The 48804-nt window shown below is 67.5% G+C and carries 51 protein-coding genes and 1 CRISPR repeat array; of the genes, 16 read left to right on the top strand and 35 right to left on the bottom strand.

The window, feature by feature from the left end:
* Positions 1–165: 165 nt before the first annotated feature.
* A CRISPR array of direct repeats spans positions 166–849; the repeat unit is 36 nt; unit sequence GCTTCAATGAGGCCCCGGCCAATTGGCCGGGGAGAT.
* Between the two features lie 253 nt (positions 850–1102).
* From cas2 to CKO31_RS15950, 9 genes are all read right to left on the bottom strand, one after another.
* Positions 1103–1396 (bottom strand): CRISPR-associated endonuclease Cas2, encoded by a 294-nt coding sequence (gene cas2 / locus CKO31_RS15990; RefSeq protein WP_200239451.1) that lies wholly within the window; start codon positions 1394–1396, stop codon positions 1103–1105.
* A gap of 70 nt (positions 1397–1466) precedes the next feature.
* Positions 1467–3209, bottom strand: a complete 1743-nt coding sequence (gene cas4g/cas1g / locus CKO31_RS15985) for a CRISPR-associated endonuclease Cas4g/Cas1g (protein ID WP_200239450.1) — start codon at positions 3207–3209, stop codon at positions 1467–1469.
* A 380-nt stretch (positions 3210–3589) separates the two neighbouring features.
* Positions 3590–4513 carry a type I-G CRISPR-associated protein, Cas3-extension family gene (locus CKO31_RS15980; RefSeq protein ID WP_200239448.1) on the bottom strand — a complete coding sequence of 308 codons (924 nt, stop codon included), beginning with the start codon at positions 4511–4513 and terminating at the stop codon, positions 3590–3592.
* 7 nt (positions 4514–4520) lie between these two features.
* Positions 4521–7604, bottom strand: coding sequence for a type I-G CRISPR-associated helicase/endonuclease Cas3g (gene cas3g, locus CKO31_RS15975; RefSeq protein WP_200239446.1), 3084 nt, complete (start codon positions 7602–7604; stop codon positions 4521–4523).
* A complete protein-coding gene (csb2, locus tag CKO31_RS15970) occupies positions 7597–9291 on the bottom strand; it encodes a type I-G CRISPR-associated protein Csb2 (RefSeq protein ID WP_200239443.1) in 1695 nt (564 codons plus the stop codon). The genes cas3g and csb2 overlap by 8 nt, the downstream gene beginning before the upstream one ends.
* Entirely contained in the window at positions 9288–10493 is a 1206-nt protein-coding gene (cas7g, locus tag CKO31_RS15965; RefSeq protein WP_200239441.1) for a type I-G CRISPR-associated RAMP protein Csb1/Cas7g, read from the bottom strand. Before cas7g ends, csb2 begins: the two co-directional genes overlap by 4 nt.
* A 170-nt stretch (positions 10494–10663) precedes the next feature.
* Positions 10664–10855: a hypothetical protein gene (locus tag CKO31_RS15960; protein WP_200239439.1), complete on the bottom strand. Its 192-nt coding sequence runs from the start codon at positions 10853–10855 to the stop codon at positions 10664–10666.
* Positions 10856–11273: 418 nt separating this feature from the next.
* On the bottom strand, positions 11274–11555 hold the full coding sequence (locus CKO31_RS15955; protein ID WP_200239437.1) for a DUF6364 family protein: 282 nt from the start codon (positions 11553–11555) through the stop codon (positions 11274–11276).
* A gap of 46 nt (positions 11556–11601) precedes the next feature.
* On the bottom strand, positions 11602–12681 hold the full coding sequence (locus tag CKO31_RS15950; RefSeq protein WP_200239435.1) for a helix-turn-helix transcriptional regulator: 1080 nt from the start codon (positions 12679–12681) through the stop codon (positions 11602–11604).
* Between the two features lie 296 nt (positions 12682–12977).
* Here CKO31_RS15950 and cysC point away from each other — a divergent pair, with 296 nt between their 5' ends.
* Complete coding sequence (cysC, locus tag CKO31_RS15945; RefSeq protein WP_200239433.1) at positions 12978–13646, top strand: adenylyl-sulfate kinase; 669 nt, start codon at positions 12978–12980, stop codon at positions 13644–13646.
* Positions 13647–13729: 83 nt separating this feature from the next.
* On the top strand, positions 13730–15316 hold the full coding sequence (locus CKO31_RS15940) for an ABC transporter substrate-binding protein (protein ID WP_200239431.1): 1587 nt from the start codon (positions 13730–13732) through the stop codon (positions 15314–15316).
* A gap of 578 nt (positions 15317–15894) precedes the next feature.
* Here the strand turns inward: CKO31_RS15940 and CKO31_RS15935 are convergent.
* The 10 genes from CKO31_RS15935 to ccmA form a co-directional block, all read right to left on the bottom strand.
* Positions 15895–17043, bottom strand: a complete 1149-nt coding sequence (locus CKO31_RS15935) for a hypothetical protein (RefSeq protein WP_200239430.1) — start codon at positions 17041–17043, stop codon at positions 15895–15897.
* Positions 17044–17064: 21 nt separating this feature from the next.
* Entirely contained in the window at positions 17065–18630 is a 1566-nt protein-coding gene (ccmI, locus tag CKO31_RS15930; protein WP_200239428.1) for a c-type cytochrome biogenesis protein CcmI, read from the bottom strand.
* 65 nt (positions 18631–18695) lie between these two features.
* Positions 18696–19235, bottom strand: a complete 540-nt coding sequence (locus CKO31_RS15925) for a cytochrome c-type biogenesis protein (protein WP_200239426.1) — start codon at positions 19233–19235, stop codon at positions 18696–18698.
* A gap of 247 nt (positions 19236–19482) precedes the next feature.
* On the bottom strand, positions 19483–20028 hold the full coding sequence (locus CKO31_RS15920; RefSeq protein ID WP_242475417.1) for a DsbE family thiol:disulfide interchange protein: 546 nt from the start codon (positions 20026–20028) through the stop codon (positions 19483–19485).
* 11 nt (positions 20029–20039) lie between these two features.
* Positions 20040–22040: a heme lyase CcmF/NrfE family subunit gene (locus CKO31_RS15915; protein WP_200239423.1), complete on the bottom strand. Its 2001-nt coding sequence runs from the start codon at positions 22038–22040 to the stop codon at positions 20040–20042.
* Positions 22037–22537 (bottom strand): cytochrome c maturation protein CcmE, encoded by a 501-nt coding sequence (ccmE, locus tag CKO31_RS15910; RefSeq protein ID WP_200239421.1) that lies wholly within the window; start codon positions 22535–22537, stop codon positions 22037–22039. The genes CKO31_RS15915 and ccmE overlap by 4 nt, the downstream gene beginning before the upstream one ends.
* Positions 22534–22725 carry a heme exporter protein CcmD gene (gene ccmD / locus CKO31_RS15905; protein ID WP_438874015.1) on the bottom strand — a complete coding sequence of 64 codons (192 nt, stop codon included), beginning with the start codon at positions 22723–22725 and terminating at the stop codon, positions 22534–22536. The genes ccmE and ccmD overlap by 4 nt, the downstream gene beginning before the upstream one ends.
* On the bottom strand, positions 22725–23567 hold the full coding sequence (ccsA, locus tag CKO31_RS15900; protein WP_200239419.1) for a cytochrome c biogenesis protein CcsA: 843 nt from the start codon (positions 23565–23567) through the stop codon (positions 22725–22727). Before ccsA ends, ccmD begins: the two co-directional genes overlap by 1 nt.
* Positions 23568–23705: 138 nt before the next feature.
* Positions 23706–24377: a heme exporter protein CcmB gene (gene ccmB / locus CKO31_RS15895; protein ID WP_200239417.1), complete on the bottom strand. Its 672-nt coding sequence runs from the start codon at positions 24375–24377 to the stop codon at positions 23706–23708.
* A gap of 157 nt (positions 24378–24534) precedes the next feature.
* Positions 24535–25164: a cytochrome c biogenesis heme-transporting ATPase CcmA gene (ccmA, locus tag CKO31_RS15890; protein WP_200239455.1), complete on the bottom strand. Its 630-nt coding sequence runs from the start codon at positions 25162–25164 to the stop codon at positions 24535–24537.
* A gap of 378 nt (positions 25165–25542) precedes the next feature.
* On the opposite strand from ccmA, the gene CKO31_RS15885 reads away from it, so the two are divergent.
* Positions 25543–26172 (top strand): DUF2726 domain-containing protein, encoded by a 630-nt coding sequence (locus CKO31_RS15885; RefSeq protein WP_200239415.1) that lies wholly within the window; start codon positions 25543–25545, stop codon positions 26170–26172.
* A gap of 83 nt (positions 26173–26255) precedes the next feature.
* On the opposite strand, the gene CKO31_RS15880 is transcribed toward CKO31_RS15885, so the two are convergent.
* The 13 genes from CKO31_RS15880 to CKO31_RS15820 all read right to left on the bottom strand — a co-directional run bounded on the left by CKO31_RS15880 (position 26256) and on the right by CKO31_RS15820 (position 39100).
* The gene (locus CKO31_RS15880; protein WP_200239413.1) at positions 26256–26579 is read right to left on the bottom strand and encodes a Rieske (2Fe-2S) protein; all 324 of its coding nucleotides are present in this window, start codon (positions 26577–26579) and stop codon (positions 26256–26258) included.
* Positions 26580–26589: 10 nt separating this feature from the next.
* Positions 26590–27690: an anthranilate phosphoribosyltransferase gene (locus CKO31_RS15875; RefSeq protein WP_200239411.1), complete on the bottom strand. Its 1101-nt coding sequence runs from the start codon at positions 27688–27690 to the stop codon at positions 26590–26592.
* Positions 27691–27842: 152 nt separating this feature from the next.
* Positions 27843–29273, bottom strand: coding sequence for a dihydrolipoyl dehydrogenase (lpdA, locus tag CKO31_RS15870; RefSeq protein WP_200239409.1), 1431 nt, complete (start codon positions 29271–29273; stop codon positions 27843–27845).
* Positions 29274–29323: 50 nt separating this feature from the next.
* Positions 29324–29824 carry a PIN domain-containing protein gene (locus CKO31_RS15865; RefSeq protein WP_200239407.1) on the bottom strand — a complete coding sequence of 167 codons (501 nt, stop codon included), beginning with the start codon at positions 29822–29824 and terminating at the stop codon, positions 29324–29326.
* A complete protein-coding gene (locus tag CKO31_RS15860) occupies positions 29802–30044 on the bottom strand; it encodes a hypothetical protein (RefSeq protein WP_200239405.1) in 243 nt (80 codons plus the stop codon). The genes CKO31_RS15865 and CKO31_RS15860 overlap by 23 nt, the downstream gene beginning before the upstream one ends.
* A 150-nt stretch (positions 30045–30194) precedes the next feature.
* Positions 30195–30794, bottom strand: a complete 600-nt coding sequence (locus CKO31_RS15855) for a hypothetical protein (protein WP_200239403.1) — start codon at positions 30792–30794, stop codon at positions 30195–30197.
* 163 nt (positions 30795–30957) lie between these two features.
* Complete coding sequence (locus CKO31_RS15850) at positions 30958–31182, bottom strand: hypothetical protein (RefSeq protein WP_200239401.1); 225 nt, start codon at positions 31180–31182, stop codon at positions 30958–30960.
* A 50-nt stretch (positions 31183–31232) separates the two neighbouring features.
* Positions 31233–32987, bottom strand: coding sequence for a dihydrolipoyllysine-residue acetyltransferase (gene aceF, locus CKO31_RS15845; RefSeq protein WP_200239399.1), 1755 nt, complete (start codon positions 32985–32987; stop codon positions 31233–31235).
* 64 nt (positions 32988–33051) lie between these two features.
* Positions 33052–35706 carry a pyruvate dehydrogenase (acetyl-transferring), homodimeric type gene (gene aceE / locus CKO31_RS15840; RefSeq protein ID WP_200239397.1) on the bottom strand — a complete coding sequence of 885 codons (2655 nt, stop codon included), beginning with the start codon at positions 35704–35706 and terminating at the stop codon, positions 33052–33054.
* 376 nt (positions 35707–36082) lie between these two features.
* Entirely contained in the window at positions 36083–36889 is an 807-nt protein-coding gene (locus CKO31_RS15835; protein WP_200239395.1) for a hypothetical protein, read from the bottom strand.
* A 323-nt stretch (positions 36890–37212) separates the two neighbouring features.
* Positions 37213–37800, bottom strand: a complete 588-nt coding sequence (locus tag CKO31_RS15830) for a CDP-alcohol phosphatidyltransferase family protein (RefSeq protein WP_200239393.1) — start codon at positions 37798–37800, stop codon at positions 37213–37215.
* Positions 37797–38549, bottom strand: coding sequence for an endonuclease/exonuclease/phosphatase family protein (locus tag CKO31_RS15825; RefSeq protein WP_200239391.1), 753 nt, complete (start codon positions 38547–38549; stop codon positions 37797–37799). Before CKO31_RS15825 ends, CKO31_RS15830 begins: the two co-directional genes overlap by 4 nt.
* A 77-nt stretch (positions 38550–38626) precedes the next feature.
* Complete coding sequence (locus CKO31_RS15820) at positions 38627–39100, bottom strand: CDP-archaeol synthase (RefSeq protein WP_200239389.1); 474 nt, start codon at positions 39098–39100, stop codon at positions 38627–38629.
* Positions 39101–39328: 228 nt separating this feature from the next.
* On the opposite strand from CKO31_RS15820, the gene crcB reads away from it, so the two are divergent.
* From crcB to serS, 3 genes are all read left to right on the top strand, one after another.
* Entirely contained in the window at positions 39329–39703 is a 375-nt protein-coding gene (gene crcB / locus CKO31_RS15815; RefSeq protein ID WP_200239387.1) for a fluoride efflux transporter CrcB, read from the top strand.
* Positions 39700–40050 (top strand): DUF190 domain-containing protein, encoded by a 351-nt coding sequence (locus tag CKO31_RS15810; RefSeq protein ID WP_200239385.1) that lies wholly within the window; start codon positions 39700–39702, stop codon positions 40048–40050. The genes crcB and CKO31_RS15810 overlap by 4 nt, the downstream gene beginning before the upstream one ends.
* Positions 40051–40251: 201 nt before the next feature.
* The gene (serS, locus tag CKO31_RS15805) at positions 40252–41553 is read left to right on the top strand and encodes a serine--tRNA ligase (RefSeq protein ID WP_200239383.1); all 1302 of its coding nucleotides are present in this window, start codon (positions 40252–40254) and stop codon (positions 41551–41553) included.
* Between the two features lie 189 nt (positions 41554–41742).
* Here the strand turns inward: serS and CKO31_RS15800 are convergent, their stop codons facing one another.
* Both CKO31_RS15800 and CKO31_RS15795 read right to left on the bottom strand, forming a co-directional pair.
* A complete protein-coding gene (locus CKO31_RS15800) occupies positions 41743–42240 on the bottom strand; it encodes a hypothetical protein (protein WP_200239380.1) in 498 nt (165 codons plus the stop codon).
* A gap of 391 nt (positions 42241–42631) precedes the next feature.
* Positions 42632–42922 (bottom strand): hypothetical protein, encoded by a 291-nt coding sequence (locus CKO31_RS15795; protein ID WP_200239377.1) that lies wholly within the window; start codon positions 42920–42922, stop codon positions 42632–42634.
* A gap of 247 nt (positions 42923–43169) precedes the next feature.
* Between CKO31_RS15795 and CKO31_RS15790 the strand changes: the two genes are divergently transcribed.
* The 3 genes from CKO31_RS15790 to CKO31_RS15780 all read left to right on the top strand — a co-directional run bounded on the left by CKO31_RS15790 (position 43170) and on the right by CKO31_RS15780 (position 43986).
* Positions 43170–43412, top strand: a complete 243-nt coding sequence (locus tag CKO31_RS15790; RefSeq protein ID WP_200239375.1) for a hypothetical protein — start codon at positions 43170–43172, stop codon at positions 43410–43412.
* On the top strand, positions 43409–43624 hold the full coding sequence (locus CKO31_RS15785) for a DUF2283 domain-containing protein (protein WP_200239373.1): 216 nt from the start codon (positions 43409–43411) through the stop codon (positions 43622–43624). Before CKO31_RS15790 ends, CKO31_RS15785 begins: the two co-directional genes overlap by 4 nt.
* A gap of 212 nt (positions 43625–43836) precedes the next feature.
* The gene (locus CKO31_RS15780; RefSeq protein WP_200239371.1) at positions 43837–43986 is read left to right on the top strand and encodes a hypothetical protein; all 150 of its coding nucleotides are present in this window, start codon (positions 43837–43839) and stop codon (positions 43984–43986) included.
* Here the strand turns inward: CKO31_RS15780 and CKO31_RS15775 are convergent.
* Complete coding sequence (locus CKO31_RS15775) at positions 43983–44276, bottom strand: hypothetical protein (RefSeq protein WP_200239462.1); 294 nt, start codon at positions 44274–44276, stop codon at positions 43983–43985. The genes CKO31_RS15780 and CKO31_RS15775 overlap by 4 nt on opposite strands.
* 464 nt (positions 44277–44740) lie before the next feature.
* Here CKO31_RS15775 and CKO31_RS15765 point away from each other — a divergent pair, with 464 nt between their 5' ends.
* From CKO31_RS15765 to CKO31_RS27405, 7 genes are all read left to right on the top strand, one after another.
* Positions 44741–44911 (top strand): helix-turn-helix domain-containing protein, encoded by a 171-nt coding sequence (locus CKO31_RS15765; RefSeq protein ID WP_242475416.1) that lies wholly within the window; start codon positions 44741–44743, stop codon positions 44909–44911.
* 187 nt (positions 44912–45098) lie between these two features.
* On the top strand, positions 45099–45299 hold the full coding sequence (locus CKO31_RS27690; protein ID WP_200239453.1) for a DUF1353 domain-containing protein: 201 nt from the start codon (positions 45099–45101) through the stop codon (positions 45297–45299).
* Between the two features lie 15 nt (positions 45300–45314).
* A complete protein-coding gene (locus tag CKO31_RS15755) occupies positions 45315–45584 on the top strand; it encodes a DUF4160 domain-containing protein (protein ID WP_200239369.1) in 270 nt (89 codons plus the stop codon).
* Between the two features lie 10 nt (positions 45585–45594).
* On the top strand, positions 45595–45867 hold the full coding sequence (locus CKO31_RS15750) for a DUF2442 domain-containing protein (protein ID WP_200239366.1): 273 nt from the start codon (positions 45595–45597) through the stop codon (positions 45865–45867).
* Between the two features lie 822 nt (positions 45868–46689).
* Positions 46690–47721 (top strand): AAA family ATPase, encoded by a 1032-nt coding sequence (locus CKO31_RS27685; protein WP_369075133.1) that lies wholly within the window; start codon positions 46690–46692, stop codon positions 47719–47721.
* Entirely contained in the window at positions 47718–48224 is a 507-nt protein-coding gene (locus tag CKO31_RS15740; protein WP_200239364.1) for a hypothetical protein, read from the top strand. Before CKO31_RS27685 ends, CKO31_RS15740 begins: the two co-directional genes overlap by 4 nt.
* A 300-nt stretch (positions 48225–48524) precedes the next feature.
* Complete coding sequence (locus tag CKO31_RS27405; protein ID WP_306341749.1) at positions 48525–48728, top strand: DUF4351 domain-containing protein; 204 nt, start codon at positions 48525–48527, stop codon at positions 48726–48728.
* Positions 48729–48804: the final 76 nt, after the last annotated feature.

Raw genomic sequence — 48804 nt, 5'->3', positions numbered from 1 at the left:
TGACGCTGTACTGGCCGTTCGACTCCTGGGAGCAGCTCCTCGACTTCATGCACGAGGCCCTGGAGCCCGCGACGCCGCCGCCTACTGGCCGCGCCGCTGCGCCAGGGCGGCAAATTTAGAATTGCTGATGGCGAATATGGAGACTTGAAGCCTGAGCACGTAGCTGCTTCAATGAGGCCCCGGCCAATTGGCCGGGGAGATTCCTGGTATTAATGTCTGCTTCAACTATATCCTGGAGCTTCAATGAGGCCCCGGCCAATTGGCCGGGGAGATGTTCCGTTTGTGACCATTTGCTCTGCGAGAGACGCGCTTCAATGAGGCCCCGGCCAATTGGCCGGGGAGATGCGACGGCGCTTCGGGACCGGCTGCGCAGCGAGCTGGCTTCAATGAGGCCCCGGCCAATTGGCCGGGGAGATCCGTCATGCTCGTTGACGGCGAGCTGGCGCTTAATGCTTCAATGAGGCCCCGGCCAATTGGCCGGGGAGATGTCTCGCGCCGCCGGGCGCGCATCGAGCGCAAACGCGGCTTCAATGAGGCCCCGGCCAATTGGCCGGGGAGATCCGTTCACGCACGAGTATGAAAGCCTCAATGATGGGGCTTCAATGAGGCCCCGGCCAATTGGCCGGGGAGATTGCGCACTGCGCACTGCGCACTTCCCCCAGTCATATGCTTCAATGAGGCCCCGGCCAATTGGCCGGGGAGATGGACGCGCAGGTTGGGGCGGGCGGGGGCGTCGGCGACGCTTCAATGAGGCCCCGGCCAATTGGCCGGGGAGATCCCACCTCAACGAATCAACCAGCGCTGATGACCCGCGCTTCAATGAGGCCCCGGCCAATTGGCCGGGGAGATGGCTTGGCTGTCCTTGCAGCAACCGCGCGCATTTTGCCATGGTTTGCGAGCGGTCGGGCCGACGGCGTGCATCGACCCCCGTCACCATGAGTGACCCTCTAAAGAGGCTATCACAACATCCAGATTTTTAAAGAGCGAGTCGTCGCGAGCGCTGCGCAGGGTTCTGTTGCCACTCTAGCGCTCGCGATGGAGCGGCGGGGGTCTGTGCGGACGGCGCCTCCGGCGCCGTAGGGTCCGCAGTTACCCGGTGACCCTACACGATGATGGGCGCTTGCTCGACGGGTGTGAAGTCGGCTTTCCCGAGGCTGATGACGTTCGGGCTGACATGGTCGGCGTTGCCGAAGTCCAGGAGCAGGACGTGGTCTTCGCTGTGGTGGATGATGCCGTCGATCAGGCTGACCAGCTCGGCGTGCTGCTGGCGGGTGAGGCGGCACTGGAACACGGAGAGCTGGACCCATTCGCCATAGCCCTTCATGAGCGTGAAGATGCGCCGCCAGCGGCGTTGGTCGGAGATATCGTAGGCAACGATGTAGAGGCGTTGGTCCATGTCGGCTCGCCCTGTCTGCGTGGGGGGGAGGCTCGCGTGGTGCTGGCTGCTGGATGCTGGGGCGGGTCGGTCAGCGCGGCGTGAACTGTGGGAAGTGATCCAGCTCCCCGAGCAGATGACGGGCGAAGAGCCGGGCCTGGACCTCCAGTAGGCGCCGATAGCTCAGCCGGTAGCCGAGCAAGGGGTGCGTCACCTCTTGGGACAAGCGGCGCTCAAAGGTGGCGATAAAGCGCTTACGCCCGTCCGGATGCAAGGACACGCTGCCGGCGGCTTGGATGAAGTCCGTCGGCCGAACTTCGCCGTTGTTGATGGCTTGGATCACGGCGGAGTCGGCGATCAGTGGCCGGAAGGGCTCCATCATGTCCAGCGACAGGGCGGGGCGGCCGTAGCGCGGCTGGTGATAGAAGCCGAGGTACGGGTCGAAGCCGACCGCGGACAGGGTATTGGTCCATGTACGCGTCAGCAGGGCATAGGCATAGGACAACAACGCGTTGATCGGGTCCGTCGGTGGGCGGCGGTTGCGCTTGTGGAAGTCGAAGCTCGGTACCGGGGCGTCCGCCGGCGGCTTGATGAGGTTCGCGAACTCGCCGAAATAGCGGGCGGCAGCGCTGCCTTCCACGCCGAGCAGCGCCGATAGATCGGCCGCCTTTTGTGCGCGGCGAACGTCGCCGTTCAGGTCCTCCAGGAGCGCAGGCGGTGCGCCGTCGGCGCTCTTCCAGTTGCGGCGCAACAGGGTGCGGGCGTTCCTGATCTTCGCTTCGACAAGGGTCTTGGCCAGGCGCAGGCAGAAGGCCTGGTCGTCGGCTGCGCGGAACTGCGCACGCCGCAGCTCAATGTTTTTGTGGCCGGTGCCGACCGTGTGGCCCATGAGCCAGCCACCAAAGCTGTGCCAGCTGATGGGGATGTTGCGCCGCATCAGCTCCTGCATCGCCGGCGTGGTTACATAGACATTGCCGAACAGTGCCAACTGCGATACGTCGATGAGGCGCGCCTCCTGCACTTTCTTGTCGTCGATGAAGACCTGCAACTGCTCGCCGGACTTGCTGACCTTGGCGTGCCAGGCCTGCACATACAGCGGCAGGCGTGTATCCAGTCCCACGGCGAGTGGACGGGGCGCGATGTCGGCACCGCGGAAGAAGGCGGTCTCGTCCGGCAAGCAGATACCCACCAGCGAGCAGCGCGGGCACTTGGGGCTGTCCTCCAGCGGTGCGGGGACGCGCCCACCGGTGGCGACGAAGCGCAGGCCGTCGATGGTCTGCTTGGTGAGCGCGTGCAGCTCGTCGTCAAAGGCGACACGCACCCGCTCGCGGCTGGCGGCGTAGTAGATGATGCCCTCGGTGCAGGTGTAGCCGTGCTCGGCCAGGATCAGGCCCTGCACGCACAGCTGGACCCGCTCCGGGTTGTAGACACCGCGATTGACATGCGGGCGCTTGCCGCGCTTGTAGTCCACCGGCGTGACCGTGCTGCCGGCGCCTTCGATGAGATCCATTCGCGCGATCAGCCCGAGCCGGTTCGACGACAGCTCGATGGAGCGGGCGTGGATCTTCTCGGCCTCGTCGTCGTCGCCGGTCTTGCCCTTGCTCTGCTCCGCCGGCGGCAGCTTACCGCCGGGCTTGTCGACGCGCCGATGCACCCAACGGCCCTGCACCGTGTCCGCGGAGTCGTCCCACTCGCCCTGAACCCATTCCAGATAGGCCAGCCGCGGGCAGTAGCAGTACTCGTTGATCATCCGCGCCGGCAGCAGCGGCAAGTCGCTGCGTAGCTCCGGGAAGGGGAGCTCAAGCTCGTGTTGGCCGGGTGCGTCGTCTCCCATGGGGTCCTCCTGCCGCTGTGCTTGTCGGTGTGTTCCTGCCGCTTCCTGAAGGCTCACCCGCGGCGCCCATGCTTGGTACGTGGTCCGCGGTCGCTACTCGTTGCGATACACGAAACGCAGTATAGTCGGGGATTTTGGGTACGGTGCTGAGGTGGGAGTCGGGGGCGCTGCGCGCGGGCTTATCGGATGATCTGGCGCAAGTACTCGCGTACCACGGCCTGCACATCCGTCAGATCCTGACTGACCAGCCCCGGCGATCCAGGATCGCAGCGCCAGCGGCGACGCCTGGCTGACGACCCCCAAAGCCGCGGAGGTCCGGGTAGTAGACACCGGCTTGGGACGAGGTTCTCGTCGTCGTAGGGAGCCATGACGCAGTTTCGTCATGCTGGGCGCGCAATCGAAAAATTACTGTAATACTGGTTCTGGGCAATACGGTCGCAGCGGAACACTTCTTCGATTCCCATCGCTCGCAGTGAGCTTCGCTTCGGATCGTCCCGGTTGTGGAGCTCCTTTAACGACAGCGCAGAGCGAATCACCTGTAAGGTCAGTGGTGGGGACCAGATCGGCCAAGTGAGCTGCCGTAGCCGGGCTTGATAGCGAAAGCCGGTTGTCAACGCTCTGTTGCTGACGGGCGCAACCGGGAACAGTCGCAGTGCTTCCAACGCGAGGCAATTCGCCGCGAGCATCGTCCGGGGACCGAACTTCTTGTTCGCCGTCGGGCTCGGGTCGTACCAGCGCAACGCATAGCGTTGGTCTTCCAAGGGATCCCAGCGGAGGCTGGACCCATCGTCAGCGTAATCCCAAGGCTGCAGCAATGTCCGTTCGATTGTCTCGGGAGTCGTATGCGCTTTGATTCTCGCGGCGTAGGCGAGCAAGCCCTGTCCGGCGCTGTCGCCGCTGCGAACCATCCGGAAGGTGGTGTCGGCGAACTGCCCGTTGTCTGCGTGCGCGTCGGTACCCAATGCGGCGAGCAGATCGACCTCGGCGCGGGTGTCCAATGAGGCTTGGGCGACTGCATCCGCCAGGTGCGCTCTGAAGCTTTCCAGCGGGTACGGAAGCTTCTTGTCGAGGGCGTAGACGTTGTCGGTCGCCGGGGAGTCATGGAGTAGGTCGGCAAGATGTGCGGATAGGTCCTGCCGGCTGACGGGCAACTCGTGCAGGATGGGCCGCCAGGCCGTTTCGAATGTCCGCCAAGACAGCCGGACGTCCGGGTGCTGCCGGCCCAGAACGACGACGGAGCCAAGGGCGGCGAGGAACCCCAAGGGGTTCGAGCCTTCGATACCGGTTAGCAGTATTTCCTTCATTGCTTACTCACATCGACGATTCGGAAAGTTGCTCACGCTCGCTGCGGCGGTGATCGGCCAAGCGCAGAATGGCTTCGAGCCAGGCAGCCCCCCACCACCCGTAACGGTGAACTTGGTCCCAGAACCGATCCGCTGTACCGGAGTCCATACGCTCCAAGCGGGTCGGGCCTTGATGGCTTAGGTGCACGCCGTGGAGCTCTGCTGTCATGGCCTCGTGCGGACCGGGGTCTTCGACCACTGGTGCAAAGGGACGGCAGCGTCCGTGATGGCTTGCGATCAGATGCAGAATCAAGCTGCGTGCGGGCTCTTCTCTCGGCAACAGGACGCTGCTGTCATCGGACAGCGCCAGTACGACGGAGTAAAGCTCGTGCCGGGCGCCCTTGGGATAGTCCGCAGCAGCGCGCGCGCGCTCCCAAGCGCGCTTGTCTCGGGGTAGAGTGATGGACTTTGCAAGTGGGCGATCCGGGTCGACGCCCCACGGGTTCCCGCCGACAAGTAGGCACTGGAACCTCGGGTCCAGCTTGCCCAAGTCGTGCATGAGGCCGGCGCGCTCCACTGCATCGGCAAGCGTCTCCGGCAGTGCGCAACCGGCGGCGAATCTCCGGGCGTAGCGGGCGACGCCTGGGAGATGCGCCTTCGGAAAATCAGCGGCTATGTCTCCGTCTGCGGGGAGCAAGGGCACGTCAACCGTACCCGAGGCAGCAGCATCGTCTTCGTCCGTGAACTGTTCCGCTTGGTCGGTGTAGTCGGCGAGGATCTTTCGGCTCAGCAACACCAGACCCGTCATGCTGGGGTGTCGCAGTACAATCGCTCTGAGCTTGGCTATTGTTTGATGGGCAAAGTGGCGGACTACGTCGCACAGCCACTGCTCCTCGATGTTGTCCGGATCGCGACCTGTCTCGATAAGCAGCGCGCGAAGATCGGCCAACAGTTCGTCCGGTTCCGCGTCCAGCCGACTGCCGGCCTGCTGCGCGAAGGCTTGCCAGCGCTCGCGCAGCCGCTTGTCTGTCAATGGCCAGTGCTCGATGAGGGCGGGATGGATGCGCAAGCTCGCTTTGGCCCGTGATCGCAGCGACGCCTCGTCGCCAAGGTCCAGGCGGGGTTTGCCGTCCTGGAAGTGCCTGAAGTCGCCGAGAGCGTCTTGGCCGCCAGTGTCCACGGGGATGACCAGCGTGTCGCCTGGACGCAGATCGCGCGGGTTTGCGACGAGCCCGGTCGTCTGTGCGCCGCTCGGATTATCCCCGCTGCCGGCGACCCACCGCACGACCGGCCGAACAATAGCGGTCGCATCCCTATGCTCATCGGCGGCATCGGGAGTCCCCTCGATGTCGGACGAGCCGTCGTCCCGCTCACCCAGGAGCCAGCGGCGCATCACGCCGATGGGAACCGGCAATGTCTCCGGCATCGCCGGCGGCACCTGGGAGAGCGTCTCGACGGATGTCTGGATCTCCGAGTCCGCATCCAGGCGGACGTCTGCACGCCAGCAGACGCGCACATCCGCGGCGATGCGCTCCGTACCGTGCAGAAAGAGCGCGGGCTCCGGTACCGGCACCGGCTCTGGACTGGTCTGCACCCAGGTGTCGAGGTGGCTTGGCAGCATGATTGGTGCATTGGGTGCCGGAGCAGAGACGGCGTTCTTTGCCGGGTCCTTCGGCAGTGCGTCCGCATCGAAATGGCGGATGCCAAAGTCGACAATGCCTTCCCCGTCCACCAGAGTGAGCAGCTCGCGCCAGGTTCCGCCGATGGCTAAGCCGTAGATCGGGTCCTCTGCGCCCGGCTTGACTTGGTCCGCTCGTCCGAGGATGACGGCCTTGGCGCCGAGCGGGCACCCGTCGGCATCGGTTCCTTCCATTGCACGGCCGGTGCGGTTCAGCCGTCCGATGCGCTGGCGCAGCGCGTCCAAGCTTGCACACTCGGTGACCAGTGCATCGAAGTCCAAGTCCGCGCCCACCTCCAAGGTTTGGGTTGCGACGACGAAAACGGGCGCCGACAATCGCCGTCGCTCGGCGCAGGCAGCTGCCAGCTGGCCGAGCTCGTCTACGACCACCGCATCCTTATCCAGTCCCCGCATGCGACCGGTGAGTAGCACGGCGCGCTGGCCTTCCTTCTGCTTGAGGCGGTGCCAGGTGTCCCGGGCAGTCGCCACCCGGTTGCAGAAGACGACCACCGCCTTGCGCGGACCGTCCGCCAGGGCCTCCGCATGTTCCGCCAGCGCGCGGGGGAGCTTGGTCGGTATGTCCTTCGGCTTCGCATTGAACTCCACGAGCCTTGCGGGCTTGCGGGCCAACTGGCGCTTGCCCAGCCGATGATTTGGATCGCTCGGCTCGTCCGACTCGTCCCGAAACACGTCCGTGGCGGTCTCGTCCGGCGGCGTTGCGGACAGCACCACTGCATGAAAAGGTGACCCGAGCGGCTGCTGCGCCCACGTGCGATAGCGCGCAACGGACCGCAGCGTTTGGAGGAAGGGTTTGGCGCAATGGGCCTCGTCCAGCAGGATCAGGCTGTCGTTGCCCGCGAGACCCGCGTACACCGGCCACATGCCCGGGCCCCGACCATAGGCCCGGAACAGCAGTCGGGAGCCGAACTGGTCTACGGTGGAGGCGATCACCATCGGCTGGATCGGGCTGCGCGCCCAGGCTTCCGAGCGGTACATGCCGCCTCGCAGCTCGAAGACCTGTAACGGATCGACAGTGTCGTGGCGATCTTCGGGTCCTTGCGCAAGCGACCGGAGGTGCTCTGCCACCTCCCCGAGGATGCCGGCAGCCGGCGCTCGCAGCACCGTCGCCAAACGCCGAGCGCGCTCGAACGCCTCGTCCACGATCACGCGCCGATCCACGACGAAGAAGATCCGGCGTGGGGATCTGATGCGCTGCTCGGTGCCGAGACGATGCGCTTGGGCAGCCAGCGCGAACACGGCGATATCGATGCAGGCGGTCTTGCCGGCGGCCGTCGCCAGGGCAATGGCCTGGGGCCAAGGTGCTTCGTCCTTGGTCAGCACCCGCTCCGCCAGCGCGCTTTGCCAGGCAAAGGGTGGATAGCCCCATACGGCCTCGAAGAACTCGCCGAAGCGGCTCGATAGCTCATCAGTCATTTGCCGCCTCCTTTGCCGGTCGCCGGCAGTCGTTCAGGGGCTTGCAGAAACCGTAGCCGCGGAACCGCCCGGCACCGACGGCGACGGGGCCCACCACCGGCTCGGCGAACTGAATGAATGCATGGGTGTGCTGCATGCGACCGCCGTCCGACTTACGGTGCAGGGACGAGAAGTCATTCGCCCTGGGCACCCCGCGATGCTTGGAGACGGGATGCAGCTCGACGGCGAGGGGCCGCGGCAGGCCGATGCGCTCGCAGGCCGTCTTGACGGATTCAGCCGCTTTCTGCCACTTGTCCGTGCCCTTGAAATGACGGTCCAGTACGATGGGCGTCACGCTGGCCCAGCGGCACGCACCGACACCCGCTGCAGTCCAGCTTTCGGGCCGGAGCGCCTGCGGTCTGCCGTCGCGCAGCTCCAGCTCGATCTCGGTCTCGAAGTGTCGGCCATCGAAAACCCTGATGCGCGGCGGCAGCCCGTCGCTGTCACGGCGGACCCAGGGCTTGAGCCAGCGCGCGGCCTCGGCTTGGTCCAGATCCCGCGGTAGGATCAAGGCGATGCCGAGCAAGTGGCCGTCGGCATGGGGTGCGCCAACGAATGGCAGGGGTGCGAATGCGAGGTGTGGCTGCTTGCTTGCGGACCGGTCGGCTCGATGCCCGGACAACCACTCGGGATAGTCGAAGTGTGCGCTCTGTTCATGGGACGGCTGGGTTTGGCTGTTGGCTCTGTCGGTTTGCTCGGCGCCCCGGGCGTCCGCAATATCCTTGAGGAGCGTGCAGCGCATCGCATCCATGAAACGCAGCGTGGCGTTGAGTGGCAGGCGCCCGCTCGCGATGGAGAACACCAACAGGCGCGGGTCGAAGACGGGCGCCGGGAGCCCGGGCGCTGTTGCTGGCGCGCGCTCGGCATACCCTTGCCACAGTCCGGGCTCGGGGCGTAGCGAGACGGGCTCGTCCGCGCCGAAATACTCCTCCAATTCTGCTTGCAGCATCTTTTTCTCCTTGCCTTTGGCTTGGCCGATGCGGTGCTGTAGCTCGCGGTACCCGATCACCGCGTCGCGATTGCAGCGTCGCCGCAGGTACTCAAGACGCCCGGGCGCCGGGATGCGCAGACGGCGCTGCGCGATGCCGTCGGTGGGGACCCAGCGGGCCTGAATCGCTTTGCGCGTTAGCCAAACCTGCACCAGGGATGCAGAGTGGCCGATGTTGGCTACCTTGGCCGCGAGTGTTTCCAAGCTTTCCGTATGCGCCCCGGGCTCGGCCGCCGGCCAAACCAGGTAAACAGTGGGCAGCAGGGGGACGGCTATTGGGAAATGCCGACCCTGTCGTCCGCGGTGCTCCGGCAGCAGTGACAGGCCGGCGTCCTTGAGCTTTGCCAGGCCGGTGGAGCTGGGCGCACGCTTCGATACTCGGCCGTCGTTGACGGGGACATAGCTCACCGGCTGACTCCCGCTGCTGCCTGTAGCACGGCGCCTGGCATCTGAGGCGTCCAGCTCGGGCGCCACCAGCTGCTGGAGCCATTCCAGTGCGGCGCCCTCGGCGGGATCCTCCCCGGTCTCGAACCAGGCGGCTGCCAGTGCCATGAAGACCCGGTCCGGGTGCGGCGGCCACTCGGCCTCTTCCTTGCGTGCGCCGTCCGCGGCCGCCATCGCCCACCCGTTGAGGTAACGGATGCCCAGGGCAAGCATCATTCGGCCCCTTCGCCTTCAGCCGCTGCCAGCTCTTGGCTGCGGCGCACCAGCTCGACGAGCTCCTCGGATGGCGTGAGCCGGATCTCGCCCTCCCAGGGCAGGCCGGCGGCACGAGCGGCTGCGACCGCCTCTTGCAGGAGTTCGGCGGCTTGGATCGGCGTGAGGCTGAAGCGCTCAGGCTCCGCCTCCGGGTCTGCCAGCAACTGCCAGGGCGCCGCGCCGGTCGGGAACAACTGGCATCGCGAGCGCAGGTCCGTCATCTGCTCATGGCCCAGCGTGGCCGCCGCGAGGCCGAGGGTTGCGAGCGCCGTACGCGCGGCGACGTCCGTATCCGGGTCGCTGTCGGGGCCGCCGTTGAGGGGGAAGCGCAGCCGGCGCAGGCAGGTGAGCGAGAGCACTGTGGTCTGCATCGCCTCAGAGATGGTGAAGCCGCCGGCGTCGATGCTGGGTGTTACGTTGCCGTGATTCGCTTCGGACGGCTTGCCGTCCTTGCCGAGCTTCTTGCCACCTGCCTTTGCGTCGAGGGTCCATTCCGGCTTGGTGCCGTCATCCGCTTTGCGGTGATGTAGCGGGCCGGAGCCGAGCATGATCTGCGCAGGGTCGATGCGGCTGCTGGTCTTGACGCCCGCCACTGCATCCAAGCCGACCATTTCCGAGACCAACGCGCGTTGGAACTTGGCGCCCAAGCCGCCGCGCGGACCGGTGGAATCCCAGAGCCCGAACACCAGCGCCGCCGGATTCAAGCCGAAGAGGCCGGTGGCGTTGCGGACATCCGCGTAGTCGAGGATGCGCCCTTTCTTGGAGTACCGGAACATGATCCCGTCCAGCAGGCTGTCCCGGAACAGGGCGTCGGCAACCCGGTGCGGTGCGTCCAGGCTCGTAACCGTGAATTGCTTCTTGAGGCCTGCCTGATCGAACCGCGTGGTCACCAAAGGCAGCTCGATCAGCCCGTCCCGGTGCGCGTCGAGGAGCGCTTGCTCCATACGGTTGGCCTGCGACTGCACCGAGTCCATTAGGACGCAGTCGAGGTCCCGGCCATCGATGTGCCGGGTCTCGGTGGCGTACTTGCCGCCCTCGTAGGTGGGCGGGAACACCTTGTCGCCGGGACCGCCGGCGGGCTGAAAACAGGTGACGCGCCGGAAGGCGGCGGCGCGATTGGTCAGGGCTGTGCGGATGACGTCGAGCGTCAGTGGACTGGTCATGACTCCTCCGTTATCGAGTCGTGGTTCCGTTCGGCATTGATGCCTCAGCCTGGGGTTTCGGCAGTTGACTGTCTGAGCTGATTATCAGGCGATGCCCTGTCAAAACGTGACAGGGCAGAACGACCATGTCCAGGAATCGCGAGAGTCATGCTAGGCGTCCTGAGCCCGCACTACTGCCAGGACTTCTGCGGGAGATAGCAATGGAAGCTCGCCGCGTCTGAAGTCATGGCGATTGGGGTCACGATGAGATCGGCGCCCGCGACGCGCGCGCTCCGATAGATGACTGGGTCCTTCAAGTCCAGCCAGTCGCTGTCCGTAGCGGTCCGGACAGCGACGGCCGTCACGTCGGTTACCACGAGCATGGACAGCAGCGCGCGGACATGCGCCCGCGCGGCGGCAGAGGGCTCTCGCGTTTAAGCAGGAATAACAGCCTGTCGACTGACGCCGCACAGATGCGGCCGTCGAGGACACGCGTTCGGCGAGGGCCATGACCGCGCCAGCATCGCTAGCGTGCGGCTCGCGTTCGAGCAGCACGTCGACGATGACGTTGAGGTCGATTAAGGCGTTCATGATCGGCGCGACACGCTCTCGCTGTGTGTTTCAACCTAGAAAGGGCAGTTGGCGACGCCGAAAATCATGCAACGCATTGATTTGAAGAGTGACTGTCCAACTGCGGAGCAGTTGAAGACGTCACCGATCGGGTGAGACGCCCCACCGCCGATTTCGCTTAACCGACCGCAGGTTATCGCCCGAGACTCGGACCAACTGCCGGATCTAGGTTCAAATGTCTTTCCGATCCGAAGGCTTGTACGCGGCACCCAAGTGCTTCTCTGCGAGATGCTCCTTGTAGTCGTCGGGATCGATCCGGCTGCCCCTGATGGCGCCGAGCAGGCAGCGCACGCCGGGGGTTAGGTCCTCGGGCGCGGTCGCCGCGGTCTGGGCGTCCAGTGCGGCGAAGTAGTCCACGACCAGCTGCGAGACGGACTTGCCTTGGGCCTTGCTGATGGCCTTGGCACGGGCGATCAGGTGTTCGTCCAGTCTGAGCGTCAGCTTGGCGTTCATAAGGGGGGTCTGCGCGCTTTGGTGGGCCGTACATTTTGGGCCAACGCTATACCTCCCCTTGGTCCAGATCGGGGGTGGCAGCCCGGTCGCCGTCCGAAGGCGGTTGACAAGTCTGCGCGGCCGCCGGCGTTGCCGAGAGTACACCCTCGCCATAGGCACCCAACGCCTCCCGCAGCTGCGCCACGACTGCCTCCCGCAGCGCCGCCGGCGCCACCACCTCGCAGTCGGCGCCGTACTTGAGGATCTCCATCACCAGCTCTTCGGGGTGGGCGTAGGGCAGGGTGAGCTGCCAGCGGCCGTCGGGGAGCCAGCTGCCGTGCTGGTCGGGGTGCCAGTGCTCTTCCGCCACCCAGCGGGCACGCTCGGCGCTGAAGCGCAGGAGGGCGGTCTGCGTGGGGCTGCCGGTGTAGGTGCCGTAGCCGTCGTCCAGGCGCGCCGTGGTGTTTTCCGAGTCCAGCTCCAGGGCCTGGTCGGCGAGCAGCTCCGCGGTCTGCACGCGCTCCACCGCGAAGCGGCGCAGGTCGTCCGCACGGTGGCACCAGGCGTCGAGGTACCAGTTGCCGCGGACCCAGCTGAGGCGGTGCGGCGAGATGTCGCGGGCGGGCTCGTCGGCCGCGGCCGGGCGGCTGCGCGGGCTGTAATGGATACGCAGCCGGTGGCGCTCGAACAGGGCCCGTGCGAGGGTGGCGAAGGTCTCGCCTGGGCAGGGGCGAGTGCCGGGCATTTGCAGGCTGATGCGGCGGGCGATGTCGGCTGGCTTGATGCCGCGCTGCGCGAGCAGGGCCTCGATGCGTGCGGCGATGGGGGCGGTCTGTGCGGCGAGCAGGCCGGGCTGGAGCTGGCGCAGCAGCTCGCGGGCGGCGAGCAGTGCGTGGAGCTCGGCAGTGGTGAGCCAGAGCCCCGGCACCTCGTCGGTCGGGTCCGGTGCCGGTCCGCTGAGGTACCAGCCGCCGCGGCTGCGGTCGAAGGCGAGGGGTGCGCCGAAGTCGTCCCGATAGCTGTGCAGGGCGCGGCGGGCGGTGGACTCGGAGCACTCCATCCGCTCCATGAGCTGGCACAGGCTGATGGGTGTGCGGCGGCCCGCGAGGATGCGCTTGAGCTGGGTGATGCGGTGCAGCTTGTCCATGGCGCTGGAGGTTACCGGCTCGAATGCTCTTATGGGTGGATGGTGACTCCCCCGATTATGCCTCAATGACGTGTACATGGAAGCCCCGCGTTCACATTAATGGCGAGCCCGTGTGGCGTGCGCCAGCGTGAGGCTCCGTCTTTGCCTCGTCGCCTGCGCTTCCCGCATTGGCGCGGATCGGCGCATCTCGGTACACTCCCGCCTTGGGGCAATTCCCCCATCCCGCCCGGCCTTATCCGGCCTGTTCCGACTGTTCCCTTGGTGGCAGCAGCAGTTTTCTGTTTCGAGATATCCTCATGGCGAATGACAGTAACGTGACCTGGCATGAGCACCAGGTGACACGCGAGGCGCGCGAGCGCCTGAATGGGCACAAGGGTTGTGTCATCTGGTTCACGGGCCTATCGGGCTCGGGCAAGAGCACGGTGGCGAACACCCTGGACCACCTGCTGTGGGGCTATGGCTTCCACAGTGCCGTGCTGGACGGCGACAATGTGCGCCATGCGCTGAATGCCGGGCCGGGCATCTTGCGCGATGCGCACGGCGACGATTTCGCCCAGCGCTTCGGGCTCGGTTTCTCGGCGACGGACCGGGAGGAGAACATCCGCCGCATCGGCGCCGTGGCGGGCCTGTTCTGTCAGGCCGGGCTGATCGCGCTGACGGCCTTCATCAGCCCGTACCGGGTGGACCGGGACCGGGTGCGGCGCAACCTGCCGGACGGGGAGTTCATCGAGGTGTTCGTAGACACACCGCTGGCGGTCTGTGAGGAGCGCGATCCCAAGGGTCTTTACAAGAAGGCCCGGGCCGGCGAGATCAAGCACTTCACCGGCATCGATGATCCCTACGAGGCGCCGCAGGTCCCGGAGCTGACCCTGCTGGCCGGCGAGCGCACGCCGGAGGCCTTGGCACACGAGGTGATCGACTACCTGGTGGAGCGCACGATCATCCCGCAGCCCGCCGGGCGTTGAGCTCCGCGCCGCTGGTACAGACGCCAGCTGTCTTCGGGGCCGGCTCGGCAGCGGCAGGTCGCGGCCGGGCCGCAGCGGCAGCGGTGGTTGTATCGGCGGCGAACGGGTCCGCGCTGCTGCGGGCGTTGGCGCTGGCGGCTGCGGTGCTGCTGCTCGTCACCGGCTGCGCCCGCCAGACCCCGCCGGCGGACACCCTGGTTGTGGGGCAGGTGGCGGCACCGCGCTCGCTCGACCCCCAGGTCACCACCGCGCTGAACGACTTCCGCATCCTGGTAAGCCTGTACGAGGGGCTGGTGCGCTACCGCCCCGGCACCCTGGAGCTGGAGCCCGGGCTGGCGACGTCCTGGAGTGTCTCCGACGACGGCCGGGTCTATCGGTTCAAGCTGCGCGAGGGCGTGCGCTTCCACGACGGCAGCCGCTTCGATGCCGCGGCGGTGCGCTTCAATTTCCAGCGCATGCTGGACCCGGAGCACCCCTTCCACGACACCGGCCCCTTTCCGCTGGCGTTCTTCTTCGAGCAGGTGGAGCGCGTGGTGGCGGAGGACCCGCTGACGGTGCGCTTCGAGCTGAGCCAGCCCTTTGCGCCTTTCCTGTCGAACCTGGCCTATCCGGCGGCGCTGATGGTGTCGCCGGCGGCGGTGCGCCGCTGGGGGGCGGACTATGGCCGCCACCCGAGCGGCACGGGTCCGTTTCGCTTCGCGGGCTGGCAGCGCGGCGGTCAGGTGCGGCTCACGCGCTTCGAGGATTGGCACGGCGGGGAAGCGCCGCTGTCGACCCTGATCTTTCGGCCGCTGACGGATCCGATGACCCGGGTGGCGGAGCTGATGGCGGGCGGTGTCGACCTGGCGCTGGAGCTCTCGCCGGACAATGTGGCGGCCTTGCGCGGGCGTGACGGCTACCAGGTGCTGGAGGCCACGGGGCCACACCTGTGGTTCCTGATCCTGAACACCCGCGACGGGCCGCTGGCCGATGAGCGCGTGCGGCGTGCGCTGAGCCATGCCATCGACCGCCGGGCCTTGGTGCGCGACGTGCTCCGGCGCACGGCGGCGGTGGCGGACGGCCCCGTGCCCGAGGCGTTCCATTGGGCCTTCGATCCGGATCTGCCGAGCTATGCGCACGACCCGGCCCAAGCCCGCGCGCTGCTTGCCGAGGCGGGTTACGGCGCCGGGCTGACGCTGGACTTTCTGGTGCCGCGCGGGGGCTCTGGCATGCTGGCGCCGCTGGCCATGGCCACCGCCATCCAGGGGGACCTGGCGCGGGTGGGGGTGCAGGCCAGTATCCAGAGCTTCGAATGGAATGCCTATCTGGCGCGGGTCAACGACGGCCTCGATAAGGACACGGACCTGGCGGCCATGGCCTGGATGACCAATGACCCGGACACCCTGCCGTTTCTCGCCTTGCGCTGCGATGCGGTGCCGTCCGAGGGCGGCTTCAACTCCGGCTGGTACTGCAACCCGGCGGTAGACCGGCTCATCGATCAGGCGCGGACCACGACGGATCGGGACGCGCGCGCTCGGCTGTATCGGGCGCTGGCGCGGCTGGTGCAGCACGACGCGCCCTGGGTGACCGTGGCGAGCTGGCGGCAGAATCTGGTGCTGCGCGATGACGTGCGGGGCATCCGCCTGGAGCCGTCGTTCGCGCTGCGGCTCGAGAACGCCCGCAAGCGCTGAGGGCGCGGCGGCCTAGCTCGAACCCCGCACCTGGCGCGCCCACACCGGGGGCGCCGACTTTCAGTCGGCTGCTCGCGCGAGTTGGCTCCGCGGCCGGAGCATGGAATACCCACGCCCCGCAAATCTCGTGACCGATAGGTCGGCTGAGCGATAGCGTAACCGCACCATCACCGGGTTACGCGCGTGCCTCGCGCCGAAATGCATCCACGCCGGAAAGAAAAGGGGAAGCTCACGATTGTGGGACTAGCTAACTCCCACGTCGGCAAGATACAAGGGTGGATGAGCGTAATGAAATCCACCGACGTCCTGGGCAAGTATTGCCTGCCGGCGGTCCACACGTGCCTCGGCGTCGGTCGCGACGACGCAAGCAGGCCCGACAATCAGGCGGTTAGGGTAAGCGCGGCGTCGGGCTTCGTTCCTCAGCCCGACCTACGGCGAGTACTTGCGTAGTCCGCGGAGCGTGGGAGTCAGAGTCGTCGCGAGTTGGATTGATGATCGACCCCGGTGACCAGACGAACCCCGGTCCGACACGGCGGCTGCCGTAGCTCGGGTCAGCGACAGCGGAACCCGGCACTCAGCTAGGACCCGCCGCCGATCTCGATGCGCACCGGAAAGCCGCTGCCCGGCGGCGGTTGCTGCGGGCGCTGCTTCCAGGGGTCCGTGAGCTGGTCCGCGAGCCAGATGCCGAAGGGCCCGAGCAGCGCTACCCAGATCCAAGCGGATAACGGCAGGTCCAGCAGCTCGGGGCCGCCGATGAGCGGCAGGGTGATGTCCCAGGCCGGGCCCAGCAGGGCGTTCAGGGCCTGTGCCAGCAGGCCCAGCAGCAGGGCGGCCAGGGCCGGCAGCAGGATGCGACTCCAGTCGCCGGTGGCGATGCCGGCGAGGGGGGTGGGGCGCCCGCGCAGCTGCTGCACGGCCGCCGCCAACAGCAGCGGGGCGGTGAGCGTGAGCGGATAGATCCAGTCCGGCCAGAGCGCGGCGCCGGCGAGGCCGAGCAGCGCCACCAACAGCCAAATCCAGCCCTCCTGGGGCGATGCGGCGCCGCCGTCCAGCGGCTGCGCCCGGCTTACCGCGCCGAGTATCCGCGGAAAGGACGCGAGCCACTGCCGCAGACTGAGCAGCGCCGGCAGCAGCACCGCATAAGCCAGGGACGTGCCGAGCACGAAGGGCACGGTCTCAGTGGCGGACGGATAGACCCAAAGCTGAAGGAACAGATTCACCCAATGGAACAGCCAGCCCGCGACCAGGCTGGCGGCGAACAGGCTGCGGAAGTAGCCGGGGCGCTGGCTCAGCAGACAGCTGTCGGTGCGGCGCTGGGTGTCGGCGTTGGCGAAGACGGTGGCCGCGAGCATCACCAGGGCGACGGCCGTGCTGACCGCGGCACCGTCGGCGGCGACGATCGCGAGCAGCAGGGCGAAGACGCCGAGCCAGGCGAAGCGGGGGATGCGCCTCGCCGGCGAGCCCGCCAAGCGGCGGGCCGGCGGGCGCCGCGGCCAGGCGAAATAGCCGGCGGCGGCGACTAGGGCCAACGCCAGCAGGCTCGTCAGCCAGGTCCACAGCGGGCTCGCGGCCAGCGGGTCCCAAGCACGGGCGCTCAGCGGTAGGCGCAACAGCTCAGTGAGCGGTACGCCGCCCAGCAGGGCACCGAGCAGCGGCAGCACCAGCACCGCGGCGGCGGCCGCGAGCATCGGCAGCAGCGGCCTCAGGTAAGCGCGCAGTGTCGCCACCACGCAGACGCCGGCCAGGCCTCAGCGCCGGACGCGGTCGATGGTGACGCTGACGGCGCCGGCGTCGGCACTCGACACCGGGCCGGTGGCGCCTTCCAGGTCCCCGGGCTGCGGCATGGCCTGGCCGCTGGGCGACACGCGGGCGCCCACCACCACCTGTGGGAAGGACGAGAGCTGCATGGTCGGCATCATGGCCATGCTGTCGTCGAGCCGCACGGTGGCGGGCAAATCCGCCAGCCTGAGCTGCTGCACCGCCAGCGGCATGGGCGGGCCGGCGGCGGCCCGGGCGAAGACGAACACCGTGGTGCTCGGCGGCATGCGCCCGGCGAGCTCCGGTGCGAGGGACACGCTGACCTCCAGGCCTGGGGCGGCGTCGCCCTGGCCCGCGGCATTCGTCGATGGCTCGGCTGCGGCGGCGGCCGACTCGCCGCCGGCCGGCGGCTGCCCTTGCGCGAGCTGGCTGGGCACCCCGCCGGCATCGGGCTGGGCCGTCTGTTGGGTCGTGGATGCCGGTGCCTCGCTGGGTACTGCGGAGCCGGTCGGAGCCTCGGGCTTCGGCTGCGCCTGGTCCGATTCGGCGGGGTCCGATTCGGCGGGGTCCGGCTGGGCGGGATCGGACTGGGCGGGCGCCTGGGACTGACCGCTGGGCGCGGCGGCGGCGGTGGCGTTGGCGGCGAGCTGCATCTCCGGTGGGATGCCGGCGCGCTGCTCGGCCTGGCGGATCAGCTGGCGCAGCTCGTCGGCGTCTTCGCTCTTCGGATCGACTTGATCCAGCACCCGCTTCCAGGCCGTGGCGGCGGACTGGAACTGCCCGCGCTGGAAAGCCACCATGCCAGACAGCCAACGTGCGGTGGCATTGTCCGGCTCTGCGGCCAGGGCCTCGGAGATCAGCGCCGCCGGCTTGCCCAGGAGGTCCCGGTCGTTGTTGGCGGCGATGCTCTCAGCATAGGCTAGGGTCACTTGGGTGTCGTCCGGCAGCAGCTCGTGGGCGCGGGCGAGTGCTCGCTCGGCATCCTGGGTGCGGCCCTGGGCGAAGTAGGTTCGCCCGAGCATGGTCCAGCCTTCGCCGTCGTCGGGCACCTGTTGCAGGCGCTCTTCCAGGCGCTGTACCAGCACGGTCAGCGGCGGCATGCCGTCGGCGCCGGCGTGCTGCTGCTGTGTGGCTTGGCCGCTGCCGGTTGCGGCGAGCTCCAGCTGCGGGATGATGTCGCGCTGGCCGATGAGCAGATACAGCACCATCGCGCTGACCGGCACCGCGAGCACCAGGGCAGTCGCAGTCAGCCCGGGTCCCGGCAGCCGCACGTGGGCGGCGGGCTTGGGGTCATTCGGGCCTAGGTCGGCGCTGTCGCGCAGGAACTCGCGCTCCAGGTCGCGGCGGGCGGCCTCGTATTGGGTGCGGTCGAGCTTGCCGGCGGCGAGATCCATGTCCAGCTCCGCCAGCTGGGACTTGAACAGCTCCAGATTGAGGTCGGCTTGGTCGGTGTCGGCGGCGGTGTCGCTGGTGCGGCGGCCCGCGAGGAGAGGCGCGGCCGTGAACAGCACCGCCAGCAGCGCGAGGCCGGCGGCGAGGATCCAGAAGATGGTCATAACGAAGGGCTAGGGGACGATTCGCAGGAGCGGCTCGGGGCTTTGGGTCATGGGCCGCGGGCCGGTCAGGTGGACTGCTTGGTTGTGGCCTGGGTTGTGGCCTGGGATGTGGCCGAGCTGGGGCCATTGCCGTCGGGGCTGGAATCCGAGTCCAGCAGCGCGCGCAGGCGCTCGCGCTCGGCGTCGGAGATGTCGGCCTCGGTGCTTGGCTTACGTCGCAGCACCGCGCGCAGCATGAAGAAAGCGGCGATACCGATGATGACAAAGGGCCCGAACCAGAGCACATAGGTCGAGGGCTTGAGCGGCGGATCGTACAGCACGAAGTCGCCGTAGCGGGCCACCAAGAAGTCTAGAATCTCGTCCTCGGACTGGCCTGCACGCAACATGCGGTAGACCTCGTTGCGCAGGTCCTGCGCCAGCTCGGCCTGGGAGCCCGCGAGGGATTCGTTCTGGCACACCAGGCAGCGCAGCTTGCTGATGAGGTCGCGGAACTGCGCCTCCTGGGCCGGGCTGTCGAACCGGAACTCCTCGAGCGTGTAAGCGGACGCTGCGCCGGCAAACGTCAGCAGCGCGGCGATGAGGAGGGTTCTGATCAGTGGTGACATGCCTGTTGGAAGTTTGAAGTTTGAAGTGTGAGGTTTGAGGTGTGACGGTGTGCTGCCTGCGGCTCGGTGCGCAGCTGCCGGTCTCCTTGGACGTCGGCGCAGAGGCCGGGCTTGGTCGTGGAATGGTCGCCGTCCATGTGGCCTGCGCTGACTCGACCTACGGCCTGCCGTGCGCGTCGGGCTTCGCTGCGCTCAGCCCGACCTGCGGCGCTTCATTCCTCGGCGCTCGGCCCGGCCGGCTCTGTGGCTAGCCCCTGGCCCGTAGTTCTGCCACCAAGGGCTGGAGCTTCTTCTCCCAGACCTCCCGGTCGATGGGGCCGATGTGCTTGTAGCGGATAATGCCGTCCTGGTCCACGACGAAGGTCTCCGGCGCGCCGTAGACGCCCCAGTGGATGCCGACGGTGTTGTCCGGATCATAGCCGTTGAGGTCATAGGGGTTGCCGGTGAGCCGGAGCACGCGCATTGCGTCGGCGGCCTCGTCCTTCCAGTTGAGGCCGACGATCTGAAAGTCCGGCACCTCGGACAGGCTCATCAGCGCCTGGTGCTCGGCCCGGCAGGAGTTACACCAAGACGCCCATACGTTCACCAGAGAGATCTTGCCCTTGAGATCCGCCTCGGTGACCGTCCGGTTCGGGTCCTCCAGCGCCGGCAGGCTGAACTCCGGCACCGGCTTGCCGATGAGCGGCGAGGGCACCTCCCGCGGGTCCTGCCCCAGGCCCCACACCAACAGCGCCACCAGGGCGCCGAAGACGATCAACGGCGTCAGGTAGCGCACGGACTTGGACATGGCCATTGACGCGGTCCTCAGGCGGTGGCCGCCGCGGTGTCCGCAGCGGGCTTGCGCGCCTTGGCACCGGCGAGGCGGTAGCGCGGATCGGACACGGCGAGCCCGCCGCCCAGTGCCATGAGGATGGCACCGAGCCAGATCCAGCGCACGAAGGGCTTGTAGTAGAGCCGTAGCGCCCAGTCGCCCGTGCTGCCCACCGGCTCCCCCAGGGAGACATAGATGTCGCGGAACAGGCCGGGGTCGATGGCCGCCTCGGTCATGGGCATGCCGCCGCCCATATAGGACCGCTTCTCGGGATAGAGCTTCGTGACCTGGCGGTCGCCGCGGTAGACATTGAACTCGCCGCGCTGAGCCATGTAGTTCGGCCCGGGTGCCTGCTGGGCGCCGAGGAACTCGAAGCGGTAGCCGGCCATTTCGTAGCTGTCCCCGGGCGACATGCGCACGTCCTCCTCCAGCTGGTAGTTGGAGAGGACGGTGACGCCCACCACGAACATGGCCACGCCGACGTGGGCGGTGACCATGCCGTAGAAGCTCCGCCCGCTGCCGCGCAGGTCGGCCAGGATGGCGGGGCCCATGCGCTTGAGTCCGCCCTTGTTGCGCAGGCGCTCGCGCACGATGGCGATATGGGCGAAGAGGAGCCACGCGGCCAGCGCCAGGCCAACGGGCACCCAGAGCGTCTTGGTGTTGAACATGGGCAGGGCGCTGATGGCCAGCACCGCGACGGCGAGCGCCAGGGCCCACCACAGGGTCTTCACCAAGCGCAGGGGCTCGTCGTGCTTCCAACGCATGGCGGGGCCAAGGCCGATCAGCACCGCCAGGAAGGGCGAGAGCGCCAGGAACATCTTGTTGAACCAGGGGAAGCCGACGGAGATCTTGCCCCAGTTGAAGGCCTCGTAGATGAGCGGTGCGAGCGTGCCGAAGAGCACCAGCACGGTAAAGGCGACGAAGATCAGGTTGTTGCCGAGCAGCGCCGACTCCCGCGAGAGCAGGCTGAAGCGCCCGCCGTCCGAGACCTCCGGCGCCCGCCAGGCGTAGAGCGCCAGCGAGCCGCCGACGACGACGCACAGGAAGAGCAGTATGAAGAGCCCGCGGGATGGGTCGGTGGCGAAGGCGTGCACCGAGGTAAGCACGCCCGAGCGCACCAGGAAGGTGCCGAGCAGGCTCAGCGAGAAGGCGCAGATGGCCAGCAGCACGGTCCAGCTCTTGAAGGCCGCGCGCTTTTCGGTGACCGCCAGGGAGTGGATCAGCGCCGTGCCCACCAGCCAGGGCATGAGCGAGGCGTTCTCCACCGGGTCCCAGAACCACCAGCCGCCCCAGCCGAGCTCGTAGTAGGCCCACCAGGAGCCGAGCATGATGCCGATGGTGAGAAAGACCCAGGCCACCGTGGTCCATGGGCGGGACCAGCGCGCCCAGGCGGCATCGAGCCGCCCGCCGATGAGGGCGGCGACGGCGAAGGCGAAGGCCACCGAGAAGCCCACATAGCCCATGTAGAGCATGGGCGGGTGGATGGCCAGCCCCGGGTCCTGCAGCAGCGGATTCAGGTCCCGCCCTTCGGCAGGCACCGGGAACAGCCGCTCGAAGGGATTGGACGTGAGCAGCATGAACAGCAGAAAGCCGATGGCGATCATGCCCTGCACCGAGATGACGCGGGAGACGACGGTGAGCGGCAGGTTGCCGCTGAAGGCCGCCACCGCAGCGCCCCAGGCCGCCATCATCAGTACCCACAGCAGCAGCGAGCCCTCGTGCCCGCCCCAGACCGCGGAGATCTTGTAGATGGTGGGCAGCAGGGTGTTGGAGTGCTGGGCGACGTAGAGCACCGAGAAATCGCTGGTCAGGAAGGCCTGCGTCAGCGCGAGGAAGGCGACGGCGATCATGGTCAGCTGGCCGTAGGCGAGCGGTCGGGCCATGGTCATCCAGGGGCGGTTGCCCGAGAGCGAGCCCGCCAGCGGAAAGGCCGCCTGGACGACGGCCAGAAGCAGCGCCAGGATGAGCGCGAAGTGTCCGAGCTCCGGGATCATTGGGTCACCGTTTGGCCAGTGGCCGGCATGGAGGCGGCGGGCATGGATTCGGTGGAGGTCTCGACGACGCCCTTGGCGTGGGCGGTCTGCAGGGTGTCTTCCACCTCCGGCGGCATATAGGACTCGTCGTGCTTGGCCAGCACCTGATCGGCGTAGAAGACGCCGTCTGTGCCGATGCGGCCCTTGGCCACCACGCCCTGACCCTCACCGAACAGATCGGGCAGGATGCCGGTGTAGCTCACGTTGACGATCTCGGCGTTGTCGGTGACGTCGAAGTGCACCGTCAGGCCGTCCTCCTGGCGCTTCAGCGTGTCCTCCACCACCAGGCCGCCGACACGGAACACGGCATCTGTGGGATGCTCGCCGGCCTGCACCTGGCTCGGGCTGAAGAAGTAGGCAATGTTGCTGTTCAGCGCCGTGAGCGCCAGCGATGCGGCGATACCGACGCCGACCACGGCGACGCCGACGAACATGAGGCGCTTTTGTCTTGCTTTCATGATGGCTCTCCCGGTGGCACGTTCTGCGTGCGCAGTCTGGCCAATCGACCGACGCGCTGCAAAATGGTTCGACGGCTGCGGCGCAGCACCACGACCTCCGCGACGAGCAGTGCGAAGGTCATGCCGAAGGCGCTCCAGACATAGAAGGCGTAGCCGCCTTGGCTGAGGAAGTCGATCAGACCCTGCATCAGACGCTCACCCCCCGGCTGGCCCGGTGACCGCCCGCATCCAGCCCATCGGCCGCGCCGGCGCCGGGCGGGGGGCTGCTGGACGGACCGGCGCCGGCCTCGTCCACCATCTTGCGCACCCAGGCGCTGTCCTGCTCGCGCAATAGGATGATGTTGCGCAGCCGTGCGAAGGCCGCGGCGAAGGAGTAGAGCCAGAAGCCCAGGGTCATGACCAACATGGCGGTGAGGATGTTGGACTCGATGTCCGTCACGGACGAGCGCTGGTGCAGCGCCGCGCAGTTGTTCGGGTCCGGGCAGTTGATGGACCAGTAGATGATGGGCAGCATCACCAGCCCGACGATGGCCAGCAGGGCCGCGGCCTGGTCCGCCCGGCGGTTGTCGTCGATGGCGGAGTGCAGGGCCATGAAGCCGATGTACAAGAAGAACAGGATCAGCTCGGAGGTCAGCCGCGGGTCCCAATCCCAGTAGGTGCCCCAGCTGGGCCGGCCCCAGAAGGCCCCGGTCCAGAGCGCCAGGAAGGTGAAGATGGCGCCGGTGGGGGCCACGGCATTGGCCATCATGAAGCTGAGGCGCGTGTTGAACACCAGCCCCACCGCGGACCAGGCCGCGAGCACCAGGTACAGCCACATGGACATCCAGGCCGCCGGCACGTGGATGAAGATGATGCGGTAGTACTCCTTCTGCGGATTGGTGCCGCCCAGGCGCTCCGGGGTCTCGAAGAAGCCCCAGTAGAGCGCAAAGAGCATCAGCGCCAGCGCCGCCACCCCGAACACGGGCACGAGCCGGCCTGCCACCGGATAGAAGGCGGTGGGGGAGGCGTATTTGAACCAGTTGATCTTCATAGCCTTCGGCGATCCGTCAGTGTATCACCATCATCAGGGGGCGATTTAGGGGTAAGCCGGCGTCAAGCTCAAGAAAACCGGGCAATACTTCGGGTTTGCCGAAGTCCGGCCGACGCATGCTGCAAGCTGCGACAGCCATCATTCCATGGAGATCCGCAACGCCGCGGCAGCCGCCGGCGGCGCCAGCACCAGCCCGCCGAGGAGGAAGGCGCCTAACAACGCGAAGTAGGGCTGAGTGTCGGCAATTTCGATGACGCTGACGCTCACGGCGCCCGCCCCGTACACCAGCACCGGGATGTACAGCGGCAGGATCAGCAGCGACAGCAGGATGCCGCCGCCGCGCAGCCCCAGGGTCAGCGCCGCACCGATGGCGCCGAGCAGACTCAGCACCGGCGTGCCCAGGGCGAGCGCGGCCATCATCACCCAGATGGCGGTGGCCTCCAGCGAATACTGCATCGCCATCAGCGGGGCGACCACCACCAGCGGCAGGCCGGTGAGCAGCCAGTGCGCGAGGATCTTCGCCAGCACCAGCAGCGACAGCGGCTGGCCCGCCAGCAGCAGCTGCTCCAGGGTGCCGTCGTCGTAGTCCGCCGCGAACAGCCGCTCCAGCGCCAGCATGGACGCGAGCAGCGCCGCTACCCAGACCACGCCGGGCCCCAGCATGCGCAGCAGCTCCCGCTCGCTGCCCACCCCGAGCGGAAACAGGCTCACCACGATGACGAAAAAGAACAGCGTCGTCAGCACGTCCGTGCGGCGGCGCAGTGCGAGGGTGAGGTCGCGCTGGAGGATGCACCAGAAGACGTTCAGCATGTTGGAGAAGTGCGGAGTACGAAGTGCGAAGTACGGGGGCGCCGATGCTGCGCCCGATCTGCTGCCGGCAAATCTGTTCGCCGCGGACTGTTGCGCCGGCGCAAGACGGGTTCTCGCGGCAGCACCACGTACTCGGTACTCCGTATTCCGTACTCGATCATTGCGAAGGTGCGCTCTCAAGCGTCAAGCGCTGAATCTCGCCCTGTGTCAGCTGAACCTCCTGATGCGTGGTCAGCACCACCGCGCCGCCGGCGGCGACATGGCCGGCGATGCGCCGCTCCAGCAGCGCCACGGCGTCGGTGTCCAGCGCGGTGAAAGGCTCGTCCAGGATCCACAGCGGTGCCTTGCTCAAGATCAAGCGCGCCAGCGCGACCCGCTTTTTCTGGCCCTGGGAGAGCATGCGCGTTGGCAGGTCCTCGAAGCCGGCGAGGCCGATCTGCGCCAGCGCGTCGGTGATGGCGGCATCGCTGATCGGGTCTTGGTCGAGGGTTGCCGCCACGCGCAGGTTCTCCTGGCCGGTGAGGTCGGCCTTGATGCCGTTCAGGTGGCCGAAGTAGAGGACCTCGCGGTTGTAGTCGTCCGCTAGCGCCGTGATCGCCTCGCCGCGCCAGCGGATGGTGCCGGCGTCCGGTCGCAGCAGTCCGCACAGGGCCCGCAGCAGCGTGGTCTTGCCGCTGCCGTTGCGCCCGCGCACGTGCAACAGGGTGCTCGCGGGCAGGCCGAAGCTGAGCGCCGTGAACAGCGTGCGGTCGCCGCGACGGCACGCGAGGTCCTCGACTTCAAGCAGGGGATTGGACGGGCTTTCGGCTGGCATTTTAGACGGCGCTGGCGGCCGCGGCGGCCGTTGTGGGATTAAGGTCTGGGGTCAAGGTTTGGGGGCAAACGGTGCTCGTGCTGTGACCGAAGCGAAGTCACACGGGGATGCAGCCGTACGCGGCGAACCATGTGCGGCCGGCCCAGAGCCTTCCCCTGCGCTGCGGCGGCGGTGACGATACAGCCTGACCGCTGGCACCACAACCGAGGCCGTTGCCCTGCGGCTGATCGCGCGGCGGCGCGGCGCCGATCTGCGCCCGGTTACAATAGCGGGCTAGGCTGCGTCGGCCGGGTCGCTTCGCACCGGCGCAGTGGCGCTGCTGCACAGCCGTTGTCTTGGGGGAGCCTCGCCTTGGAGCCGTTCTACATCATGGTCTTCGCCGCCGGCTTGGCGGTGGCCGGTCTGTTCTTTCACGTGCTCGGGCTGTTCTCGCGCCTGATTCGTCCGCGGCGGACCTTCGCCTACGAGCGCCGGGATGGCTTTCTCGATTTCCAGGAGCGCCTTTGTCTCGGCACCGTGGAGGAGGCCGTGGGGCGGGATTTCCGGGTGTTTGCGCGGGTGGGCGCCGGCGCTGTGCTGGTCGGCGACAGCGACCTCGGCCGCCGCCGGCGCCGCGCTGCGATGCAGGCCCTGGGGGGGCGGGTGTTCGATTTCCTGGTGTGCTCGGCGGCGGATGCCTACCCGCTGTGCGCGGTGCTGGCGAGTCCGCCGGAGCCGAGCCGGGCACGGCGGCGGGAGCTGGCCGTGCTGCGCACCGCTTGTGCGGATGCGGGGCTGCCCTGGGTGGAGCTCACGCTCGCGGACGGCTATGAGCTGACCGCGATGCGCCGGGAGCTGCTGGATGCCATCGAGAGCGCGGAGGTGCGGATCGCGCCAACCCCCGACCCTGTTGGGCCCGACGAGGAGTCACTCCTCGCCGAGCTGGCGGCAGCCATGCAGGAGCCCGGCGGGCGCGAGAACGGCGGGCGGTCGCGGCGCTGAGCTCCCGTCGCCCACCGGCCGTGCCGGGGCGGCGGGTCTAGAGGGTCACAGCTGGGGGGTCAGCTGGCGGGATCAGCTGGGGGTCAAGCCGGCTGGGACGTGTCTAGCAGTAAACGCCCGTCACGCTCCAGCACCCGAAAGGTGGCGATGGGCTCGTCTGCGGGCGGCTCCTGGGGCTCGCCGCTCTCCAGGCTGAACCAGCTGCCGTGCAGTGAGCACTTGATGTAGGCGCCGTCCAGGCAGCCGTAGGACAGCGGATAGTCCTCGTGGCTGCAATTGTCTTCCACGGCGTAGAAGCGGTCCTCGACGCGGGCCACGATGTAGCCGCGCCCGCCCACCGTGACCGTGGTGAATTTGCCGGGGTCGATGTCGGCGGCGGCGCCGATGTCCGTGAGCTGCTTTTCCATGGCGCCGCCCTCAGCGCAGCCGCCGGGCGGCGGCGCCCGAGTCGAGCACGGCGCGGATGCGGTCCGCGCCGGCATGCTGGGTCTGCTCGCGGCCCAGGTGCCAGAGGATCAGCGCACCGGAGAACACCAGGCTGTCATAAGTGGGGCCGCGCTGGCCCTCCAGTGCCGCCATACCGGCCTGTGCGGCGGCCTGGGCGGTGGCGCGCACGTCCACGGCCACGGCGATCTCGTCCCCGGGGCGGCTGGCGGTGGGCAGGTCTTCCGGCAGCTGCGGGGCGCGCACGCTCTGCTCGATGCCCAGCGCTGCGGGGTCGATGTCGAAGGACTGCTCCTCGCCCATGCGCTGGTAGTTGAAGCAGACGCCCTTTTGGCGCAGTGACGGCACCACGCCGCCCTCGACGCCGCGCACCAGCAGGCCCGAGTCGAAGCCCGCGTGGCGGGCCAACAGAGCGTAGATGCGCGGGTAGGGCTTGTGCACATAGCCCGTCACCAGGTGGGTCTTCTTGCGGCCGTGGATGGGCCGGGCCATGACCTCCACGGTGGTGACCACCTGACGCTTGACGATGGTGCCGCGCAGGGGCACCAGATCGTGCAGCTTGGGCGTGAAGGCGCGCTGGTCCACATAGCTCCAGCCGACGGCCGGGTCGCCGATGCGCGCGGCGGCCTCCTGCGGGGAGAGGTCGACGGGGATGCCGGCGGCCTCTAGCACATGGCGGTGGGTGACGCCGAACTTGGGCCCGACGGCATCCAGGCCGTGGCTCACCGCGGGCACCCCGCACTCGGCGAGCACGGGGGCCAGGAAGGGCGAGGCCGGCAGGCAGCGGTTGTAGCCGTCGTAGGGGTCGGCGATATCCACCACCTCGTCGACCTCGGCCACCGCGTGGTCGGTGGCCGCGCGCACGGCCTCGAGCACGCCGCGCTGCTCGTCGTCGGTCTCGCGCTTCATGCGCATGGCGATCATGAAAATGCCGCCCTGCACCGGGTCCACCTCGGCGTCGAGGATGGCCTGCATGCCGAGGCGAGCCTCGTCCAGCGAAATATCCTTGGAGAGCTCGGGGCCGGTGGCGATGCGCTGGATAATGGAGCGCATCGTGCGTTGGATGTCGTTCATCGCGTCTGACTGCCTGCTGTGTTGAACCGTCGCGCGCCTGCGCGCCGCTGATGGCTCGAATTCGGGGTGGATGGACGGTGCTTCAAGCCGGCGGCGCGGGGCGTCGGCAACCTTCGGCGCACCCGCTGGGATGGCAGCCGTCGCGGTCGCGCTCAGCGCTTCTTGGGCGGCAGCAGATCCGTGATGGAGCCGTGGGCCATCTCGGCGGCCAGCCCGATGGTCTCGTTCAGCGTCGGGTGCGGATGGATGCTCATGCCGATGTCCTCCATGTCCGCGCCCATCTCCAGCGCCAGCACGGTCTCGCCGATGAGCTCGCCGGCGTTGGGGCCGACGATGCCGGCGCCGAGGATGCGCTTGGTCTCGGGGTCGAACAGGAGCTTGGTGAGGCCCTCGTCGCGGTGGATGCCGAGTGCCCGGCCGCTGGCGGCCCAGGGGAAGACGCCTTTCTCCACCTCGATGCCCTGTTCCTTGGCCTCGTGCTCGGTGAGGCCCATCCAGGCGACTTCCGGGTCGGTGTAGGCCACGGACGGGATGGTGAGCGGGTCGAAGAGCGCCGGCTCGCCGGCGATGACCTCCGCGGCCACCTTGCCCTCGTGGGTGGCCTTGTGCGCCAGCATGGGGCCGCCGACGACGTCGCCGATGGCGAAGATGTTGGGCACATTGGTGCGCATGTGCTGGTCGGTCTTGATGAAGCCGTGCTCGTCCACCTTGACGCCGGCGGCCTCCGCGTTGACGAGCTTGCCGTTGGGGCGACGGCCGATGGCCACCAGCACCTTGTCGTAGGTGTCCTCGCCCGGGGACTTGCCCTCGAATTCCACCTTGATGCCCGCGCCGGTGGCTTCCATGCGCGAGACCTTGGTCTCCAGGAAGATCTTGTTGTAGCGCTTCTTGATGACCTTCTGGAAGGCGCGCACCAGGTCCAGGTCGGCGCCGGGCATGAGCTGGTCTTTGAGCTCCACCACGTCGATGCGGCTGCCTAGGGCCGCGTAGACGCTCGCCATCTCCAGGCCGATGATGCCGCCGCCGACCACCAGCATGCGCTCGGGGATGCCGTCGATCTGCAGCGCATCGGTGGAGTCCATCACCCGGGGGTCGTCGTGCGGGAAGCCCGGGATGCGGATGGGGCAGGAGCCGGCGGCGATGATGCAGTTGTCGAAGGCCACCGTGACCTTGCCCTCGCGGCTGTCCACGCCGATGCGGTTCGGCGCCTCGAAGCGCCCGGTGCCCTGGACCACTTCTACGCCGCGCTGCTTGGCCATGCTCGAGAGACCCGTGGTGAGCTTCTTGACCACCTTGTCCTTGCCGGTGCGCATCTTGTCGAGATCGATCTCCGGCGGCGCGAAGGTGACGCCCATGGCGCCCATGCCTTTGGTCTCTTCGATGACGGCGGCGGTGTGCAGCAGCGCCTTGGACGGGATACAGCCGACATTGAGGCAGACCCCGCCGAGGGTCGGATAACGCTCGATGAGCACCACCCGCAGCCCCAAGTCCGCGGCGCGGAAGGCCGCCGTATAGCCGCCGGGGCCGGCGCCGAGCACGGCGACCTGGGCGGTGAGCTCTTTGACGGGAGGTGAGTCGGTCATGGGGACGCCATTGAGACTGAGGAAGTGTTCCGATTGCGCGTGGGCCGTCGTCAGGCGGTCTGCGGTGCGTAGGCCGCCCCGGGGGCCTCGCCGACGCCTGTGTCGAGCAGGGCGCGAATACTGGGATCGTCCGGCGCGAAGGGGTTCACCACGCGCACCCCGGCGATGATCTGGCCAGGGTTCAGATCCTCCGACAGCAGCGTGTCGGCGCCGCCCTGTGCGGCGGCGGCGATGATGAGCGCATCCCAGAAAGACAACTGATGCAGTTGCTGAATCTGCGTCGCGTGCAGCACCGTATCGCAGCCATTTTGCTCCACTTGCCAGGTGCAGTAATGCTCGACGACACTCCGCGCCTTAGCGGACGGCAGCGGCGTCGCGATCTTGCGCGTGACGTTGACATAGAACTCCTGAAGCACCTGGGTGCTCAGGATGCCGCCGCCGCGCCGCCAGAGTGCACTCACCAGGGCCGCCGCGGTCAGCCGGCGCTCTTCCGCCCGCCGGTCGTAGGCGTAGAGCAGGATATTGGTGTCAACGAAGGGCTTCGCGGTCATGCAGCTCATCGCGACTGCTGGTCCGTCCACCCAGGTCGAAGCCCGCAGCCAAATCGGCGAGCGCTCCGCTGCGGGCCTGCTCGAACCGCTCGTTGCGCTCGACGAGCCGCTGCAGCTCCCCGCGGAGCAGGCCGCTGACGGACGTCCCTTGCTCCGCTGCGATGGTTTTGAGCTTTCCGATCAGCTCCTGATCCACGGCAAGTGTAATATTGCGGCGCATGCGCTGTCCTGCTCCCCCTTGACTCGGCTGCACGTGCTTTACGTGTAGCACCATCTGGCACATGCGTCAAATCTGGGTCATCGCCCAGGGTTGGCCGCGGCAGGCCGAGGCGAGAGTCGGCTGGGAGCTCGGACAGTGTCGGCGGCCAGCCTAGACCCGCAGCCCGCAGCCCCCGAGCTGCCGGCGCACGATGGGGTCGGTGCGGTTCTTGGAGGTCGCCGCCTTCATGAAGACCACCACCCGGTCGATGTCGCGGATCACGCCGAGCAGCGTCTGCGGGTCCGGCCAGCGGTCCTTTAGGGACTCGAAGGCCATGTCCATCAGTGCCTCGTCGGCGCGGGAGATGCCGATGGCATAGGCCGTGGCGCAGGCGAGGCCCGGATGGCGGTGGTGGATGCGCCCGGCGAAGCGCCGCCAGGACGCTACCCAGCCGTCCCATTCGGGCTCGGACAGGCTCGCCTTGCTGGTGCGCAGGAAAAGGACGGTCTTCACCAGCTCGTCCTGCCAGTGCCACTCGGGCAGGCCGGCCTTACTGCGCAGGCGGTCGATGACCTTGCCGTGGTACACCCGGCAGTGCCCGCACTGATAGTAGAGCGCCAGGGCGAAGGCGATGTACGCTCGCTCCAGCTCGCCGAGCGTGAAGGGGTCGGACTCCCCGGGCGAGCCCGAGAAGGTGTGTGCGTGCAGCTCGTTCAGCACATCGTTGAACGGCTGCCCCTGGATGGACTCTCGTACGGCTCGCCCGGTCATGGCTTGCACCTCATACAGCGTCGGTGGAAGTTCAGAATCAGGCGATATTGTGGAGCTTCGGCGACCCCCCGCCTATGTCCCGAGTCAGGCAATGCCTCGGTGACCGGCAGCGCCCGGCCGCAGGGGCGGGCCTGATGGGCGGCGCTTCTCAACCAGCGCGAGCTCAGGCGTCGGCGATGTCCAGCCGTCGCGCGACGCGTTGAAGCCGGTCCGCGAACCGGTCGAGCCGGACGGACTGCTCGGCGAGAAACACGTGTAGGTTCGCGACGACGCCCTCCAAGCTGCCGAGACGTGACTTGATCTCGCGCACGTCTTCCCGGGTTTCGCGCTGGGAGTCCAGGACGCGCTGGAGCGTCTGCTGGATCAAGCCTGGGCTGATGTCGGGCATGCCAATGTTTGCGATGAGCGGGCCTGTTGGCGGCAAGCATAGTCCATCAGCTACAGCAGCAGCCGCCGAATATCCCCGAGCAGGCTCGCCAGCAGCGTGGTGAAGCGCACGCCGTCGGCGCCGTCGACAACGCGGTGGTCATAGGACAGCGACAGCGGCAGCAGCAGGCGCGGCGCGAATTCTTCGCCGTTCCACACGGGCTTGGTCTCGGAGCGGGAGACGCCGAGGATGGCCACCTCCGGGGCGTTGACGATGGGCGTGAAGGCGGTGCCGCCGATGCCGCCGAGGCTGGAGACGGTGAAGGTACCGCCCTGCATGTCGCCGGGCAGGAGCTTGCCGTCGCGGGCCTTACCGCTCACCGCCATCAACTCCCGCGCGAGGTCGAACAAGCCCTTCTTGTCCACGTCCCGCAGCACCGGCACAACCAGGCCGTTCGGCGTGTCCACGGCCACGCCGATGTGGGTGTAGTGCTTCATCACCAGGTTCTCGCCGTCGGCGGCCAGCGATGCCTTGAGGATGGGCATCTGGGCGAGCGCGCCGGCGACGGCCTTGAGCAGGAAGGGCATGAAGGTGAGCTTGACGCCGGCCTGCTCGGCGGCCGCCTTTTGGTCCTTGCGGAAGGCCTCCAGCTCCGTGATGTCCGCCTCGTCGAACTGGGTGACATGGGGCACCGAGAGCCAGCTGCGGTGCAAATGGCTACCGCTCAGCTTCTTGATGCGCGAGAGCGGCTGGGTCTCCACCTGCCCGAACTTGCCGAAGTCCACCTCCGGCGCCGCCGGCAGCTGGAAGGGCAGACCGCCCGCCGGTGCTTGGGGTGCCCCGGCCGCCAGGGTTTGTTTGACGAAGGCCTGCACGTCGTCCTTCAGGATGCGGTTCTTGCGCCCGCTGCCCTTCACGCGTGTCAGGTCCACGCCGAGCTCGCGGGCGAAGCGACGGACGGCCGGGCTCGCATGCGGTGTGCGGCCGGGAGCATAAGCCTGCATGTCCGCCGGGCGGGTCGAAACCGGCGCCTTGCGCCGCGCCGCCTCGCCCGGGGTTGGGCCGGCGGCTGCCGGCGGCTCCGCCGGGGCTTGCGGCTGCGCCGGCGCCGCTGCGGGCTCGCCGGCCTCGGCGGCGGTGCTGTCCGGCGCGCTGTCGGCGGGGGGCTGCTCGGCGCTGCCCCGCAGCGTCAGCAACAGGTCGCCCTGGTTGAGTTGATCCCCCACCTTGACGCCGACGGACTCCACCTCGCCGGCGGCGGGCGAGGGGATCTCCATGGTGGCCTTGTCGGACTCCAGGGTCAGAATGGACTGATCCACCTCGACGTGATCGCCCGGCGCCACCAGCACCTCGATGACGGGGATGTCGGTGAAGTCGCCGATGTCCGGCAGATGCACCGGGATGGACTCGGCGGCGGCCGACGAAGCCCCGGATGACGGGGTGGGCGAGGCAGCCGCCGGGGCGGGCGCCGCCGGCTCGGCGGTGTCCGGCTGCGCGGAGGGCGCGGCGGACGCCGCCGGCTCGGGGGCCGGCTCCGGGGCCGTCTCTTCCGGGGCCGGCGCTGGCTCGCCCGCGGCCGCGCCGTCGGCGGTTTCCACGGTCATCAACAGCATGTCCTTGCTGACCTTGTCGCCGACGGCGACCTTCAGCTCCTTGACCGTGCCGCCGACGGGCGACGGGATCTCCATGGTCGCCTTGTCGCTCTCCAGCGTCAGGATGGATTGCTCGGGCTCGATGCGGTCGCCCTCGGCGACCAGCACCTCGATGATCTCCACCTCGGCGAAGTCGCCGATGTCCGGCAGCAGGACCTGCTCTACGCTTGCCACGGTGTGCTCTCCTGGATGCGGTTCGTGCTCTGGCGAGTCGCGTTGATCGCAAACAACACCGTGGTTAGACGGTCACCGGATTCGGCTTTTCGGGGTCGATGCGGTACTTCTCGATGGCCTCGCGCACGCGCCCGGGGGTGATCTCGCCAGCGTCCGCCAGCGCCTTGAGCGCGGCGACGGCGACGTACCAGCGGTTCACCTCGAAGAACTTGCGCAGTTGGCTGCGCATGTCGCTGCGCCCGTAGCCGTCGGTGCCCAGCGTAAAGTAGCGCCCGGGCAGGTAGGGCCGGATCTGGTCTGCATAGGTGCGCATGTAGTCGGTGGCGGCGACGATGGGGCCCTCGGTCTCGCCGAGCTGCTCGGCGACATAGGGCAGGCGCGGGGACGCGTCGGGGTGGAGCATGTTCCAGCGCTCGGCGTCGATGCCGTCGCGGCGCAGCTCGTTGAAGCTGGTGACGCTCCAGACATCGGCGGCCACGTCGAAGTCCCGCGCCAGCAGCTCGGCGGCGGCGATAACCTCCCGCAGGATGGTGCCGCTGCCGAGCAGCTGCACCCTGTGCTTGCCGGACTCCGCCTGGCTGAACCGGTAGAGGCCGCGGCGGATGCCGTCCTCGGCGCCCTCCGGCATGGCCGGCATCGGGTAGTTCTCGTTCATGACGGTGACGTAGTAGAAGCAGTTCTCCCGCTCCTGGTACATCCGCCGCATGCCGTCCTGCACGATCACGGCCAGCTCGTAGGCGAAGGCCGGGTCGTAGCTGACGCAGTTCGGGATGGTGGAGGCGACGATCTGGCTGTGGCCGTCCTGGTGCTGGAGCCCTTCGCCGGCGAGGGTGGTGCGCCCGGCGGTGCCGCCGAGCAGGAAGCCGCGCGCCTGCATATCGCCGGCGGCCCAGACCAGGTCCCCGACGCGCTGGAAGCCGAACATGGAGTAGTAGATGTAGAAGGGGATCATCGCCTGGCCGTGGTTGGCGTAAGCCGTGGCGGCGGCGATCCAGGACGACATGGCGCCGGCCTCGGTGATGCCTTCCTGCAGCACCTGGCCGTTCTTCTCCTCGCGGTAGTACATCACCTGGTCGGAGTCCACCGGCTCGTAGAGCTGGCCCACGTGGGAGTAGATGCCGAGCTGGCGGAACATACCCTCCATGCCGAAGGTGCGCGCCTCGTCCGGCACGATGGGCACCACCAGCTTGCCGATCTCCTTGTCGCGGATGATCATGGTCAGCATCCGCACCAGCGCCATGGTGGTGGACATCTCGCGCTCGCCGCTGGACTCCAGCAGCTGCTTGAAGGTGTCGAGCGCCGGGATCGGCAGCGGCGCGAAATCCGCCTTGCGCGCCGGCAGCGGGCCGCCGAGGGCCTCGCGGCGCTCGTGCAGGTACTGCATCTCCGGGCTGTCCGCCGGCGGCTTGTAGAAGGGCGCGGCGCCGATCTGGTCGTCGGAGATCGGAATGTTGAACCGATCGCGGAAGGCCTTGAGCGCCGCCTCGCCCATCTTCTTCTGCGAGTGGGTGATGTTCTGGCCCTCGCCGGCGATGCCCATGCCGTAGCCCTTGACCGTCTTGGCCAGGATCACCGTCGGCTGGCCCTGGTGGGCCATGGCGGCGGCATAGGCGGCAAAGACCTTCGCCGGGTCGTGGCCGCCGCGGTTCAGGCGCCAGATGTCCTCGTCGGTCATGTTGGCGACCATGTCCGCGAGCTCCGGATACTTGCCGAAGAAGTGCTCGCGGGTGTAGGCGCCGCCCTTGGCCTTGTAGGCCTGGTAGTCGCCGTCGACGCATTCTTGCATGCGCTGCAACAGCAGCCCCTTGGTATCGCGGGCGAGCAGCGGGTCCCAATAGCTGCCCCAAATGACCTTGATGACGTTCCAGCCGGCGCCGCGGAAGACGGCCTCCAGCTCCTGGATGATCTTGCCGTTGCCGCGCACCGGCCCGTCCAGGCGCTGCAGATTGCAGTTGACCACGAAGACCAGGTTGTCGAGGCGCTCGCGGGCGGCGAGCGAGATGGCGCCGAGGGACTCGGGCTCGTCCATCTCGCCGTCGCCGAGGAAGGCCCAGACCTTGCGGCCGTCGGTGTTCACCACCCCGCGGTCGGCGAGGTAGCGCATGAAGCGCGCCTGGTAGATGGCCATGATGGGCCCCAAGCCCATGGACACCGTCGGGAACTGCCAGAAGCCGGGCATCAGCCAGGGATGCGGGTAGGACGACAGCCCGTTGCCGTCGACCTCTTGGCGGAAGCTGTAGAGCTCGTCTTCGCTCAGGCGGCCTTCGAGGTAGGCGCGGGCGTAGATGCCGGGGGCGGAGTGGCCCTGGATGAACACCAGGTCACCGCCGAAGTCCTTGTTGGCGGCACGAAAGAAATGGTTCAGCCCGACGTCGTAGAGCGTGGCGCTGGAGGCGAAGGACGAGATGTGGCCGCCGAGCTCCGTCGACAGCCGATTGGCCTGGACCACCATAGCCATGGCGTTCCAGCGCACGAAGGAGCGGATGCGCCGCTCCATGGCCCGGTCCCCTGAGAATCGTGCCTGCTTCTGCACCGGGATGGTGTTGACATAGGCCGTGTTGGCGCTAAACGGCAGATAGGCCCCGGAACGGCGCGCCTTGTCGATGAGGCGCTCAAGGAGATAGTGGGCGCGCTCGGTGCCCTCGTGCTCCAGCACGGCTTCGAGGGATTCGAGCCACTCCTGGGTCTCTTGCGGGTCGATGTCGGGCTTGTTGGCCATGGACCTTCCTGTGCGATGGGAAGCTGGGCGGGCGGCGCATTCGGCCCACGCCGGATCGGCTGAAATCAGCAGGCGCTCGGGTGCGCGGCAATGCCGGCGCCAGGGTGCGGGAGCGCCGGCGCGAGCGCGCACGCTAACCCAGGGCTGGAATATTGGCAAATACTGATCATTGGCAGGAAGAATGATCACAGACCCCAATGCTGCCACCGTTGGCCTGGGATACGCGGCGATTCTGCCGCAAGCGCGCTCGCTCGCCCATAAAAAAACCCCGGCTAGCGGCTGCTGCCCGGGGTCTTTTTGCCGCACCGCTCGCGGCGGTGGTGCGGCCTTGCTCCGGCGCGCAGCGTGGACGCGCGCCGACGCTCGCCGGTGAGCCTCAGCCGGCGGGGGCCTGCTCGGTGTCGGCCGCCGACTGCTCGGACGGCGCGTCGCTGCTGTCGGCAGGCATCGGCACAGGGCCAAAGCCGCGGGGCATGGGGGTATTGCGATAGGCTGCGGCGGCGGCACGGCGTTGCTCGGCCAGCTCCTGCATGGCGGCGCGGCGCTCGGCGGCGCGCTGCTTCATCTGCTCGCGGTAGGCCTGGTACCGGGCCTGGCGCGCCTCGCGCTCGGCGCTCTGCTCAGCGGGCGCGCCGGGGGCCGATGTGGGCATCGGCGGACGCTCCACCTTGGGCAGTTCGGGCATCGCCGGCGGCTCCGGCATGCTGAACTGCTCGGGCATCTGGGGCATCTGGGGCATCTGGGGCATCTGGGGTCGTTCGCCGAAGGCCGGACGCTCTGGCATCTCGGGCATGGCAGGCATCTCGGGACGCTCGAAGCCCAGGATCTCCGGCAGGCTCATCTCCGGCATTTGGGGGCGCTCACCGAAGGCCGGCGGCTCGGGTATGTCCGGGCGCTGCATCGGTCCGGCCATGGGCGCGGGGGCGGGCGGTGCGAAGCGCTCGAAGTGGGCACGCTGGCGCTCCATCATCGCCTCGACGGCCTTGTCCTGCTGCTCGGCGAATTCGCGCTGACGCTCGGCCATGGCTTCGAATTGCTCGGCTGCGACCGGCGCGTGGAAGGGCGCGGCACCATAAGGGCCATGGCTGTACGGCGCGTAGCCGGGCGCCATCCACTGCGCGGTGGCGGTGGCGGTGGCCGCCGCGAAGGCGACAGCGGAGACGGAGAGGGCAAGTGTCTTCATGAGTACACACCTTGATCTGTCGTGCCGCGGCGGCCATCGCATACGGGACGCGGCCTGCTGCGGGCTGTGAGGGGATTCCGGGTCAGCAAGTGTTGGTCTGGTTTGTCGCTGGTCCGCGTAGTGTCGGCGATCGCCGCTCAACGCAGACAAGCGCCAGTATATAAGAAAATACTGAAGTAACAATTGAATCCTTCGACGACGCGCCGGCGCCGATAGGCAATGGCTATGCGCCTGCCCGCCACACAGCAGGGCATCGGCGCCGTTCCGTCAGTGGCGGCTGCGTGCAGTCGCCTGTGGGGGGACGCCAATCAATGGGTGTTTGCCTAAGCCGGCGGGCCGTCTCGGCGGCGCTCGCGCAGCACTTCCCACAGGCCGCCGACATTCGAGCGCTCGCGATCCAGCACCAGCGTAATGGCGACCTCCTCCAGCGCCGCCAGCACGGCGAGGACGGCCGCGGCGCGAAAAGGCCATGCGGCCACACCGAGCAGCAGCAGAAACAGACCCGCCGCCGTCGCTACCACGGCCAGCTTCACCAGCCGGGTGTGATAGCTGGTAAAGCGGCGGAAGCGCACCAGACCCGCCACCGCCGGAAGGATGAAGCTCGCCACCACGGCGGAGAAGGCGAGATATTCCTGGCGCACCAGCTCCGGCCACAGCAGCAGCATGGATGCGGCCACCGCCGTATAGACGGCGACGTCTCCCCAGGAGTCGAGCATGGCGCCGAAGCGGCTCGCCTGACCGGTGAGGCGCGCCAAGGTGCCGTCGATGGCATCGGTAAAGAAAGCAGCCGCAAGCAGCCAGAGGAAGGGCTCGCGGTGGCCTTGCAAGGCCAGCAGAAACAACACCGGCGCCGCCACCAGCCGGAAGGCGCTCAGCAGATTGGGCAGGCGCCAGTGGTGCGCGTCCGTCATAAGCGGAACCAAGCCTGGAGTGGGGTGTGGTCAGACAGCCGGCGCCAGGGGGCGAGCCCAAGGCGCTCCGCGCGCAGCGGTGCCACGCCGCGGCAGTAGATCCGGTCCATGGGCAGCACGGGGGCCATTGCAGGCCAAGTGCGGGCATGGCGCCCGTGAAGGCTGCGAAAGACCTCCGAGAGCTCCAGCTCGGCGTTGAAGTCCCGCTCGGCGCGGCCCGACCAATCGTTGAAATCGCCGGCGACGATGAGCGGCTCGTGGTGGGGCACATGGGCCTCGATGCGCGCGGACAACCGCCGTATTTGCGGGCGGCGCTCGGCACCGAAGAAGCCGAAGTGTACACAAACCACGTGCAGGCGCTGATCCGCGCCCGGCATCTCGATGACACCGTGCAGCAGCGAGCGGCTCGCGGCGAATGGGTAAGGGGAGACGCCGATGTTCTCCCACTGCCGGAAGGGCCAGCGGCTCAGAATCGCATTGCCGTGATGGCCCTGATCATAAATGGCGTTCTGACCATAGGCGTGGTGGGGCCAGACGGTGTCCGCCAGGAACTCGAACTGGGGATAATCCGGCCACTCGTGCAGCCGCCGGGCATGGCTCTCGTGCTCGCCCAGCGCCTCTTGCAGGAACACCAGATCCGCGCGCGTGTGCGCCAGGGCATCGCGCATGCGATGCAGCACGAATTGCCGCCCGCCCATGCTGAAGCCCTTGTGGATGTTGTAGGTCAGGATGCTGAATTGGCGGCTCATGCGGGTCATCGGCGCGCCGGCTCGGCGCTTGATCGGGTTACGGCGCGTGCTGCGGGCTTGGGCAGACGGCCAGTGGTCTACCAGGGGCGGCGGCGAATGCGCAAACGGTACAGCAGCGGCGAGACCAGGGCGTCCAGCAGACCGAACAGGACAATTAATACCAGGATCTCGCCGCCGCCGAGCTGAAGCGCCCGCATGAGTCCGAGCGCGGGCAGCAGAGACTCGGGCACCGTGTCCAGCACCACCGCGCGGCTGCTGGGTGGCCGGTCCAGCCGCCGCTTGACGAAGCTGGCGAGCAGGTCGCCTGCCATGGCCAGGGCGCCGGCGGCGAGCCCGAGCAGTGGCGAAAGCCCCAGCAGTGGCGCCAAGGCCGTGCTTGCGGCCAGGGCTGCGACGAGCCCCCGCCAGGTCTTGGCGTCGCCCAAGAGTCGGCGGCCGTCCGCCAGGCGCCAGCCGAAGTCGATAGGGGCCGCCCCGCGCTCGCCCAGCATCGCATGCGCCAGCACCGGCGCGCCATTCGCGGCGACGATCAACAGCAGTAACGCTAGCACGACAGTCTCACGCGTATAAGAAGCCTCGGAGTCGCAGCACCCGGCCAAAAAGGGGCTCGACGGCCAAAAATGGTTCAGGGATTGCCATGGCTTCGCGTCTTTGGGGGTGCGGGCTGGCCGCCGCCAGCCTTAGATCTTCGCAGCTGGCTGCAAGGCCGCGCCACCGGCAGCTCGGGATTGCCTGAATCGCTTACAATCCGCGCTGGGTCGACTCTGGGGGGCGCGGTCTTGCTCCAGTTGATTGCCATCGCCGGCGGCGGCGCACTCGGTGCGCTGGCGCGGTTTTTCGTGTCCACCGGTGTGTATCGGGTGCTCGGGCGGGATTTCCCTTGGGGCACCTTGAGCGTCAATGTACTGGGCTCCTTTGCCATGGGGCTGCTTTTTGTACTGCTGCTGGAGCGCAGCCTGCTAGTGGCGGAGCTGCGGGCGGCGATCCTCATCGGCTTCCTCGGCTCCTTCACCACCTTCTCGACCTTCTCGCTGGAGACCTTGACGCTGGTGGAGCAGGGGGAGATGCTGCGGGCGCTCGCGAACATCGCCGTGAGCGTGCTGGTCTGCCTCGCCGCCTGTTGGGCCGGCATCGTCGCCGCGAGAGCCCTATGAGCAAGCCCGCCTCCAGAGCCGAGACCGCCGAGACACCGTTGCTGTGGGCGACCATGGTGCGCGTTTATCTCAGCGAGTCCGATCATGGCCTGAAGCCCCTGCTCAAGTGCCTGCATGACGAGCTCAAAGTCCGCGGCGCCACCGTGACCCGTGGGGTGGCGGGCTTCGGCGCCTCCGGCGTGGTGCACGGCACCAGCCTCGTGGACCTCTCGGCGGACCTGCCGCTGGTGCTGGAGTTCTTCGACCGCCCGGAGCGCGCCCGCGCGGCCATCGAGCGCATCAAGGACTTCGTGCAGCCCGGCCACATCGTCTCCTGGAGCGTCAACGTCGAGAGCAGCGGCAACTAAAACCCCGCCTGACCCCGTGCCGTGGGAGCGGCATCCTTGCCGCGAAGGACCCGCTGCCGCCGTCACTCACGCCGCCGCATCTACAAGCAGGGGCGCCCATTTCGGTAGGATGCCCCAAACGCCGGGCGCCGCAGGCTGAACCGCATGGCCCCGGCGCCGCCGCTCCCCATCGCCGAAGACCCCACAAGAGCCGAGACCGTCATGCTGGATCCGAAACTCCTGCGCTCCGACCTGGAGCACGTCGCCACCCAGCTCGCCCGCCGCGGCGTGACGGTGGACACCGCCCGCATCGAGACGCTGGAGGGCCGCCGCAAGGACCTGCAAACGCGGGTGCAGGAGCTCCAGAACCTGCGCAACACGCGCTCCAAAGCCATCGGCAAGGCCAAGGCGGCGGGCGAGGACATCGAGCCGCTCAAGGCCGAGATCGCCGGGCTCGGCGACCAGCTGAAGGCGCTGGATGCCGAGCTCGGCGAGCTGCAGGCAGAGCTTCAGGACATCACGCTGGGCCTGCCGAACCTCCCGGATGCGAGCGTACCGGACGGCGCCGACGAGGACGCCAACCGCGAGGAGCGCCGCTGGGGCCAGCCGCCGAGCTTCGATTTCACGCCCAAGGACCACGTGGACCTCGGCGTGCCCGCAGGCTGGATGGACTTCGATGCCGCCGCCAAGCTGACCGCGTCGCGCTTCGTGGTGCTGAGCGGGCCGCTGGCGCGGCTGCATCGGGCCCTGATCCAGTTCATGCTGGATGTGCACACCACCGAGCACGGCTACACCGAGACCTATGTGCCCTACCTGGTGAATGCGGACAGCCTCACCGGCACGGGCCAGCTGCCCAAGTTCGCGGCGGACCTGTTCCGGATACCGGCGGCGACGGCCGAAGAAGATGCGGCCGGCCGGGATTTCTATCTCATCCCCACCGCCGAGGTGCCGGTGACCAACCTGGTGCGCGACGTCATCGTCGACGCCGATGCCATGCCGCGAAAATGGGTCGCCCACACCCCTTGCTTTCGCAGCGAGGCCGGCTCCTACGGCAAGGACACCCGCGGCATGATCCGCCAGCACCAGTTCGAAAAGGTGGAGCTGGTGCAGGCGGTGCGACCCGACGACGCCTTCCACGCCCTGGAGACGCTGACCGGGCACGCCGAGACCATTTTGCAGCGCCTGGAGCTGCCCTATCGGGTAGTGACCCTGTGCACCGGCGATCTCGGCTTCTCCGCGGTGAAGACCTTCGACTTAGAGGTCTGGCTGCCGGGGCAGGACCGCTACCGCGAGATCTCCTCCTGCTCCAACTTCGGCGACTTCCAGGCGCGGCGCCTGCAGGCACGCTGGCGCAACCCCGAGACCGGCAAGCCCGAGCTGGTGCACACCCTGAACGGCTCCGGGCTGGCCGTCGGTCGCACCCTGGTGGCGGTGCTGGAGAACTACCAGCAGGCCGACGGCAGCATCCGGGTGCCGGCGGCGCTCGTGGCCTACATGGGCGGCTTGGAGGTGCTGCGGCCCTGAGCCCGGAGCGCCCTGTGCTGCGTGTCACCCTCGTTCCCGGGCTCTGCCCGCGAATGCGCTCGCGAGGCTCCGCCTCGGATGTGTTAGCGAGGGGCGACTGGCGGGGCGAGGAAGAACCTGGAGACAGCCGCGTGCGTCGTGCCGACGGCAGGAGGCGCGATGATCCGGCGGTTGCCGTCGGCCCTTGGCTTAGGGATTCCAGAATTTGACCAGGGTCACGACCAGTCCGCCGACGGTGACGGTGGTGCCGAATGACCAAATCATGAATCGATCGATGCGGCGGGTGAGTGCCTCGAAGCGTTGATCCGCCTGCTCGAAGCGCTTATCGATTTGCTCGAAGCGTTTATCGACTTGCTCGAAGCGCTTATCGACTTGCTCGAAGCGCTTATCGACTTGCTCGAAGCGTTTATCGACTTGCTCGAAGCGCTTGTCGACTTGCTCGAAGCGCGCCAGCATGTCCTGGCGCAGCTCCTGGCGGCGCTGCTCGGCCGCTTCGAAGCGTTCGTCCATCCGCGCGAAGCCTTCGCGCATTAGCTCGCGCTGGTGCTTGAGCTCCTCCTCCACGCGGACCATTCGCTCGCGCAGCTCGACCTCGTAGACCGCCGGCGGCTTGCCGAGGGACTGCTCCGCCAGCCACTCGCCGAGGTGGTCTTTGATGAACTGGATGTCTTCCTGGGCTAGGGCCATTGCTGCTAGGGATACTTGCTGGCTCCCGGATCAGTATATCAGGCGGTGCGGGTGGGCCTGGGAGGGGGCCGGCGGCATGGTCGCCGCGTCAACGAGATCGGGCCGGACGGCCAAGGGGTGCGCCTGGGAATCGTCTGCCGGGGCGTTCCCTGGTCGGCACACGGCAAATGCATTGCAACCCGCAGCTGCCGGGCTGGTGCGCCGGGGCGCGGCGTTGGTGCCGGGCGTGTCGTCGTAACTCTGGCGGTTCGCTCCTCGTTCCCGGGCTCTGCCCGGGAATGCGGTCGCGAGGCTCTGCCTCGACTCCGCGGCACGCGAGGCAGAGCCTCCGGGCTGGGCTCCCAGGCGGACGGAGCCTGGGAACCAGGGTAGGGTCTTCGCGGCGAGGGGCTCAGCGGCTGCCGCGGCGCTCGGCCTCGAGGGCCAGCGCGGGCAGGCTGTTGTCGGCCGCCTCGAGCGCTGGCCGTTGGCCGCGGCGCGGCTGGTCGCCGGCGTCGATCATTGCGGTGGCGGTGCCGACCGGCCGCGGCAGGTCGCGGCTGCCGCGGCGGGTCACCTCGGCGGCGGTGTCGGCCTCGCTCGCCATCGCTTGCGCTGGGGGTATGGGCTGTTGGTGCAGCGCGGCGGTGGCGGCGACGCTGGCGGCGAAGAACAGGGCGGCGATGGACAGGGTCTTGGTCATTTCTGCGGTCTCCAATGGGTGGTGAGCTTTGTCGGCGTCGTCCGTTGCCGGGCGGCGCGGGGCGCTGTGCCTTGGAGATCAGCTTAAGGGGCGGGGCCGCCCCGGGCAGGTAAGCTTCGCGCAGTGTTTTGGTGAACTATTCCCGGTGTGCCGTGAAGGGCGGGCTCCGGCGTAGGTCGGGCTGAGGCACGAAGCCCGACACCCGACACCGAAGCTAAAGGGCTCTGACCCCTTTTTCGAATGATTGATGTCAGCGCTGCCCATCACTGACTATTTCCGCGACAATGTGCTCGTCAAGCGACCGTACATCCGGCGTGAATGGTGCGAGGCAGCTGTTCGTGATCCCATCCGCACGGAAGTGCAGTCGTACGACGGTCGCATCAGACACTGGATCTGGGTTGATGCCCTGGGCCGTTACCTGCGTGTGGTGACCCTGGCCGATGGGCAGACGATCCACAACGCCTTCCCGGATCGGAGGTTCAAGCCGTGAAACTCAACTACGATGCAGCAACCGATTCTCTCTACATTCATCTCAGTGAGCGTGTCGCAGCAGATTCCGATGAAGTCTCTGAAGGCGTGGTGCTCGATTACGATGGTGCTGGTGTCTTGGTGGGTATCGACATCCAACACGCCAGTCGGCGAACAGACTTGGCGACACTGTCTGTGAACAAGCTCCCACTTGGGCACCTTGACGCTGCATGACTGCGACCGCCAAGCGACCAGACGCGCACCAGCAAAAACAAACTCGCCGACGCCTACCTGCTCACCCCAGAAGGCATCGACACCAAGGCTCCCATCACCGCGCACTTCAGTCAGCGCAAGCGCGCCGATGACGACGCCCTTGAGGCCGAGCTCGAACAGCTCACCGCCGAAGCCCAGGCCGAAGGCCTGCTCGACCCCGCAACCGCCAACCCATGAGCTCTTTCATCAACGCACTCCTGCTCAAAGTCCACACCGGCGCCCTCGGCGAGCGCCCGTTCGAGCTGCTGGAGGCGTTCCGCTGCTGGAGCACCATCGGCGCCAGCGAGGCCGACCCGCGCTGGATCAGCGTGTCCGCCGGTTAATGCACCGACTCCACCGTAATCCCGCGCCTGGCCGGGTCCATGTTGCCACCGGTCAGGCGCAGCGCCAAAGCTGCCGTCACCGCGACGGGCGTCGACCCCTTCACGGCGGTATGGCCCAACACGAAGATAAAGGACTCTGACCCCTTTTTCTGGGCACCCAACGCGTGGCGGAAGACGACGCCCGTCGCCTCTTGCAACAGGCCGCCCCCGGAGATCCGATCATGCAGACCTTCATTGACCGCTATATCCAGCAAGGCATCGAGCAAGGCATCGAGCAGGGCAAGCGCCAAGGCGAAGCCTAGGTCCTACTGCGCCAGCTGGAGCGCAAATTCGGTCCTGTCAGCGCCAACCTGCGCCAGCGCATCCAGGAGGCCGACGCCGAGACCCTGCTGGACTGGTCGGAGCGCATCCTCACGGCGGACACGCCGGAGGCTGTTTTTCACTGAGCGCAGACGGCTCCAACCCGCGTTGGCCCACAACGAGCGCCCCGCGCGATAAACGGCTCCGACCCCCGTTCGGACCCGTGGGAGCGGCATCCTTGCCGCGACGGCCCCTGATCGTGCCGACAACAGCACCCCCACAGCGCTGACCGCCGCACCGAGTCGCAGGGCGCCTCGACCCGCAACCGCCCCCGGCATCATCCGGGCCAAAACGACTCCGACCCCGTTTCCCACAATCGGTACAATCGGCGTAGGTCGGGCTGAGGCACGAAGCCCGACACCCGACACCGAAGCTAAAGGGCTCTGACCCCTTGTTGCAGAACTTCCGCAACAGCCGCAACAAGCGCGCCTGTCTCTACCTGCTCACGCCGCAGGGCATCGACGCCAAGGCCCGCATCGCCGCCCGCTTCCTGCAGCGCAAAGAGGCCGAATACGCCGCCTTGCACGCCGAGATGAAGGCCGACGCCGACACTGGGCTGCGCTAGCCGCCGGCGCGCCGCAACGCCGCGGCGCTCGCCCAGCCCCAGCGCCGGACCTGGCAGATGATGATCAAGCTCACCGCCCAGACCCAAGCCGAAGACCTGCTCGACACCTGAGTACCCATGAGCTCCTTGCACCGACGCGCGCGTCCTCAAGGTCCACACCGGCAACCTCGCTGAGCCCCCGTTCGAGCTGCTGGAGGCCTTTCGCTACTGGAGCACCATCGGCACCAGCGAAGCCGACCCGCGCTGGATCAGCGTGTCCGCCGGCGACCGCAGCGACTTCGCCTCGATCCCGCGCCTGGTCTGGCCCCTGCTGCCACCGGTCGGGCGCAGCGGCAAGGCCGCCGTCATCTGGCTGCCAGGGCAGATCCGGCTGGCTATTGCAGCCTGAACAAGAGCTTCCCTGATGCCGACAATCAGCATGTTTTACGGGATCCTCGTCAGCATGTATGTGCTCGACACCGATCGCCACCACAGCCCGCACATTCATGTTCGCTACAATGAGCACAAGGCAGTGTTGCGCATCCCAGATGGAGACGTGCTCGACGGAGCGCTCCCTGGCAAGCAAATGAAACTTGTACAAGCCTGGGTTGCGATCCATCAGGACGAGCTGATGGCCGATTGGCAACTCGCCAGTGAGGGCCAAGCTCCTTTCAAGATCGATCCCTTGCGTTGAGGCATACGCCATGACACCAGATATCATCAAGGTCAAAGCCTTAGCTGATTTCATGCTGGAAGCGGAATTTGCTGACGGTGAGATCCGGCGGTTCGATGTCCGTCCGCTACTCGATTACCCTGCCTTTTCCGCGTTGCGCGAAGGGAGCCTGTTCATGGCAGCCAAGGTCGAAAATGGCACGGTCGCCTGGACCGACGAGATCGATCTTTCACCGGACACTCTGTACCTGCGCGGCGAGGTCGTGCAAAGGAACTGGGGTGCCGAAGCTGTGGCTTCCAAATGAGCTGACCGCCTACTTGGTAACCCCATAGGTCAACTAAGGAGCGACGCCAATGGCGCTGGCCGTTCGGCATCACGGTTGGCGTCGGCGGCGTGATCATCGGCGTGCTTAAGCTCATGAGCGTGCAGGGGCGACTGAATTCGCCCCCACAATCTCTACACGTCTCCCTGGACGCGCAGTTGTAGCGGCAGCCGTAGGGGCTGCGGTAGGGGCGGCTTCAGCCGCCCAAACACCCAGCAGGGGTAAACCACTCCGACCCCTTTTCCGTCTGCCGCCGAGACCCTACTGAACTGGTCGGAGCGCATCCTCACGGCGGACACACCGGAGGCTGTTTTTCACTGAGCGCAGACGGCTCCAGCCCGCGTTGGCCCACAACGAGCGCCCCGCGCGATAAACGGCTCCGACCCCTTTTCGGGCCCGTGGGAGCGGCATCCTTGCCGCGACGGCCCCTGATCGTGCCGACGACAGCGCCCCCACAGCGCTGACCCCCGCACCGATCGGCAGGGCGGCTCGACCTGGGGCCAAAACCACTCCGACCCCGTTTCCCACAATCGGCGCAATCGGCGTAGGTCGGGCTGAGGCACGAAGCCCGACACCCGACACCGAAGCTAAAGGGCTCTGACCCCTTTTTGCACAACGAAGCCCTGGCCGTCCTCGGCGAGCCCGCCTGGCGCCGCGCCATCATGGTCTGGGCCGTCAAATGGTTTGGGCCCAGGTTTCGGGCTGGCACATGACTTGACCGAAAAACTGGCGCCCGAAAAACTAGACGAGTCACCGGTTTAATACGAAGGCAGGGACCCAAAGCCCATGCTCAAGCGTTAAGACATCACCAACTTCACCTGTTTCGCCCATGCGCAGCTTGATTTTGGGCGCAACCTCAACGTCTTCGTTGGTGAGAACGGCACGGGCAAGACCCACCTGCTCAAGCTCGCGTATACGCCGCCTGCGGCCAGTGCCGAGCAGGCGCGCAAGGCGGTCGGCGCGCCGACCAAATCCGCACTACAGTCCCTGTGGGCCGACAAGCTGGTCAACGTCTTCCGCCCCGAGACCCTCGGCCGGCTCGCGCGGCGCGGGCAAGGACGGCGCCGCTGCGAGGTCGGGCTCACCTTCGCCGAGCAGTCTCTGGACAGCGCCTTCAGCTTCGCGACCAACAGCAAGAGCGAGGTCAGCGTCGAGACCGCGCCCGCGCAATGGCTCGACGCCGCACCCGTCTACCTGCCCACGCGAGAACTGCTAACCATCTACCCGAACTTCGTCGCCGTCTACGAGCAGCACTACCTCGAGCTCGAGGAGACCTGGCGCGACACCGCCGTGCTCCTCGGCGGTCTGCTCCAGCGCGGGCCCCGCGAACACCGTATTCGCCGCTTACTCGAACCCCTGGAAACGGCCATGCAGGGCAGCATCGAGCTCGACAACAATGGCCGCTTCTACCTGCGCAACGCCAGCGGGCGCATGGAGATGCCGCTGGTCGCCGAAGGACTGCGTAAGCTTGCGATGCTCGCCCGCCTGATCGCCACCGGCACCCTGCTCGACAAGGGCGCCCTATTCTGGGATGAGCCCGACGCCAACCTCAACCCGCGCCTGATCAAATGCATCGCCCGCAGCATCTGCGATCTCGCCGGCTCCGGCATCCAGGTGTTCATCGCCACGCATAGCCTGTTCCTGTTGCGAGAGATCGAGATCTTGACTGCCGCAGCGACACGCAAGCCACTCCACACGCGCTACTTCGGGCTACATGCTGGCGCCGATGGTGTCCAGATCCAACAGGGCCCCAACGTCGACGACATCGGCGACATCGCCGCCCTCGATGAAGAGCTCGCCCAGTCCGACCGCTTCTTGGCCGCCAATGCCTCATGACCCAGTCGATCGACGTCGACGGCCTGATCCTCGTCTTCCCGACCGACTGGCAGTGCAGCCGCTACGACGACTGGGCCTTTTATCGCAAACAAGCGCTCAAGATGCGCGATGGCATCAAAGGCATTGACCTGCTCGCGATCGATCCTCAGCGCACCGCCTGGGCCATCGAGGTCAAGGATTACCGCCGCCACCAGCGAACCAAGCCCACCGCGCTCCCAGAAGAAGTAGCCTTGAAGGTTTTCGACACACTGGCGATGCTGCTGCCGGCCAAACTGAACGCATCGGCGCCTGCAGAGCAACGGCACGCTAAAGCGGTCTGCGCAGCACGGCGCTTGCGCGTCGTGCTGCACCTTGCGCAGCCGCGCACCCATTCTCGACTCTGGCCACGAGCAATAAACCCGGCGGACGTTCAACAGCAACTGCGCAGGCTAGTCAAACCCATCGACGCTCATCCGCTCGTCGTAGACAACGCGAGCCCCGCAGTTGCCTGGCATACGCGATAACGCAAGGAAACCGCCCCATGCCCCAACCAGACAGGGCAGGGCGGTAGCGTGCCCAACACTAAAAACCCGCATCACCGCGCGCTTCATCCAGCGCAAGCGCGCGGAATACGACGGCCCAAGCCCCCATCCTATGGCGCACCGTACAAGAGGCGCCGCTTGATGCGGAGGTGCGCGACATTTTGTCGCAAGTACTGGAATTCTGGTTTTTTGAGCGATTTCGCGGCTTGACCGCGCAGGAGGTCTGGGCAAGGCTGAACCTGGTGACTCCGATACAGGAGACGAAGGCCTATCAGTCGATCTTTGCCGAGGGCGGGGGATGTCAAGGGCAAGGCCGAAGGCAAGGCCGAAAGCCTCAAGCGTCTGCTCGTTCGCCGCTTCGGTCCCCTGCCTGTCTGGGCCATGCAACGGATCGGCGCGGCGCCGGTCGCGCAACTGGATGCATGGCTCGATGGGATTCTCGATGCCCAGAGCGTGGAGGAGTTAATCGGAGGTGATGAGGGGTGAAGCCAACAGCTGGGGTTGTCCTGCGCATGCTCAGATGTGGCAACACAAGACCTGAACACCCCGTCTCCCCCTGACC

It is taken from the genome of Thiohalocapsa halophila (genome assembly GCF_016583825.1).
In the GTDB taxonomy this organism is placed as follows: Bacteria; Pseudomonadota; Gammaproteobacteria; order Chromatiales; family Chromatiaceae; genus Thiohalocapsa; species Thiohalocapsa halophila.
This window is presented reverse-complemented; position numbering and strand designations above follow the sequence as displayed.

Coding starts and splice junctions, on each gene's coding strand:
- cas2 (WP_200239451.1), bottom strand. CDS start 1,396: ATGGACCAACGCCTCTACATCGTTGCCTACGATATCTCCGACCAACGC.
- cas4g/cas1g (WP_200239450.1), bottom strand. CDS start 3,209: ATGGGAGACGACGCACCCGGCCAACACGAGCTTGAGCTCCCCTTCCCG.
- CKO31_RS15980 (WP_200239448.1), bottom strand. CDS start 4,513: ATGAAGGAAATACTGCTAACCGGTATCGAAGGCTCGAACCCCTTGGGG.
- cas3g (WP_200239446.1), bottom strand. CDS start 7,604: ATGACTGATGAGCTATCGAGCCGCTTCGGCGAGTTCTTCGAGGCCGTA.
- csb2 (WP_200239443.1), bottom strand. CDS start 9,291: ATGATGCTTGCCCTGGGCATCCGTTACCTCAACGGGTGGGCGATGGCG.
- cas7g (WP_200239441.1), bottom strand. CDS start 10,493: ATGACCAGTCCACTGACGCTCGACGTCATCCGCACAGCCCTGACCAAT.
- CKO31_RS15960 (WP_200239439.1), bottom strand. CDS start 10,855: ATGCTCGTGGTAACCGACGTGACGGCCGTCGCTGTCCGGACCGCTACG.
- CKO31_RS15955 (WP_200239437.1), bottom strand. CDS start 11,555: ATGAACGCCAAGCTGACGCTCAGACTGGACGAACACCTGATCGCCCGT.
- CKO31_RS15950 (WP_200239435.1), bottom strand. CDS start 12,681: ATGGACAAGCTGCACCGCATCACCCAGCTCAAGCGCATCCTCGCGGGC.
- cysC (WP_200239433.1), top strand. CDS start 12,978: ATGGCGAATGACAGTAACGTGACCTGGCATGAGCACCAGGTGACACGC.
- ccmI (WP_200239428.1), bottom strand. CDS start 18,630: ATGACCATCTTCTGGATCCTCGCCGCCGGCCTCGCGCTGCTGGCGGTG.
- CKO31_RS15925 (WP_200239426.1), bottom strand. CDS start 19,235: ATGTCACCACTGATCAGAACCCTCCTCATCGCCGCGCTGCTGACGTTT.
- CKO31_RS15920 (WP_242475417.1), bottom strand. CDS start 20,028: ATGGCCATGTCCAAGTCCGTGCGCTACCTGACGCCGTTGATCGTCTTC.
- CKO31_RS15915 (WP_200239423.1), bottom strand. CDS start 22,040: ATGATCCCGGAGCTCGGACACTTCGCGCTCATCCTGGCGCTGCTTCTG.
- ccmE (WP_200239421.1), bottom strand. CDS start 22,537: ATGAAAGCAAGACAAAAGCGCCTCATGTTCGTCGGCGTCGCCGTGGTC.
- ccmD (WP_438874015.1), bottom strand. CDS start 22,725: ATGCAGGGTCTGATCGACTTCCTCAGCCAAGGCGGCTACGCCTTCTAT.
- ccsA (WP_200239419.1), bottom strand. CDS start 23,567: ATGAAGATCAACTGGTTCAAATACGCCTCCCCCACCGCCTTCTATCCG.
- ccmB (WP_200239417.1), bottom strand. CDS start 24,377: ATGCTGAACGTCTTCTGGTGCATCCTCCAGCGCGACCTCACCCTCGCA.
- CKO31_RS15880 (WP_200239413.1), bottom strand. CDS start 26,579: ATGGAAAAGCAGCTCACGGACATCGGCGCCGCCGCCGACATCGACCCC.
- CKO31_RS15875 (WP_200239411.1), bottom strand. CDS start 27,690: ATGAACGACATCCAACGCACGATGCGCTCCATTATCCAGCGCATCGCC.
- lpdA (WP_200239409.1), bottom strand. CDS start 29,273: ATGACCGACTCACCTCCCGTCAAAGAGCTCACCGCCCAGGTCGCCGTG.
- CKO31_RS15865 (WP_200239407.1), bottom strand. CDS start 29,824: ATGACCGCGAAGCCCTTCGTTGACACCAATATCCTGCTCTACGCCTAC.
- CKO31_RS15860 (WP_200239405.1), bottom strand. CDS start 30,044: ATGCGCCGCAATATTACACTTGCCGTGGATCAGGAGCTGATCGGAAAG.
- CKO31_RS15855 (WP_200239403.1), bottom strand. CDS start 30,794: ATGACCGGGCGAGCCGTACGAGAGTCCATCCAGGGGCAGCCGTTCAAC.
- CKO31_RS15850 (WP_200239401.1), bottom strand. CDS start 31,182: ATGCCCGACATCAGCCCAGGCTTGATCCAGCAGACGCTCCAGCGCGTC.
- aceE (WP_200239397.1), bottom strand. CDS start 35,706: ATGGCCAACAAGCCCGACATCGACCCGCAAGAGACCCAGGAGTGGCTC.
- CKO31_RS15835 (WP_200239395.1), bottom strand. CDS start 36,889: ATGAAGACACTTGCCCTCTCCGTCTCCGCTGTCGCCTTCGCGGCGGCC.
- CKO31_RS15830 (WP_200239393.1), bottom strand. CDS start 37,800: ATGACGGACGCGCACCACTGGCGCCTGCCCAATCTGCTGAGCGCCTTC.
- CKO31_RS15825 (WP_200239391.1), bottom strand. CDS start 38,549: ATGAGCCGCCAATTCAGCATCCTGACCTACAACATCCACAAGGGCTTC.
- CKO31_RS15810 (WP_200239385.1), top strand. CDS start 39,700: ATGAGCAAGCCCGCCTCCAGAGCCGAGACCGCCGAGACACCGTTGCTG.
- serS (WP_200239383.1), top strand. CDS start 40,252: ATGCTGGATCCGAAACTCCTGCGCTCCGACCTGGAGCACGTCGCCACC.
- CKO31_RS15800 (WP_200239380.1), bottom strand. CDS start 42,240: ATGGCCCTAGCCCAGGAAGACATCCAGTTCATCAAAGACCACCTCGGC.
- CKO31_RS15795 (WP_200239377.1), bottom strand. CDS start 42,922: ATGACCAAGACCCTGTCCATCGCCGCCCTGTTCTTCGCCGCCAGCGTC.
- CKO31_RS15790 (WP_200239375.1), top strand. CDS start 43,170: ATGTCAGCGCTGCCCATCACTGACTATTTCCGCGACAATGTGCTCGTC.
- CKO31_RS15780 (WP_200239371.1), top strand. CDS start 43,837: ATGAGCTCTTTCATCAACGCACTCCTGCTCAAAGTCCACACCGGCGCC.
- CKO31_RS15755 (WP_200239369.1), top strand. CDS start 45,315: ATGCCGACAATCAGCATGTTTTACGGGATCCTCGTCAGCATGTATGTG.
- CKO31_RS15750 (WP_200239366.1), top strand. CDS start 45,595: ATGACACCAGATATCATCAAGGTCAAAGCCTTAGCTGATTTCATGCTG.
- CKO31_RS15740 (WP_200239364.1), top strand. CDS start 47,718: ATGACCCAGTCGATCGACGTCGACGGCCTGATCCTCGTCTTCCCGACC.